Here is a 57000-nt window from a genome sequence, read left to right on the forward strand (position 1 = left end):
ACAGGGAACGCCGCGGGCCGCTCCCATTCCCGTTGACCTGCGGCGTGTTGTTGTTATGAGCCGCCGGATAACAACAACACGCCGCAGGTCAACTAAGGCGGGGTAGGGGGAGGCCCCGTGGCCGGGAGCGGGTCACGGGGCCTCTTCGGGGGTGGTTACTGGACGGGCGGGTAGGCGTTCTGCAGCAGCTCCTGGAACTGCGCGGAGAACCAGTGCCCGGACAGCGGCGCGTCCGGCAGGGCGCCGCTCATGTGGTTGTTGTTGCGGGGGTTGCCGGTGTAGGTGGGGTCGCACATCCGGTCGAAGCCCTTGCCCTCGTCGTTCGGGATCTCGGAGCTGGCCCCGTCCGACTCGCCCGGAGGCTTGATCCACACGTAGGCGTCGATGCCCGCGGCGGGCGCGGCCTTCGGCCGCTCGCCGAGGCCCGCGCCGGCCTGGTTGCACCAGTTGCCGAGGTGGATGCGCCGGTCGAGCCGGCCGCCGTCCACGTAGGCGTTGACGTCGGTCTGCGGGCCGGGCCCGGTCGGGCGGTCGGCGCCGCCCCAGCCGTTGCGGCTCGTGTCGATGAGCATGCCGATGCCCGAGTCGAAGCCCTCGCCGATGAGCTCCTGGCGGAACGCCTGGGCGTAGGACTGCTCGTCCACGTACCGGTTCCAGTCCACCCAGGTCGACTGGCGGACGGACGTGCCGTTCACCGAGTCGTTGATGGTGAAGTAGGGCTCCTTCGTCGCCCCGTAGTTCGCGGTGTTGGTGATGAAGCCGGCCACGTTGCCCTTGGAGCCGGACATGTCGGCGGTGTCGGCGAGCAGCTGCGCGGTCGGGCCGAAGTTGTCGTCCCAGCCGATCCAGCCGTGGTGGCCGATGTCGATGTAGTTGTAGACGTTCGACAGGGCGCCGAGCTTCTGCAGCGCGTAGGCGACGCCCTTCTCGTAGTTGCCGTTCGCCTTCATGACGTCGCAGTTCTCGGTGGCGGTCGGCCGGTCGCCCGCGTTGGTGATGAGGTTCGGCAGCGAGTCGATCTCGACGACCGTGACGACCCGCAGGTCGGCGTACTTGGCGTCGCCGAGGATCTGCGCGATCGGGTCGATGAAGTCGGTCTTGTACCGGTCGAGATCCGTCGGGCCGAGCTCGCCGTTGGACGCCAGCGCGGAGCAGTCGCGGCCGGGCAGGTCGTACACGACGAGCTGGATCACCCCGGCGCTCTGGCTGAGCGCCTCGTCGAGGTGGTCGCGCAGGCCCATGCCGCCGTTCGCGCCCTCGATCGCGGCGATCCGGTCCAGCCACACGCCGGTCGGCTGGTTCGCGACGGCGCTGCCGCCGGGCTCGGCGGCGGCGTTGGCGGACCATTCGGGGTTCACGTACACCTTCGCGCCGGCGTACGGGTTGTCGACGCGGTCACCGGTCGGCGGCGGGGTCACCGGCGGCGTGGTGGGCGGATCGGTGTCGTCGCCGCCGCCCGTCGAGCCGTCGCACACGGTCCCGTTCAGCTTGAACTGGGCCGGCTCGGCGTTCGTGCCGGAGTAGGTGCCCTGGAAGCCGGGGGTGACCGACGCGTTGGCGCCGAGCGCCCCGCCCCAGCTCGGGTTCTTCACGGTGACGTGCTTGCCGGACTGGGCGAACGTCCCGTTCCAGCCGTTGGTCACCTGCTGGTCGCCGGCGAAGTCCCACTCCAGCGTCCAGCTGCTGAGGGCGTCACCGAGGTTGGTGACCTTCACGTTGGCGGTGAAGCCGGTGCCCCAGTCGTTGGTGGTGTAGTCGACCGTGCAGCCGGCGGCCGCGCTGGCCTGGGCCTGGGCCAGCGCGACCGTGCCTGAGGCGAGCAGGACGGCCGCCGCGGCGGCCGATACGCCGCGGCGCCGGGCGCCGGGCCTCCTGCGCGCAGGGGGATGCTTCATGCGGGTTCCTCCATCTGGTTGAGCGGATCTCTACCGGGGGCGGGGTCGTGCCGGGATGGGGCGGTGGGCGCGGGCCGGTGCGCGCCGGGACGGTCAGGAGCCGGCCAGCAGGTGGTCGCGGAGCCCGGCGCCGTAGGCGGTCGGGGTGCCGTCGTAGGAGCTGATCAGGGACGGGCCGCTGGAGCAGTCCCAGGTGTTCCACGTCCAGCCGAGGTAGGACGCGCCGTGCGCGTCGAGCCAGGCCATCAGCGTGTCGACGTAGGAGTGGCCGCAGGTGTTCTCGCCGATCTCGCCCGCGACGAGCGGGACCTGCGCGGCGACGGGCGCGAGCTGCCGGTCCCAGCAGGACGCGTCCGCGCAGTAGTTGAAGTTGTAGGAGTGCCAGGCGGCCGCGAGGTTCCCGGTGGGGTCGGACGGCTTCTGCGCGAGCCACTGGGACAGGTCGTTGGAGTAGCTGCTGCCGGCGACCAGCACGACGTTCTCGGCGCCCGTGGAGCGGACGGCGTCGAGGAGGTCCTGCATCCCGGCGGCCTCGTAGGCGAGTCCGGTGCAGTCGGCGCCGCCGTCGCGCCAGCACTTCCACGACTGGGCGTAGTCCATGACCTGGAGATTGTTCGGGTAGGGCTCGTTGAAAAGGTCGAAGACCACGGCCGTGTCGTTCTTGTACGCCGCGGCCAGCTGCCGCCAGAACTCGGGCGCGTATTCGGCGTCCGGCATCGGCTTCTGGCATTCGGCGTTCGCGGTGTCGCAATGGTTGTCATTTCCGGTCCACAGCCCGTGGCTCCAATGCAGCTCCAGAATGGGCGTGATGCCGTTCTCTTCGAGAAGGGCGACGTAGTCCTTCACCGCGTTCTGGTACGCGGTGCCGCGATAGGCCGGGTCGACGTTGCCGAGCCCCAGCCAGCAGTCGGAGTTGAGCGGCACGCGGACGGCGTCGGCGTGCCAGCTCCTGATCGCCGCGATCGAGGCCGCGTCCATCGGGCCGTCCCAGATGCCGTTGCCCTGGACGCAGGCGAACTCGCCGCCGGACCGGTTCACCCCGCGCAGCCGCACGGCGTTCCCGGCGGCGTCCACGAAGGTGTTCCCCGAGACCGCCAGCTCCGGCGCCGCCCCGTCGGGCGGGGGAGTGGTCGGCGGGGTCGTGGGCGGTGTCGTCGGCGGCTCGGTCGGCTCCGTGTCGCCGTCGCAGGACGTCCCGTTCACCGCGAAGCCGGTGGGGTCGGCGTTGGTGCCGCTGTAGGTGAACTGAGCCCCGGCCTGGGCCGCGGCGCCGGTCGCGAGGGAGCCGTTCCAGCTCTCGTTGGCGACGGTGACGGTCTGGCCGGACTGCGACCAGCGGCCGTTCCAGCCGTTGGCGAGGCGCTGGTTCCCGGTGTAGGAGTAGGTCAGCGTCCAGCCGCTGACGGCCGGGCCCCGGTTGGTGATCGTGACGGCGGCCGTGAAGCCCGTGCCCCAGTCGTTGGTGCTGTAGCCGACCTGGCAGGCGACGGCGGCGTGGGCCGCCGGCGCGCCGAGCACCGCCCCGGTGCCGGCGACCAGCGAGCCCGCCGCGCAGAGGGCGCCGGTCAGCGCGGCCGCCGCGGCGGTGCGCGGGGAAGGCGATCTCATGGGATCTCCGCTTTCACATCGGGTCTTTCGTCTTGGGAGCGCTCCCACTCCTGGACTGCGGTGAACGTAGAACGGGCCGGACGCCACATGGAAGCCTTGTTCCATTCCTTTCACGAAATTTCACGGCGCCTCGCGCGCACGAGTGAGGTGCCGGAGGATTTCCGGAATCCGACCGGCCTGTGACACTTGACACAATCGGCCGCCGAACCGATTCTTGGGAGCGCTCCCACTACTCCCGACCCGGTCACCCCGCCAAGGCCCGGGAACCCCCGAAGGGAGTGCTCAGCGTGACCCTCACCCACCCCGAAGACCCAGCCCTTCCCGACCGGCCCCCGACCCTCGCCCACGTCGCCGAGCTCGCCGGCGTGTCGCCCGCGACCGCGTCCCGCGTGCTCAACGGCTCCGCCCGGGTCAGCCGGTCGGCCCGCCTCCAGGTCGAGGCGGCCGTCGAGCGGCTCGGCTACGTCCGGCGCCGCGCCGGCTCCCCCGACCGGGAGTCGTCCGGCACGATCGCGGCCGTCGTCTGCGAGGACGCCTGCCGCGTGCTCGGCGACCCGTACTTCGCCCGCCTGCTGTGGGGCGTGCGCCGCGAACTCGACGGCCGGGCGCCGCTCGTCGTCCTGATGGCCGGCCGGCCGGACGAGTGGCGCGCCACCACCGGCTACCTGCGCGGCGGCCGGGCGGAGGGCGTGCTGCTCGTCGGCGCCCGCCGCGACCAGGTCGCCCCGCTCGTGCAGGCCGCCGCCGGCGCCCCCGTGGTGCTGGCCGGGCGCCCGCTCGACGAGGTGGCGCTGCCCTACGTCGACGTCGACAACCGCGGCGGCGCGCACACCGCCGTCCGGCACCTGCTCACCACCGGCCGCCGCCGCATCGGCACCATCGCCGGGCCCGCCGACATGGGCGCGGCCGTCGACCGGCTGGCCGGCTACCGGCTCGCCGCCCGGGAGGCGGGGATGGGCGTCAACGGGCTGGTCTGCCAGGGCGACTTCGGCCGGCTGTCGGGCGAGCGGGCGATGCGCCGGCTGCTGGAGCGCCGCCCGGACGTGGACGCCGTGCTCGCCGCGTCCGACCAGATGGCGGTCGGCGCGCTCAGCGCGCTGCGCCGGGCGGGCCGCCGCGTCCCCGACGACGTCGCCGTCGTCGGGTTCGACGACGCGCCGGTCGCCCGGCAGGTGCGGCCCCGGCTGACCACCGTCCGGCAGCCCGCCGAGGACCTCGGCGCGCGGCTCGCCCGCGAGCTGCGCGCCTGCACCGGCGGCCGGCCGAACACCGAGCGCGGCGTGGTGCTGCGCACCAAGTTGATCATCCGGGAGTCCGGCTGACGGCCCCGGTCTGACGCGCGCCCCGTCCCCGGGCGCGCCCCTTGAAGGGACCCCGCCGCCGGATCCCGCCGGCGGTGGAGCCCGGCATGCCCGCACGGCGGGCGACCCAAGGAAGGGATCCGAAGTGAGAAGAAGGCAACGATGGCGCGCGTTCACCGCCGTGAGCGCGACGCTGACCCTGCTCTGCGGCGGCCTCGGCGTCCTCGCGCCCACGGCCGAAGCGGCGGCCGCGTGCAAGGTCGTCTACAAGAAGAACGACTGGGGCAGCGGCTTCACCACGACCATCGACATCACCAACCAGGGCGACGCGCTGAACGGCTGGACGCTGAAGTACTCCTACCCGGGGAACCAGAAGCTCACCAGCGGCTGGTCGGGCAAGTGGTCGCAGTCGGGCCAGGACGTCACCGTCCAGAACGAGAGCTGGAACGGGTCGCTCGCCGGCGGCGCGACCGTGAGCGTCGGCGGGCAGTTCACCTACAGCGGGACGAACACCGATCCGACGGCGTTCACCCTGAACGGCACCGCCTGCAACGGCGGCACGTCCGCCCCCAAGGTGGCGCTGACCAGCCCGGCGGCCGGGGCGACGTACTCGGTCGGCGCCTCGGTGCCGCTCGCGGCGACCGCGACGGCCGGGACCGGCGCGACGGTGTCCAAGGTCGAGTTCTTCGACCAGGACGGCTCGCTCGGCGCCGCCGACACCAGCGCCCCCTACGGCCTGAACTGGACGCCCTCGGCGGCGGGCGGCTACTCGCTCTACGCCAAGGTGACCGACAGCGCGGGCGGGACGGCCGAGTCCGCGCCCGTCGGCGTCACGGTCGCCGCCCAGGCGAGCGTCGTGGCGAACCCCGCCGCGCTCACGATCGCGCAGGGCTCCACGGCCACGTACGCGGTGAAGCTCTCCGAGGCGCCGTCCTCGAACGTCACCGTGACGACGGCGCGGACCGCGGGCAACAGCGGCCTGTCGGTGACCGGCGGCGGGACGCTGACCTTCACGCCGCAGAACTGGTCGGCCGCGCAGAACGTGACGATCACCGCGGACGACTCCGGGACGGGCCAGGCGACCTTCACCTCGTCCGCGACCGGGTTCGCGGCGGCCGAGGTCACCGCGACCGAGGTCGCCACCGGCGGTGACACCTATACGCAGCGGTTCCTCGACCAGTACAACAAGATCAAGGACCCGGCGAACGGGTACTTCAGCCCCGAGGGCATCCCCTACCACTCGGTGGAGACGTTCATGGTCGAGGCCCCCGACCAGGGGCACGAGACCACGTCCGAGGCCTACAGCTACCTCATCTGGCTGGAGGCCATGTACGGCAAGGTCACGCAGAACTGGGACCCCTTCAACGCCGCCTGGGCGCTGATGGAGAAGTACATGATCCCGACGCACGCGGACCAGCCGACGAACTCCTTCTACGACCCGTCCAAGCCCGCCACCTACGCCGCCGAGCACCCGCTGCCGAGCGACTACCCGTCGGCGATCGACGGCAGCGTCCCGGTCGGCCAGGACCCGATCGCGGGCGAGCTGAAGTCCGCCTACGGCACCGACGACATCTACGGCATGCACTGGCTGCAGGACGTCGACAACGTGTACGGCTACGGCAACACGCCGGGCGGCGGCTGCGAGGAGGGCCCGGACGCCGACGGCCCGTCCTACATCAACACCTACCAGCGCGGCTCGCAGGAGTCGGTGTTCGAGACCGTCCCGCAGCCGACGTGCGACAAGTTCGCCTACGGCGGCACCAACGGCTACCTGGACCTGTTCATCAAGGACTCGTCCTACGCCGAGCAGTGGAAGTTCACCGACGCCCCGGACGCCGACGCGCGCGCCATCCAGGCCGCGTACTGGGCGAACATCTGGGCCGACGGCCAGGGCAAGGCCGGGGACGTCTCGTCCACCGTGGCGAAGGCCGGCAAGATGGGCGACTACCTGCGCTACTCGTTCTTCGACAAGTACTTCAAGAAGATCGGCGACTGCGACTCGCCCACGTCCTGCCCCGCCGGGTCGGGCAAGAACAGCGAGCACTACCTGCTGTCCTGGTACTACGCGTGGGGCGGCGCCACCGACACCAGCGCCGGCTGGGCGTGGCGCATCGGCGACGGAGCCTCGCACTTCGGCTACCAGAACCCCCTCGCCGCCTACGCACTGGTGAACGACCCCGCGCTCGCCCCCAAGGGCGCGACGGCCAAGTCCGACTGGAAGACGAGCCTCACCCGGCAGCTGCAGCTCTACACGTGGCTGCAGTCCGCCGAGGGCGGCATCGCCGGCGGCGTCACCAACAGCTGGGAGGGCAGCTACAGCACCCCGCCCACGGGCCTCACCGAGTTCTTCGGCATGGCCTACGACTGGCAGCCGGTCTACCACGACCCGCCGAGCAACCAGTGGTTCGGGTTCCAGGCGTGGTCGATGGAGCGCGTCGCCGAGTACTACCAGGTCACCGGTGACGCGGACGCCAAGGCCGTCCTCGACAAGTGGGTCGCCTGGGCGCTGTCGCAGACGACCGTCGACCCGTCCACGGGAAGCATCCAGATCCCGTCCACGCTCAAGTGGACCGGCCAGCCGGACGCGAACTGGTCCTCCGCCAGCGGCATGCCTCCCGCCAACTCCGACCTGCACGTCTCCGTGCAGGACTACACCAACGACATCGGCGTTGCCGCCGCGTACGCCAAGACCCTGACGTACTACGCGGCCAAGTCCGGCGACGCCGACGCCAAGCAGGCCGCCAAGGACCTGCTGGACGCCATCTGGAAGCACACCGACGCCAAGGGCGTCTCGGTGCAGGAGACCCGGGCCGACTACAACCGCCTCACCGACCCGGTCTACGTCCCGTCCGGCTGGACGGGCACCATGCCGAACGGCGACCCGATCGACTCCAGCTCGACCTTCATGTCCATCCGTTCCTTCTACAAGAGCGACCCCGACTACCAGCGCGTCATGGCCTACGCCAACGGCGAGACCTCGACCGCGCCCACGTTCACCTACCACCGGTTCTGGGCCCAGGCCGACGTGGCCCTGGCCATGGCCGACTACGGCCGCCTCTTCAACGAGTAACCACCCCAAAGGGGCCCGTGGCGGATGCCGCCACGGGCCCCTGCCCTACCCGGACTGTGTGCTGGGGCTCGAAGTGGGACTGGGCCCGCCCCTCCGCTCAGTTTTGGCCCCGCCGGACGGCGGCGCGGTCGGGCGCTCAACCGGTGGGGGCGTGGGCGTTGCACCGGGTGCCGGGGAGCCCGGCTCCGGCTTTCCCGTCCGCTGGTCCGCCTTGGGACTCTCCGGGCCCCCTCCGGCCTCAGGCGCAGGCTCGACGGTGGGATCGCCCATGGAGCAGGCCGGAACGGCGCCGTGCCCCTCCCGCCCGGACGCCGCGACCGTGACGCTGAGCGTGCTCGCGTCCTCCAGGGGGAGAGTGATGCTCCCTGTCTGCCCGGACTCGACGGCCTTCTTGCTGATGGCACCGTTGTCGGTGCTCAGCGTCCAGACGCAGCGTCCGGTGTTCTGTGCCCCGATCGTGGCGGACAGGCTCCGGGACGGGGTGTCCACTTCGTAATGGAAGGAGAGACCCTTCAAGGAGGCGCCGTGGTCGAAGCGGACCTGCCAGCCGTGCTCGAACGGACGCCCGCCGATGGTGACGGGACCGACCACCGGGGTGACCTCGGGCTTGCCGGCCGGCGGCAGCCCCGCCAGTGCGGTGAGCTTCTCGGACGCCGTCCTCGGCCCCGCACTCGGGGAGCGGTGCGGGCGGCCTCCCGCGCCGGCCTCTTCGGAGGCCGTCCCGTCATGGGGCGCCCCGCCCGCCCGCCACGAGGGTGCCGGACGCCCCGGCTCACCGGGCACGCCCCAGGCGTTGACCGCCACCACCAGCAACGCGATCGTGAGCGCCACGACGGCGGCGGCCGATGCCCGCGCGGGCCACCCCGCGAGCGCCGTGCGCGCCAGGCCCTGGTCGTGGAGACCGGCGAGGCCGGCCCGGGCCGAGGCCGCCCAGCGCCTCGGCGTCGCCCGGGACGCCGGCGCGCCGGGCTTCTCCCGGCCCGCCTTGACCGGGAGGGGACGGGGACGGCCGGGCGGGTCCGCGGGCGGCGGGATGCGGAGCAGCGCCATCCGGCGGTGAACCTCGGTGAGTGCTGCCTCGACGTCGACCTCCTCCGGACGGTGCGCGTCGCGCATCATCCGGGTCAGCGCGTCGTCCCTGCGGCGACGGCGGCGGAACGCGATCACTGGCCGGCCTCCTCGTCTGTCGCGGACCCCTGGCATGCACGGGAACCGCGCCGTTTCCGCAACCCGGCCCGGAAGAGGGCCTTCAACCCCGGGTAGTCGGACTCGAAGCGGGCCTGGAGGGCCGTGCACGCCTCGTGGACGTGCCGGTTCACCGTCCGCCGGCTGCACCCCGCCCACTCGGCGATCTCGGCGGTGGAACTGTCCGTCGCGAAGTGCAGCCAGACGATCAGCCGCGCGGTCTCGCCGGCCGTCTCCTCCAAGTGCCTCATGAGCGTCGCCCGCTGGGCATCGCGCAGGACCCTGCGCTGGATCGCCGCCGAGAGCGAGTCGTCCCGCAGGGACGGCGAGGTCGGGTCGCTCGCGTACTCCCGGTGCGTATGCGCGGTCCTCCCGGTCTGGCGGATCTCGTCGAGAAGCTTGTTCTGCGCGGCCCTGATGACGAATTGGCGCCGCCCGTCGAAGCCGCCTGTGGAATCGTCCGACCATCGCATGGACAGGGCCAGGTAGGCGTGCTGGAGCGCGGCGTCAACGTCCAGGGCCATTCCGCGGAATTTCCTGGCGACGATCTTGTGCACATCGCGATAAGTCGACCGGAAAAAGTGGTCGAAGGTGGCCGCGCCGGCGGGTTCGCCGGCGGAGGTGTCATCGAGGGAGCGGCCGTCGTGGGCGGGAGCGTGCTCCGCGTGGCCGTCGGCCGCCTGGTAGTGGAGGCTGACCCGGGACGAAAGGGTGAGCCGCACGACGCTGCCCGGGGCCGCGCGCAGCGCGAGCCGGAGCACGGCGAAGTCGTGGAACGTCCATATCAGGACGAGTAGTGCGCCCAGGGAAATGAAGAAAGGAGGGGACATCGGACCTGTTTCGGGTGCTTGCGAAGTTGGAAGCCGTCAGCTAGTGAACGCTCGGCGTCCGACAGTGCGCCACGGTCCGCGTCGCGGCGGGTGATCGACAAATGAGGAAGAGGGGGGCTTGTCGGAAAACATGCGGCAGAGCAATACGGACTATCTGGTCGCTTAGCGGCAAAGAATATGGCGTAGATCACATCGAGGGGGGCGCCGGCGTTGAGCTGAGCGGGGTGGCGTGCGAACATATGTTCGTGTCTGGTGGGGCTTCGATTCTGCATGCGGACCTGGACGCGTTCTACGCGTCGGTCGAGCAGCGGGACGATCCCGCGCTGCGGGGGCGGCCGGTGATCGTCGGCGGCGGGGTGGTGCTGGCGGCCAGCTACGAGGCCAGGGCCCACGGGGTCCGGACGGCGATGAGCGGCGGGCGGGCGCGGCGGCTGTGCCCGGCGGCGGTCGTCGTCCCGCCGCGGATGAGCGCCTACAGCGAGGCGAGCAGGGCGGTGTTCGCCGTCTTCCGGGCGACCACGCCGCTCGTGGAGGGGCTGTCGATCGACGAGGCGTTCCTCGACGTGCACGCGTCGCGCCGCGACCCCGTGGACATCGCCGTCCGGCTGCGGCGGGAGATCGCCGAGGAGGCCGGCCTGCCGATCACCGTCGGGGTCGCGCGCACCAAGTTCCTCGCCAAGGTGGCGAGCGGCGTCGCCAAGCCGGACGGGCTGCTGGTGGTGCCGCCGGACGGGGAGCGGGAGTTCCTGTGCCCGCTGCCGGTGCGGCGGCTGTGGGGCGTGGGGCCGGCGACCGCCGCGAAGCTGGCGCGGTACGGCGCGACGACGGTCGGGGACGTGGCGGACATGCCCGAGGCCGCGCTGGTCGCGCTGCTCGGGCCGGGGCCCGGCCGCCACCTGCACGCGCTGGCGCGCAACCGCGACCCGCGCCCGGTCCGCACCGGCGTGCGGCGCCGGTCGATGGGGGCGCAGCGGGCGCTCGGGCGCCGGCCGCGCCCGGCCGCCGAACTGGACGCCCTGCTCGTCGGCCTGGCCGACCGGCTCGGCGGGCGGCTGCGCACGGCGCGGCGGCTCTGCCGGGCGGTCACCCTCCGGCTGCGGTTCGGCGACTTCGCCCGCGCCACCCGCTCGCGCACGCTGGCCCAGGCGACCGCCGAGACCCCGGTGATCCTGGCCGCGGCCAGGGGGCTGCTGGCCGCGGCGCTGCCGCTGATCGAGGAGCGGGGGCTGACGCTGATCGGGATCTCGCTCGGCGACCTGCACGACGACCGGGCCGTCCAGCTCGCGCTGCCGTTCGACCAGGGCAGGGCCGTGGACGGCGCGGTGGACGGCGTCCGGGGCAGGTTCGGCTCGGCCGCGATCACCCGGGCCGTGCTGCTCGGGCGCGACCAGGGGACGTCCGCCCCGATGCTCCCGGATTGAGGCGGCCCCGCCGGCGCCCCGTCGGCCCCTCGGACACGGTCGGTTCCGGTGCGAGCACTCCCCGTTCCATGAGACGATCACTTGACCGGGGATGAGCGGAGTTTTGCGAATGGCCGATGAGAGGTGGACTCCCGCCGACGTGGATCTGGTGCGGCCCAACACGGCCCGGATCTACGACTACCTGCTCGGCGGCAAGGACAACTACGCGGCGGACCGGGAGGTCGCCGAGCAGCTGCTCGCCGTCATCCCGGAGGCGCGCGCGGCGGCGCTGGAGAACCACGCCTTCATCGGCCGCGCGGTCCGGTATCTCGCCCGCGAGGGCGTGCGGCAGTTCATCGACATCGGCAGCAAGCTGCCGGCGCGTGGGAACGTGCACGAGGTCGCCGCCGAGGTCGCACCCGACGCGACCGTGGTGTTCGCCGACGGCGACCCGGTCGTGCTCGCGCACGCCCGCGCGCTCCTCGCCCGGACGCGGCGGGCCGCCTTCGTCCGCTGCGACCCGAGGCGCCCCGAGGCCGTCGCCGACGACCCGGAGGTCCGCGCGCTCATCGACTTCGAGCGTCCGGTGGGGGTCGTCCTCGACCGCGTCCTGCACTTCATCGAGGACGCCGCCGGGGCCGCCGCCGCGCTGCGCCGCCTGCACGACGCGCTCGCGCCGGGCAGCCACCTCGTGTTCACGCACATCACCCAGGAGCCCGAACCGGAGTCCGGCGGCGACGTCGGCCGGGTCTTCAAGACGGCCGGCGACCACTTCTGGGGCCGCGGCCGCGCCGAGATCCGCGACATCGTCGCCGCCTTCGACCTGCTGGAGCCGGGCCTCGCCTACACCTCCGAGTGGCGGCCCGACGGACCCGGGGCCGCGCACCCGGAGCGCACCTTCACGCTGGCGGGCGTGGGCCGCCGCCGCTGACCGCGAGCGCGCGCAGCCGGCGCCGCCACGCGGGCGGGCCGGCGCCGCCGCCGGGCGCGCGGGCGGCGCCGGCGTCGTGCAGCCAGCCCTGGTGGCTGCGGCCGGTCACCTCCAGCCGGACGAGCGGGACGTAGGAGTCGGCGCGGATCCCCTCGTACCCGTGCCGGACGATGGAGTGGTAGATGTCCTCGGACACGACCAGCACCAGCGGCGCGCGGGTGCGCCGCAGCGCGCTCTTGGCCTGCGCCGAGTCCAGCAGCCGGAAGGCGACGTCGAGCGCCTCGCCGAAATTGCCGTGGCCGTCGCTCTGCACCTCTCCCGCGTGCACGACGACGCGAACGCGAATTCGCCGGTCGCCGCCCGCGGTGATCGCCTCCGCGGCATTGTATTCGCCGAGTGCCGAATTGTATTCGGTGAGCAGCGCGGACAGGATCGGCGTGACCGGGTGCAGCAGCAGCGTTTTCGGGACTTCGTCGAAAGGGTGCACCAGCACCAGCGCGCCGTCGCCCCGGTCGACGTACTCCTCCCGGTACCGCCGCCCGATTCCGGCCCGGTTGAACGCCTCCTCCAGCAGCCGGTACAGCGTGCGGCGGAGCTCCGCCTTGACCGGGTCGGTGCGGGTGGTGGACCCCTCGATGTCCACCGCCAGGATCGCCCGGTACCGCGGCCGGACCAGCGTCCGGCCGGCGGCCGGGAGCACCGGCCCGGACACGCCGACGAGCACGGGCCGCCCGGCCCCCGGCCCCGCGCCGCGCACGGCCGTCTCATGGTTCATTTCCTGCGCGCCCCCCATGCCTCTCGGTGCGGCCCCCATTGTCCGCGGTAAACGATCCTGGCATTGTGCGCCACGACCGGCAACCCAGGCGAACCCGGATGAACGACCGGGTTTACCCGGTGAATGTGAATTCCTTTCATCGGGTGTTGAAAGGAGTCCCGGCCAGGGTCGCGGCGAGGGGCGGTCCCGCGTCAAGGGGTGCGCGTCCCGAATGGTCCCGGGCGGGCGGGACTCGTGCCCGGCAAGATCGGGACGTAAAGGCCGGAACGGCGTGCGCATCGATCGGATAACACCGCTGGGAGGACGCCCGGCGGGTCGGGGAGAATTCCGGTGCGCCCGCCCGCCGGCCCGGCCCGCCCGGCGCCGCGTCCGGGAAAGCACGGACCGGCGCCCCGTGGGTTTCCGGTAGGCAGGACGTCCCCCGAGGTCCGAGCATGGAAAGGGTGGTCGTGGTGATTTCCGCACCGCGGCGGCGCAGGTCGCCACCGTGGTTCGGCGCGGAGGCGCGGCGCGCCCTCGCCGCCGGGGCCGCGGTCGCGGGGCTGGCGCTGCCCGCCGGCTGGCCGTACTGGCGGGACCACCCGGCCGCGGCCGCGCTCACCCTGGTCGGCTGCGCCGCGATCGCCGTGGCGGGCGTGCTGCTCGCGACCGGGACGCGGACCCGCCGCACCGGGCTGCTGTTCACGGCCGCGTCGCTGTGCTGGGCGGTCACCTGGGCCGCGAGCCGGGACGCGTCCGTCTGGCCGCTCGTCTCCCAGTACGCGCAGGCCACCTTCTACCTCGCGCTCGCCGTGGGCGTCCTGATGTACCCGGCCGGGCGGCTGGAGTACCGGGCCGACCGGATCTGGACGGTCGCGGCGTGCGCGGTCCTGTGGGGCTGCCCGACCGCGATCTGGCTCACCTCCGAGCCGGAGTGGGCGGCGTTCCGCGGCGAGTCGGTGTGGTGGCCGTCGCCGTTCGCGAACCTGGCGGTCTTCCGGATCGTCCTGCCCCTCTCCGCCGCGCTGTACGTCGCCGTCGCCCTGTCGCTCGCCCTCGTGCTGACGATGCGGCTGCCGCGGATGGGCCGGATGCGGCGGCTGCTCACCCTCCCGGTGACCCTCGCCATCGGGTTCGTCGGCATCTCCGCCGCGTTCACCCAGAAGTCGGTCATGGCGGAGGCGGTCCCGCTGGACGACCTCCTGCGCGCCTACGCGATCCAGGGCGCGGTGGTCGTGCTCGTCCCGCTGACCCTGCTGGCGTCCGGGCTGCGGGTCCGCGTCAGCGAGCTGACCGTCGCCGGCCGGATGCTCCGCCTGACCGCGCCGATCTCGGTCGAACGGGTCCGGGACGCGCTGCGCGACGTGCTGCACGACCCGACGCTGGAGCTGTGGTTCTGGGCGCCGATGGAGGACACCTACGTCGACACCGCCGGGCGTCCCGTCGACCTCGATCCGGACGGCGGCACGGACGGGGAGGAGGCCGGCGGACGGTGGCGCCGCCGGGTGCGCAGCGCCGCCGGGGACCCGCTCGCCGTCGTGGAGCTGGGCGGCGCGCTGCGCGACCACGAGTCCCTCGTCGAGGCGGCGCTCGCCGCGGGCGGCCGCGCGCTGGAGACCGCGCGGCTCCAGGCCAGCGTGCACGCGGGCCTGGAGCAGGTCCGCGCCGCCTACCGCCGCCTCCTGCGCGCCGAGACCGCCGAACGCGAACGCCTCGCCCGCGACCTGCACGACGGCGCGCAGCAGCGGCTGCTCGCGCTCGGCGCGATGCTCGGGACGCTGGAGGCGGTGACCGGCGACCCGGCGGTGAAGGAGCACGCCCGGACCTGCCGCGCCGAGCTGATGGAGGCCCTCGCCGAGCTGCGCGCGCTCGCCCGCGAGGTGCAGCCGGCGCTGCTCGTCCAGGACGGCCTCGGGCCGGCGCTGGAGGTCCTCGCCGAGCGGGTCGGCGTCCGCGTCCGGCTCGACGTCACCCCGCGCCGGTTCTCCCGCGAGGTCGAGTCCACGCTTTACTCGGTGCTTTGCGAGACTCTGTCGTACGCTGTCGAGCGCGCGCACGCGACCCGGGTGCACGTCCGCGTCGGCCATGAGGACGGCCGGCTGGCCGCGGAGATGACCTGTGACGGCACCGGCCCCCGCGACCCCGCCGCCGACCTCGCCGGCCTGTCCGGACGGGTCAGGGCGCTGCGCGGCGAGGTGGAAGTCGCCGGCGGCCCCGGCGAGGGGACGACGGTGAGGATGGACCTTCCATGCGAGTAGCCGTGGCGGAGGACAGCGGGATCTTCCGGCAGGCGCTGGTCACCCTGCTCACCACGGTCGGCATCGAGGTCGTGGCGTCGGCGGGCTCCGGCGAGGAGCTGCTCGCCCGCGTCGCCGGCGACCCGCCCGACGTGGCGATCGTCGACCTGCACATGCCGCCGACCTACAGCAACGAGGGGGTCGTCGCGGCCCGCCGGCTGCTGGAGCGCCATCCGGGGCTCGGCGTCCTCGTCCTGTCGGCCTTCAACGAGACCCCGCAGGCGATGGAGCTGTTCCGCGACCAGCCGCGCGGCGTCGGGTACCTGCTGAAGGACCACGTCACGGACGTGGACAACCTGCGCTCGGCGCTGGAGCGGGTGATGCGCGGCGAGGTCGTCATCGACCCGGACGTGGTGAGCAGGCTCGTCGAGGCCCGGCACCGCGAGCAGGAGCTGTCCCGGCTGTCCGGCCGCGAGCGGGAGGTCCTGTCGCTGATGGCCGAGGGCCACTCGAACGCCGGGATCGGCAGGCGGCTGCACCTGTCCGCCCGGACGGTCGAGGACCACGTGCGGGCCATCTTCACCAAGCTGAAGATCGCCTCGACGGGCGGGCCGCCGGGGCCGCAGGACACCAACAAGCGGGTGCTGGCCGTCCTCACCTGGCTGCGGGCGGCCGAATCCCGCTGACACCGGCCCCGCCGGCGCGGCGCCGCGCCGGGCGCGCGCATCGATCGGGTAACGGGCCCTCCCGCTCTGCGGCCCGGGTGCGGGAAACTGGCCGCGGGAACCGGGTGGGGTGGCTCCGGTGGTGGCCCCCGCACGCCACCGGCACGCGCCGCGAGCCCGTGCCGGCGCCCCGTGCCAGGGCACCTCGTCCGGCACGCTCCCATGCTCCCGGTCCCGCGTGCCCCGCGCATCCGGGAAAACCCCACTCCCCGGCGGTGGTTCCCCGGGACGACACGGAAGGAGCGCGGTGAGGGCCGTCCCCCGCTGGCCGCTGTGGCTGGGCGCGCGGGTGCGCCGCGCCCTGGGCGCGGGCACGGCGGTCGCCACGGCCGCGCTGGCGTGCGGCTGGCCGTACTGGCGCGGGCATCCCGCCGAGGCCGCGGTCACCCTGGCGTGCTGCGGCGGGTTCGCGGTCGCGGGCGGCCTGCTCGCGGCCGGCCGGCTCGGGCGGCGGACGGGCGCGGCCTTCGTCTTCGCCGCCGCGGCCTGGGCGGTCACCTGGGCGGGGGCCTGGAACGCGGGCGCGGCGCCGCTCGTGTCGGTGTTCGCCCAGTCGGTGTTCTTCGTCGCGATCGGCGTCGGCGTCGTGCTGTACCCGGGCGGCCGCCTGGACGGCGCCGCCGCCCGGCTGTGGACGGCCGCCGCCGTCGTGATCATGGTGGGCGGGCAGGCGCTGCTGTGCGCGGTGTCGCGGCCCCGCTGGAACGGGTTCGACGCCGCGGTGGCCTGGCCGTCCGTCCATCCCGACCAGGAGGTCTTCCGCTGCGCCCAGCGCGCCGTGACGGTCGCGATGGTCGTCCTCGCCGGCGCGCTGGTGATCCTGCTGCTGGCGCGGCTGCCCCGGACCGGGCGGCTGGACCGCGCGTTCACCGTCCCCGTCGCGGCCGCCGTGACGGTCGGCGTGAGCACCGCGCTGGCCGTCCAGGGCAGGCTCCTCGGCACGGCGGTCGCCCTCGACGACGTCCTGCGGGTCTACTTCATCCAGGGCTTCTGCGCCACGACGCTGCCGGTCGTCTTCCTCTTCACCGCGCTGCGCGCCCGGCTGGCCGAGCTGACCGTGGCCGAGCGGATGCACCGCCTCACCGCCCCCGTGTCCGTGGAGAAGGTCCGCGACGCCCTGCGCAGCGTCCTCGGCGACCCCGCCCTCGACCTGTGGCTGTGGGCCGACGGCGGCTACGTCGCCGCCGACGGCCGCGCGGCGGCCTCGCCGGACGCGCCGCCGGGCCGCCGGCGCCGCGAGGTCCGCACGTCCGGCGGCGAGCCCCTCGCCACCGTCGACGTCGCCGCCGCGCTGCGCGATCACGAGCCGCTCGTCGAGGCGGCGCTGACCGCCGGCGGCCGGGCGCTGGAGACCGTCCGCCTGCAGGCCGCCGCGCGGGCCACCCTCGAACGGGCCCGGGACGCGCAGGAGCGCCTCGTGCGCGTCCAGGCCGCCGAGCGCGAGCGCCTCGCCGCGGACCTGCAGCGCAGCGCCCGCGCCCGGCTGCGCGCGCTGGAGCGGACGCTGGCCCGGCTGGAGGAGGCCGCCGCCGACCCGGCGGCCCGCGAGCAGGCCCGGGTCTGCCGCCGCGAACTGGCCGAGGCCGTCGCCGAGCTGGACGACCTGGCCCGCGGCGTGCATCCGGCGATCCTCGCGGAGGCCGGCCTGGCCCCGGCCCTGGAACTGGTCGCGGCCCGCGCCGCGGTGCCCGTCCGGCTCGACGTGCCCGCCGGCCGCCTCCCGCCGGAGATCGAGTCGACCCTCTACTTCGCGCTCTGCGAGGCCCTCGCCAACGCCGTCAAGCACGCGCGGGCCGGGGTGGTCGAGCTGACCGTCCGCCCCGGCCCGGACGAGATCGTGGCGCAGGCCCGCGACGACGGCGCGGGCGGCGCGGTCCCGTCCCCGCGCGGCGGCCTGGCCGGCCTGACCGACCGCGTGCGGGCCCTGCGCGGCCGGGTGGCCATCGAGAGCCCGCCGGGCGGGGGCACCACCCTCACCATCGCCCTCCCCGTGGCCGGACGCGGCTAGGGGGCGGGGGAGGGGCGGACGACGATGGGGAGCAGGTAGCGGCGGGCGAAGGCCCGGGCGCCCTCGTCGTCCAGCGGGATGTGGCCCTCGGGGGTCAGGACGAGGGAGTGGGTGAGGCGGACGAGGATCTCCGCGACGACCTCGGGGTCGACGCCGGCGGGGGCGGCGCCGAGGCGCTGCGCGGTGCGCAGCCGGCCGGCGATGTAGCCGCGGGCGGCGGCCAGCAGCGGCCCGGCCTTGATCGTGGAGTGCGGCAGGATCAGTTCCGGCTCGACGACCAGGAGGCGGTTGACCAGGCGCTGCTCGCGGCTGATCCGCAGCGCGACGGCGAACCCCTCGACGAGCCGCTCCTCCAGGGTGGGCAGCGCGGCGACGGCCTCGTCCAGCTCGGCGAAGAAGCGCCGCGCCTCGCGCAGCAGGACGCCCGTGACGAGGTCGCCCTTGGTGGGGAAGCGGCGGTAGATCGTGGCGCGGCCGAGCCCGGACTCGCGGGCGACGTCGTCCATCGTGGTGCGGCGCGGCCCGTAGGTCTCGAAGGACCGCAGGGCGGCGTCCAGGATGCGGTCGGTCTGCGGCTCGCTGTCCGGCCCGGCGGTGAGCAGGCTGCGCAGGAGGTCGTCGTCGCTCGTCATGTCGGGGCCGACTCTAGCCGCCGCGCGACCGGCGCACAGCGCGGGCGGCGACGGGGGAGAGGCGCAGCGGCTCCGGCGCCACCGCGCCCGCGAGCCGGACGCCGCGCGCGAGGGCGTCGAAGCACCGCTGGTCGGCCGGCGTCCAGCGCAGGCCGAAGCGCTCGCGCAGGACGGGCGGGAGCGTGGCGATGCCCGTCTTGCGCAGCACGCGGCTCGGCGGGAGGGCGAGGCCCGTCCAGGCGGTCTTCGGCAGCGGCCATCTCGGGGGCGGCGGCAGCGTCTCGCGGTCGAGGCGGATGAGCAGGTCGACGGTCGCGTTGCGTTCGAGCCGGTCCCGCACCATGCCGTCGAAGTAGGCGCGGAACGCGGCCGGGCCGTCCGGGAGGTGGCGGGCGGTGATGCCGAGGGCGAGCGCGAGGTCGCGCCACTCGCCGAAGAGCGCGGCCTCCTTGACCGGGCTCAGCGGGCGGCCGAAGAGCCGCTGGGTCCGGACCATGCCGTGGTAGAGGGTCGCGTGGACCCACAGGTACGCCTCGGGGTTGAGCGCGTGGTAGCGGCGCCCCTCGGCGTCCACGCCCTTGATGTCGCGGTGGATCTCGCGGAGCCGGGCCGCCTCGGTCCGGCCGCGCTCCTCGCCCCGGTAGCCCAGGAAGTCGTAGGTGGACTCCAGGGTGCGCAGCAGCCGCCCCCAGCGGTCGGTGAGGAAGTCGGAGTGGTCGGCGACGCCGGCGCCGACGACGGGGTGGGCGACCTGCAGCAGCAGGGTGGACCGGGCGGTGAACACGCCGCGCCAGTCTCCCGCGTACCGCCAGGTGAGCGAGGACGGTCCGGGGATGGCGCCCGCCGGCCCGCCGGCGGGGACGGTGTCGAGGTGGGGCATGGGATCTCGCCCTCATGAGACGACAATACGAATTCCGTATCATCGTATGCCGACGCCGGCGGGCGCGCTACCGCGGGGCCAGCGCGTCGAGGGCCTGCGCGGCGGTCGGGTGGGCCACCAGGTGCCGGTCCAGGCCGCTGCGCTCGATGATCGTCCGGAACCGCCGGTCCAGGCCGGCCAGCACGAACTCGCCGTCGGCCCGGTGCGCGGCCTTCCAGATGATGATGAGCGCGTTGAGGCCGGAGGAGTCGCAGAAACCGACCCGGCCGGCGTCCAGCGCGACCAGCGGCGGGCCGGCCATGCCGCGCATGTCGTCCAGCACGCGCTCGCGCAGGATGTCCGCGGTCAGGATGGTGAGATCGCCCTCCGCCTCCACGAGCAGGCAGGGGCCGCGGACCTCGGTGCGCACCTCCAGCGTGTCGGCGGCGGGCTCCGCCGGGTCGCCGGCTCCGAGAGACATGCTGATCACCTTCCGTTCGTCGCCGGGCACCCGGCGTACCCGCGAAAGGGCCGGTCATGCGGCCGCGCCCGGCGATCAGCCCGTCCGGACGTACTCGATCGCGTCGTCGGCGAGGCGCCGCGCGGTGGCCTCGTAGCGGTCCCGCAGGTCCAGCAGGACCTGCTGGCCGCGGACGGCGGGCCAACCGGCGGGCAGGTGTTCGACGGGCAGCCGGGGGTCGGCGCGGACGAGCTGCAGCCACTCGGTGGTCATCCACAGGTACCGGGCGAGGTCGTCGGGGGCGTGCGGGAGCGGGGCTGGGCGGTCCCAGCGGTCCAGGAACGCCCGGTAGCCGCCGGCCAGCCCGTCCAGGTCGAACGCCTCCCGGAGCATGTGCGGGACGTCGGTGGGCTCCTCGGCCGGGCCCGCGAACACCTTCAGGTGCCCGTTCAGGCTGAGGCCCGCGACGATCGGGCGGACGTCCACCCGGGACGGCGCGATCCACGTGCCGTTGCCGAGCGACCCGAACCCGGCCCAGGTCAGCCGGGCGCGCAGGTCGTGCCGCACGCGCTGCCACGACTCGGGCATGGAGAACGCGAGCACGGTCCAGCTGCCGTCCCAGTCGGTGTTGAGCACGCCGCGCCGCCAGACGCGGTCCTCGCCGTCGTGCAGGATGCCCCGCGACCTCGGGGTGAGCCCGAAGTGCATGCGGCGGCCCTCGCGGTGCCGCGCGAGCAGGCCCCGGCCGACCATGCGGGTCAGCGTCGACCGGACGGCGTGCTCGCCGACGCCGAGCCTGGCGAAGGTGTCGATGAAGCTGCCCGAGAAGACCGCGATGTCGCGCCCGAGCACGTAGTTGCCGAGATAGGTCAGCATCAGCGACTGCGGCCGGAGCCTCGGGGACGGCTCGTCGGACGACACTGACCCGGCCGCGCTCTGTGCACTCACCCGTTCGGCTCCCGTCATCCCGCCAGCGTAACGACGGGCCCGGGACCGCCCGGACCGCCGTCGCGCTGATGTTGGGCAAATCATTGACTGCCGTGAAGAATACGCCTAACTTCGGGGCACGCCCACCCCGGGAGGTCCCCAGTGCGCAAACTCGTCCCGCTTCTCGCCGCCACTGTTCTCGCCGCCGCCGCGTGCGGCTCGTCCGGCGGGTCTGGCGGCGGCTCCACCCTCAAGATCGGCTTCATCGAGTCGTTGACCGGCAACTACGCGCCGCTCGGCGGCGAGGCGAAGAAGACCGTGGAGCTCGCCGTCGACCAGATCAACACCGCCGGCGGCATCGACGGCCGCAAGATCAAACTGATCACCCTCGACGACCGGACCGCCCCCGACCAGGGCGTGCTGCACTTCAACAAGCTCAAGTCCGAGAAGGTCACCGCGATCATCGGCTCGACGTTCTCCAACGTCGGCCTCGCGGTGGAGCCGCTCGCCGAGCGGGAGCGGATCCCCTACATCTCGCTGAGCCCGGCGGACGAGCAGGTGAACCCGATCCGCAAGTACACGTTCGTGGTCCCGGCGATCTCCTCCACCTACGCCGAGGCGATGCTGGCGTACTTCAAGGCGCACCAGATCACGAAGGTCGCGGTCGCCTACGACACCAAGAGCGCCTACGCCAAGGCCGGCTTCGCGGGCATGCGGAAGTACGCCGGGCAGAACGGGGTGCAGATCGTCAAGGAGGAGACGTTCGAGACGACCGCGTCCGACTTCAGCCCGCTGTTCACCCACGTCCGCGACTCGGGCGCGCAGGCCCTCGTCGCCTGGGCGAGCGGCCCGCCCGGCGTCACGCTGGCCAAGCAGTACCCGTCGTCGGGGCTGAAGCTGCCGCTGTTCATGACCGGCGCGCAGGCCAGCAAGCTGTGGATCGACCCCGTCGGGAAGGCGGCCGAGGGCGTGTACGTCCAGTCCGCGATCGGCGTCGTCGCCGACCACCTGCCGGACGGGAAGCTCAAGCAGTCCGTCCAGGAGATGTCCGGGCCGTTCGAGCAGAAGTACGGCTACGAGCCGCCGCAGTTCGCGATGGACGGCTACGCGGGCGTCAAGCTGCTCGCCGCCGCGATCGACAAGGCCGGCACCGACCGGGAGAAGATCCGGGACGCGCTGGAGAACCTCACCCTCGTCACCCCCTGCGGCCAGTACACCTACTCCAAGACCGACCACTCCGGCCTGAAGCCCACCGACATCTCCATGAACCAGGTGAAGGACGGCAGGCTCGTCCCCACCGAGTGGTCGGTGAAGCAGCTCGCCGAGACCGCGAAGGCCGCCGGATGACGGCCCTGCTGGAGATCGGCGGCGCCGGGCGCGCGTTCGGCGGCGTGTACGCCGTCCGCGACGTCGCGATGACGGTCGCCGAGGGCGAGACCCGCGCCGTGATCGGCCCCAACGGCGCGGGCAAGTCCACCCTGTTCAACCTGATCAGCGGCCACCTCGCCGCCGACCACGGCACGATCGCCTACGGCGGGCGGCCGATCGACCGGCTGCCGCCGCACGCGCGCGCCCGGCTCGGCATCGCGATCGTCTTCCAGGGCGCCCGGCTCTTCCACGGGATGACCGCGCTGGAGAACGTCATGGTCGGCGCGCACGCCCGCACCCGGCACGGGTTCCTGTCGGCGACGCTGCGGCTGCCCGCGCACCGCCGCGAGGAGGCCGCGATCCGCGCGGACGCGCTGGCCGCGCTCGACCGGGTCGGGCTGCGCGACTGGGCGCACCGCTCGGCGGACGTCCTGCCGCTCGGCCAGCAGCGGTCGCTGCAGGTGGCGCGGGCCCTGTGCGCGCGTCCCCGGCTGCTGCTGCTGGACGAGCCCGCTTCCGGGCTGCGCGCCGCCGAGCGGGAGGCCCTCGCGCAGCTGGTCGAGAGCCTGCGCGCCGAGGGGCTGACGATGATGCTCGTCGAGCACGACGTCGCGTTCGTCGCCCGCCTCGCCGACCGGGTCGCCGTCCTGGACCTCGGCCGCCTCATCGCCGAAGGCACCCCCGGGGAGATCCGCGCCGACCCCGCCGTCATCGCCGCCTACCTGGGGGAGGAGGCCGCATGAGCCCTCCGGTCATCGAGGTGGCGGACCTCGTCGTCCGGTACGGGACGGCGACGGCGCTGGACCGGGTCGGACTGACCGTGCGGGCCGGGGAGCTCGTCGCGCTCATCGGCCCGAACGGGGCGGGCAAGACCTCGCTCGTCAACGCGGTCCTCGGCGTGCTGCGCCCGGCGGCGGGCCGGGTGCAGCTGCGCGGGCGGGCCGGGCTCGTCCCCGAGGGGCGGCAGATGTTCGACGACCTGACCGTCGAGGACAACCTCGCCCTCGGCGCCTGGCGCCGCCGTCGCGCGAAGGGGGCGCGCGACACCGCGCGCGTGTACGAGGTGCTGCCGCAGCTCGCGGACCTGCGCGGGCGGCGGGCCGGGTCGCTGTCGGGCGGGCAGCAGCAGATGGTCGCGTTCGGGCGGGCGCTGATGGCCGACCCCGAGGTGATCGTCGTGGACGAGCTGTCGCTCGGCCTGGCCCCGCTCGTCACCGCCGACCTCGCCGAGCACCTGCGGGCGCTGAACGCCGAGCGCGGCCTCGCCGTCCTGCTCATCGAGCAGAACGCGCGGCTGGCGCTGGACCTGTGCGGGCGCGGCTACGTCCTGGAGGCGGGCCGCATCCGCGCCGAGGGCACCGCCGCCGACCTCGCGGCGGGCCCGGACGTCGCCGACGCCTACCTCGGCGGACGCGCCGGCGGGAAGGGGGAGAGATGAGCGCGTTCCTGCAGTACCTCGTCTCCGGGATCGCCGTCGGCTGCGGCTTCGCGCTGCTGGCCAGCGGCCTCGTCGCGATCCACCGGGTGACCCGGGTGGTGAACTTCGCGCAGGGCATGTTCGCCGTCGTCGGCGGGATGGCGGCCGGGTCCCTGCTGTCGGCCGGGCTGCCGCACGGCGCCGCCGAGGCGGCGGCCGTCGCCGTGGCGGGCGCGATCGGCCTCGCGGTCGGGATCGCCGCCACCGGCAAGCGCGGCACGTCCCCGCAGTCGGCGCTGATCGTCACGCTCGGGGTCGGGTTCCTCGCCTACGCGGTGGAGATCATGATCTGGGGCGACAGCCCGCGCTCGCACGCCGGGCTGGGCGGCGCCGTCACCCTGTTCGGCGCGCACGTGCAGAAGCAGTCGTTCCTCGTCATCGGGGTCGCGGCGGCCGTGTTCGCGCTGCTCGCGCTGTTCTTCGGCCGCACCTACACGGGCAAGGCGCTGAGCGCGTGCGCGTCCAACCCGTACGCGGCGCGCACCATGGGCATCGACCCCGTGCGGATGGGCCTGGTCGCGTTCGCGCTCGGCGGGATGCTCGGGGGCCTCGCCGGGGTGCTGCTCACCCCGCTGCAGCCGATCTCCTACAACAGCGACGTCCTGCTGATCACCAACGGGTTCGCGGCGGCGGTGCTCGGCGGACTGAACCGCCCGGTCGTCGCGCTCGCCGGCGCGCTGACGCTGGGCATCGCGGAGGCGATGGTCGCGGGCTACGGCGAGGCGTCCTACCAGACCGTCGTCGCGCTGGCGCTGATGCTGGCGATCATGATGGTGCGGGCCTCGCGGAGGACCGCGCTGCAGGAGGAGGCCGCCCGATGAGCGTGTCCGTCCGCAAGACCCCGCCGGCGGCCGCCCCCGCGGTCCGGCGGCGGCCGTCCCCGGGGGCGCTCGCCGCGACGGCCGCCGCCGTGCTCGCGCTGCTCGTCCCGGTGCTGCTGCCGGCGACGCAGGTGTCGGTGTACGTGCTGCTCCTGCTGTCGGCGACCGTCGTGGTCGGGCTGTCGATGCTCATGGGGTTCGCCGGGCAGGTGTCGCTCGGCCAGGCGTCCTTCACCATGATCGGCGGCTACACGGCGGCGCTCACCGCGACGCACGGCGTGCCGACCTGGCTCGGCCTGCTGCTCGCGCCGGCCGTCGCGGCAGCCTGCGCGGCGCTCGTCGGCGTCCCGCTGCTGCGGCTGCGCGGCCACCAGCTCGCGTTCGCGACGCTCGCGATCCAGCTCATCCTGCTCAGCCTCGTCGGGCGGCAGGACTGGACGGGCGGCGACATCGGCCTGCAGGGCGTCCCGCGGCTGCGGGTCGCCGGGTACGAGTTCGCCGGCGAGATCTCCTACGCCTACCTGGCCCTCGGCGCCCTCGGCCTGGTCGTGCTGATCACCCGGCACATCGTCGCGTCCCGTCCCGGGCGCGGGCTGCGGGCGCTGGCGACCAGCGAGGTCGCCGCCGCGTCGTCCGGGGTGCCGGTCGCCGTCTACAAGCAGACCGTGTTCAGCCTGTCCGCCGGGTTCGCGGGGCTCGCGGGCGGCATCTACGCCTTCTACATCGGCTACGTCGCGCCCGGCTCGTTCCCCGTCCTGCTGTCGTTCGAGTACGTCGTGATGGTCGTCGTCGGAGGCGCCGGGACGATCTGGGGCGCGCTCGCCGGGGCCACCGCGATCACGCTGCTCCTGCAGCTGCTGAACGACATCGGCACCCGGGAGGGGATGCCGGCGTCGGCGCCCACCGTCCTGTCCTACGCGATCTACGGGGTGCTGCTGATCGTGGTCGTGCTGTTCCTGCCGAAGGGCCTCGTGCCGTCCGCCACCGCGTGGTGGGATCGCCGCAGGGCCTCGAAACCGACGGAGGAGTGACGCGCATGCGCAACGAAGGACTCGGGTCGTGGCCCGCGCGCCGCGCCCGCAAGACACCGCGGGCGGCCGCCCTCGTCCACGAGGGGGCGGCGCTCACCTACGCCGGGCTGCTCGGCCGGGTCGCCCGCCTCGCCCGCGCGCTGCGCGGCCTCGGGATCGGGCCCGGCGACCGGGTCGCCTACCTCGGCCCCAACCATCCGTCGTTCCTGGAGACGCTGTTCGCGACCGGCATGCTCGGCGGCGTCTTCGTCCCGCTCAACACGCGGCTCGCCGGGCCGGAGATCGCCTACCAGCTCGCCGACTCGGGCACGTCGGTCCTGGTCCACGGGCCGTTGCACGCCGAACTGGTGGACGGCATCCGCGGCGCCACCCCCGTGCGGGAGCACATCGCGCTCGACGCCTACGAGCAACTCCTGGCCGGCGAGGACGACGACCCGCTCGACCTCCCCGTCGCGCTCGACGACCCCTGCATGATCATGTACACCTCGGGGACGACCGGGCGCCCCAAGGGCGCGACGCTCACCCACGGCAACATCACCTGGAACGCGATCAACGTCCTCATCGACCACGACCTGGTCGCGGGCGAGGTGGCGCTCGTGTCGGCGCCGCTGTTCCACACCGCCGGCCTCAACATGCTCACGCTGCCGGTGCTGCTCAAGGGCGGGACGTGCGTGCTCACCGCCGCGTTCGACCCGGCCGCGACGCTCTCTATGATCGAGGAGCAGCGGATCACGTTCATGTTCGGGGTGCCGACGATGTTCGAGCGGGTCGCCCGGGAGCCGGGCTGGGCCGGGGCCGACCTGTCCTCGCTGCGCATCCTCACCTGCGGCGGCGCCCCGGTGCCGCCGTCCCTCATCGAGACCTACCAGCGGCGGGGGCTGACGTTCCTGCAGGGATACGGCATGACCGAGGCCGCGCCCGGCGCGCTCTTCCTCGACGCGGGCCACGCGGTGTCGAAGGCGGGCTCGGCCGGGGTGCCGCACTTCTTCAGCGACGTGCGCGTCGTCGGGCCCGGCATGGCGGACGTCGCGCCCGGCGAGACCGGCGAGATCGTCGTCCAGGGCCCGCACGTCATGCGCGGCTACTGGGGCCGGCCCGACGACACCGCCGCCGCGTTCAGCGACGGCTGGTTCCGCAGCGGCGACGCCGCCCGCCTCGACGGCGACGGCTACGCGTTCGTCGTCGACCGCATCAAGGACATGATCGTCTCCGGCGGCGAGAACGTGTACCCGGCCGAGGTCGAGCACGCGATCCTCGCCGCCGCCCCCGACGTCGTCGAATGCGCGGTCTTCGGCGTCCCGGACGGCACCTGGGGCGAGGTCGGCCGCGCCGTCCTCGTCGCCCGTCCCGGGGCGGACGTGGACCCGGCGAAGGTGCTCGCCGCCCTGTCCGGCAGACTGGCCCGCTACAAGATCCCCAAGTCGGCCGCCCTCGCCGCGGAGATCCCCCGCAACGCCGCCGGGAAGATCCTCAAGGCACGGCTCCGGGAGGAGTACGGCGACCCATGACGGCCACCGGCAGGGCCGCCGGCGGCGGCACCGGGACGCGGCCCACGGTCACCAGCCGCGTCCTGGACATCCTGGAGGCGTTCTCCGCCGAGCGCGCCGCGCTCACCATCACGCAGATCAGCCGCCGCGCGGGCCTGCCGCTGTCCACCGCGCACCGGCTCGCCGGCGAACTGGCCGCCTGGGGCGCGCTCGAACGCGACGCCGACGGCCTGTACCGGATCGGGCTGCGGCTGTTCGAGGTCGCCGCGCTCGCGCCGCGCGGCCCCGCCCTGCGCGCCGCCGCGATGCCCTTCCTGGAGGACCTGTACGAGGCGACGCACGAGAACGTCCACCTCGCCGTCCTGGACGGCCTCGACGTCGTCTACATCGAGCGGATCTCCGCCCGCGACGCCGTGCACGTCCTGTCCCGCGTCGGCGGCCGGTGGCCCGCCCACGCGACCGGCGTCGGCCTGGCGATGCTCGCGCACGCCGACACCGCGCTGCAGGAGCGCGCCATCGCCGGGCCGCTGCGCCGCTTCACCGACCGGACCATCGCCACGGGGCCGGACCTGCGGCGCGTCCTCGCTGAGGTCCGGCGCACCGGCGTCGCCATCAGCGACGGCCAGGTCGAGACGTTCGCGCTGTCGGTCGGCGCCCCCGTGTACGGCCCGGACGACCGGGTCGTCGCGGCCGTCGCGATCGTCGTCCCGTCCGACGGCTGGGACGCGCGGGCGCTGATCCCGGTCGTGCGCGCCAGCGCCCGCGGCATCTCCCGGGCCCTCGGCGCGCCCCGCGCGCTGCGCCCGCCGGAGACGGCACTGCACAACCGCTGACCGGGTTCTTCCGTTGGACGGAATCGGTGTGGCCCCCGTCACCGTCCCCCCGCGATGGTCGTCGTGACCCCATCGATCCCGGAGGAACGCCCCCATGGTCTTCGCACGCAACCAGTGGTACGTGGCCGCCTACAGCCAGGAGATCGGCGACGGACTGTTCGCCCGGACGATCTGCGGCGAGCCCCTCGTCATGTACCGGACACAGGCCGGAGAGGCCGTCGCCCTCGCCGACCGCTGCGTGCACCGCCGCTTCCCGCTCTCGGAGAGCAACCGGGACGGCGACCGGATCGTCTGCGGCTACCACGGCTTCACCTACGCCCCCGACGGCGTCTGCGTCGCCGTCCCCGGGCAGACCCGCATCCCGCGCACCGCCCGCGTCCCCGCCTACCAGGTCGTCGAGCAGGACTCGTTCATCTGGGTGTGGATCGGCGACGGTCAGGGCGACGCCACCGCGATCCCCCGCGCGACCTGGTTCGACTCGCCCGAGTACACGACCGTCCGCGGCATGGAGCCCCTCGCGGCCCGCTACGACCTGCTGGTCGACAACCTCCTCGACCTGTCCCACGAGACGTACCTGCACGCCGGCTACATCGGCACGCCGGAGGTGGCGCAGACCCCGATCAACACGGAGGTCGACGAGGAGGCGGGCATCGTCTACGTGAGCCGCCGCATGAAGGACGTGGCGTGCCCGTCCTTCTACTCGGAGTCGACCGGCATCGAGGGCCGCATCGACCGCTGGCAGGACATCGAGTACTACCCGCCGTGCCTCTACCTCCTGCACAGCCGCATCGCCCCCACCGGTGTGGAGCCCGGCCCGGACGGCGACGACTCGCAGGCGTTCCACGTCGAGATCGGCTACGCCATCACCCCCGAGACGGAGACGAGCACCCACGACTTCTGGCTCGTCGCCCGCGACTTCGCCCTGGGCGACGAGAAGGTCTCGACGTTCCTCGCCGAGAGCAACCGCACGGTCGTCCTCCAGGATGTCAAGGCCCTGGACATCCTGGAGAAGGTCATCGCGTCCGAGCCGGAGGGCTACCAGGAGCTGTCCATCAACATCGACACCGGCGGCCTCGCCGCCCGCCGCATCCTGCAGCGGCAGACGGCCCGATGAGCACGGGCCGCCTGCGGGTCGAATGGTCGCCGGGCTCCGACACCCTCACCGGCATCTGCCACTGCGGCGCCCACCGCACCGCCGAGGACCCGCTGGAGATCTGGGCCTGGCTCCTCGCCCACCCCGACCACCCCGCTTCCTAGCGGCGGCGGCCGGGATCGGCCGGGCGGATCGTCCGGGGACGGCCGCACGAGCACTCCGGAGACGGGATGCTGCTGCGTGCGACACCGGACGATTCGTGGGGGTGCGATGCGCGACGGGAAGGCCGGCGACGGCCCGGACATGGAGGGCGAGGAGGACGGCGCCGTCGTCGTCAGCGGCCCGCTGGGGCCGCCGCGGCTGCTGCGGCCGGGCGGCCGGCTGACCTTCGGCCGGGGCGGTCCGGAGGTGGACCTGCCGCTCGGCCCCGACGACCGCTGGCTGTCGCGGAAGGTCGGCGAGATCACGGTGGACGCGGGCGGCGTCCGCATCGTCAACCTGAGCCGCAAGCACGCGCTGATCGTGCGGAGCGGGGACCTCGGCCTGGACGGGCCGGCCCCGTCCCTGCGCGAACCGGTGCGGCTGCGGCCCCGGCTGCCGGACGACCCCGCCGAGGCGTGCGTGCTCTCGGCGGGCAGCGCACTGGTCGGGTCGGCGCTGATGCTCCAGGAGTACCGCGCCGTCCACGTCCGCCTGCCCGGCGCGGGGCCGGCCGCCGAGCCCGTGCTCCCGCAGGCCAGTGGACGCAGGTCGAGCACCGTCGCCGGCATCACCATGAACCCCGAGACCCGCGAGTTCATGGTGGCCCTGCAGTTGTGCGCGCCGTGGCTGCGGAACGCCGCCAGGGTGGACCCGCTCCCGTCCGGACCGGAGATCGGCCCGCTGGCGCTGGAATCGGTGGGCCGGACCTACCTCGCCGACCGGACCCGCGGCGACGAGGAACTGCGGAAACGCCTCAACGGAAAAGTGCATGACCATTTGAAGGCCCTCCGCAAGAAACTTGTGGCACGTGCCCTGCTGCCCGATGAGGGGACGGTCGGGAACACGGCGATCGCCGCCGCCCTCGTCCATTACGACATTCTCGGCGAGCGCCACCTCGCACTCTTCGCGAACGACTACTGGAAGGACGTCCAGGCCAACCAGTGGGCCACCTGCCTGGAATAGCGCAATGCCGCCGGCGGGCGCCGCTCCCCGATCGGGGAGCGGACGTGAAAGGCCCGATTCCCGATGCTGGAAAGCGTTCAAGGAAGCGCGAACCGCAGGAGGAGACGATGTTCCGAGGAGTTCGGGTCAGCCGGGTGCGGGGCGCGGCGACGGTCGTGGTGATCGACCTCGTCACGCGGCTGGGCCTCATCGCGGCGGCCGTCGCCATGGCCCTGGGCGCGGACGGCGCCCCCTTCCCCGCCGGGCACGGCTACTGGATCGTGGCCGCGCTGAGCGCGGTGCCCCGGGCGGGCGTGGTGGTGCACGTCGACCGCCCCGGCGGGAACCGGTGACCGCCGGGCCGGGCGCCGCCGCGGCGCCCGGCCCGGTCAGCGCCGGAGCCTGCGCAGCGTGAGGGACGCCGCCACGGACCCCTGGGCGGCGAGGGCCAGCAGGCACAGCGTCCAGGTGCCCGGTCCGTGCCGCCACAGCAGGTCGGGCGCCGCCTCGCCCTCGCCGAGGCCGACGGTGGCGGCGAGCGCGGCGAAGCCCCACCGGGCGGGCAGCAGCACGGAGGTCCCCGCGAGCAGCGGCCGCCCGGTCAGCGGGAAGAGCCCGCCGCACAGCGGCAGCTGGAGCACCGTCACCGCCGCGACCGCGGGCAGCGCCCCGTCCGGGAGGTACGCCGCGACCGCCGTCCCGGCCAGCGTGCACACGAGCGCGGTGGCGGCGAGGGCGGCGGCGATCTCCAGCGTCGGCAGGCCGAGCAGCACGGCGTCGCGGGGGCCGGGTAGCACGGCCCGCAGCAGCAGGACGGCCAGCACCGCCTGCGCCGCCGCCACCCCGCCGAAGACCGCGGCCTTGGCCAGCAGGTACGCCTCGGGCAGCAGCCCGGCGGCCCGCTCGTGCCGGTAGGCGTGCCGCTCCGCCGCCACATCCCGCGCGGCGGGCAGCGCGGCGGCCGCCGCGACACCGAGCACGAGCACGAGGAGCACCCGGCGGACGCCGCCGGGCCCGGCCAGCCCGGAGCCGTCCGCGACACCGGCCGCGAGGAGCGCGAGCAGCGGGGGCACGAGCGCGAGCAGCGCCGTGCCGGCCGGGTCGGCGGCCATGAGCCGGAGCCTGCGCCGCGCCAGGACCCCCGCCTCGCGCCGCACCCGGCGGCGGACCGCCGGGTCGCGCACCACCGGTGCGGCGGCCGTGACCGGCGGCGCGGGCGGCTCCCGGCGGCGGTCGCCGAGCAGGCCGGAGCGGGCGGCGGCGACCTTCGCCAGATCGTCGAAGACGTCGGCCCAGGCCGTCGAGACGAACCGGCGGCGCAGGCCGTCCGGCGGCCCGTGGTACGCCTCCTGCGCTCCGGGGGCGAGCACGAGCACCGCGTCGCAGAGGCCGAGCTCCGACGGTTCCCGGGTGGCCACCACGACCTGCCGCCCGGCGTCGGCGAGCCGCCGCAGCAGCCGCATCATCTCGCGGGCCCGGCCGGGGTCCAGACCGGCGAGCGGCTCGTCCACCAGCAGCAGCGACGGGTCGGTGATCAGCTCGCAGGCGATGCCGAGCCGCCGGCGCCGGTCCTCGTCGAGCGCCGCGACCCGCCGCCCGGCGTCGCCGCCGAGCCCGGTCTCGGCGAGGACGCCGCGCACGGCCGCCGCCCGCGCCTCGGGGCCGATGTCGCGGGGCCTGCGCAGCTCCGCGGTGAAGGTCAGCGCCTGCCGCACGGTGAGCCGCGGATGGCCGGTGGGCTCGTGCTGGACGAAACCGATCCGGGTGCGGACCTCGGCGTTGGCGTGCACGTCCTGGCTCTCGTAGCGGACGCGGCCCGCCGGCGGCCGCAGCCGCCCCGCGAGCAGCCGCAGCAGCGTCGACTTGCCGCACCCGGACGGCCCGACGACGCCCAGCAGCGACGCGCCGGTCAGCCGGAGCGTGATCGCGGGCGCGAGCGCCTCGTCCCGCGCCGCCGGGAGCACGGTGAGGCCGGCGGCGTCCAGGCCCGTGTCGGCGGTCGCGGGCAGGAAGTGCAGCCGGTCGGCGACCCGGACCAGCCGGGTCCGGCCGCAGGTCAGCACGTCCCCGTCCCGGAGGGGGGCACGGGTCGCGCAGTCGCCGTTGACGAACGTCAGGTTGGCGCTGCCGAGGTCCTGGACGACGTGCCCGCGGGGGCCGAGCACGATCCGCGCGTGCTCCCGGGAGACGAGCGGGTCGTCCAGGACGAGGGTGTTGGCCCGGCCCCGGCCGATCGTCAGCCGCCGGCCGAGCGGCACCGGCTCGCGGGCCGCGCCGCCGAGGTCGGCGGTGCGGTCGGCGCCGGGCGCGGCGGGGACGGCGACCAGTTCGACGACGGGTCCCTCCAGCGGGTCGCCGAGCCGCACGGCGAGCCCGGCGCCGACGGGACGCGCGGTGAGCGGCGCCTCCTCGTGCCAGGTGCCGTTCGCGGTGTCGAGGTCGCGGACCACCCAGCCGTCGTCGAACGCGAGCTCCAGGTGCCGCCGGGACACGCGGGTGTCGGCGAGGACCACGTCGCACCCGGCGGCGCGGCCGACCAGCACCCGGTCGCCGGGCCCGAACTCGCGGGCCCGGCCGGCGGCGGTCACGGTGAGCCGGCCGGGCGGGCCGGGCGGCGCGCTCACTCGCTCGGGAACGCGGCCGGCGACTCGGTGGACGGCGGCACGAAGCCGGCGGCGGAGACCAGCTGGGCGTCGCCGAGCACGAGCGTCCCGCCGGCGCACCGCGAGGCGTCGCCGCCGCTGAACGTCCAGCGGATGCCGAACCGCAGGACGCCGCGCACGTCGACGTCCAGGTCCTTGGCCTTGCCGAGCGTCGTGGTGATCGACTTGAGCTTGCGGGCGTCGCCGTAGAACTCGACGGTCACCTGCGTCTTGGCGACGGGGGAGTCGTCGTCGACGCCGGCCAGCCCCAGCAGGCGGGTGTAGTGCTGGCCGAGGTCGTACTCGACCCCGCCGGCCTCGTTGCCGCACGGCGAACCCTCGACGCCGACGGCGTGCAGCTGGGCGTGGCCGGACAGCCGGTAGTTCGTGGCGTCCGTGCCGGTCTTGACGCTGTTGTCGTAGGTGCCGTCGGCGAACCCGCTGGGCTCCATGTCGGCGAGGTACTGGATGGCCTGTTTGGAGGAGATGGTGAGCGCCAGGGTGACGGGCAGGTCGGCTCCCGGCGCGGGGTCCTGGGAGAGGACCACGCCGTCGGGGGAGCCGGACGGCGCGGGCTCCCGCCGGATCTGCACGCTCACCGACGCCGGGAGGAGCGCCCGCGCCTGCGCCTCGGGGAGGCCGGTGAGGTCGGGGACCTGGTTCGGGCCGTAGGAGGGCCGCGCGCTGCTCGCCCCCGGGCTGGGCGCCGGGGAGAACTCCCCGCTCGCCGCCGGCGACGGCGTGCTCGCGATCTTCTGCTCCGCGCCGGTGGGGCGCATCGCGACGTATCCGCCCGCGCCCATCGCGCAGACCGCGGCGAGGCCGCCGGCCGCGGCCATGACCGCGAGGCCCCGCCGCCTGTGCTTCGGACCGGGTTCCGCGCCGCCGCCGTCCCGGTGCGGGTTGCGGATTGACATCTCGGTCGCCGCCTCGTGGACGACGGGGACGGGTTCGGGCGGCTCGGTCAGGCTCGCGGCGGCGGGCAGGTTGTGCAGGTCGCGGGCCAGCGCCTCCAGCAGGATCGCGACCCGCCCGGCCGGCCCCGGCCGGGCGGCCGGGTCCTTGGCGAGCAGCGCCTCGATCAGGCCCCACAGCGGGTCCGGGACGCCGTCCGGGCGGCCCGGCATGCTGCCGCCGTGCCGCTTCAGCATGACCAGCGTCGACTTGTCGGCGAACGGCGTCACGCCGCAGCACATCTCGTAGAGCATGATGCCGAGGGCGTACAGGTCGCTGGCCGGTGCCGGCGGCTGCCCGTCGGCGAGTTCCGGGGCGATGTAGGGCGCGGTGCCGACGAGCATGGTCGACTTGCTGCCGGTCTGCTCGGCGATGCGCGCGATGCCGAAGTCGGTCAGCCGGACGGCAGGGGGCGTGCGGCGGTCGTCGAGCAGCACGTTCTCGGGCTTGATGTCGCGGTGGACGACGCCCGCGTCGTGGATCGCGGCCAGCGCGGACGCCGTCTCGGCGGCGATCGAGCACGCGTCGCCGGGGCGCATCGCCCCGTGCTCGGCCAGCGGCCTGCGCAGGTCCGAGCCGGTGACCAGGTCCATCACGATGGCGAGGGTGTCGCCCTCCGCGACGAAGTCGTGGACCCGCACCAGGTGCGGGTGCACGACATCGGTGAGGATCGCCCCTTCCTGAAGGAAGCGGTTCACGGTGGCGCGGTCGCGGGCGAGGGTGTCGTGCAGGACCTTGAACGCCAGCTGCTCCCCTTCACGGGTGCGTCCCCGCCACACCTCCCCGGTGGCGCCGCGCCCGAGGACCTCTTCAAGGATGTAATTGCTGCCCAGGGGGCGTTCCACAGCGGACTCCCAGAAAATCGCCGGTGGCCGGACGAAGAATCCGGCAATTTTTGCACCGCGCGGTTTTCGTGGACGGCGTCCTCGGATTCATCGGCGGCCGAATGACCGGCTGCGGCCATCGACGGCCGGAATTAAGCCCCCCTTTCTTATATAAATCAGACATCGTTCGGACATTATCCGATGTCGCGGCGGCGGAAAGCCGTCAGGCCGGCCGCCGCCAGGGCGGCCGCCGCGGCGGTGAGGGCGGCGAGGGGCAGTACGGAGAACTCGCCGCCGGGGAGCTTCGGGGTGTGGGTGAAGGGCGAGACGTCCAGGACGGCCTGCGGCAGGTCGAGGAGCGGGCCCACCTGGCCCAGCAGCAGGCAGACCGTGAGGACGGCCCAGCCGGCGGACGCGGCGCGGGGGAGCGCGGCGAAGAGCAGGAACGCCGCGGCGGCGATGACCCAGACGGAGGGCAGCTGCGCGAGGGCAGCGCCGAGCTGGCGGGGGAGCTGCCCGCCGAGGTCGTGCGTGCGGGCGCCGTGGACGAGGCCGACGGCGGCACCGGCGAGCGCGAGCAGGACGACCGTGCCGGCGACCGTGACCGCGAGGCCGGACAGGGCCCAGCGGACGCGGCCGACGGCGGTGGCGAGGACGGGTTCGAGCCGCCCGCCGCTCTCCTCGGCGCGGAGCCGCTGGACGCTCTGCACCGCGTAGGCGGCGGCGAACAGGGCCATGATGCCCATGGCCGTGGCGAGGAGCGCGTCGGTGATGTTCCGCTGGCCGCCCAGGCGGCGGATGTCGTCCGCGATCGCGGCGTTGTCGCCGGCCAGGTCGCCCGCCCCGGCCGCGATGCCGCCGACCACGAGCCCGTACACCAGGAACCCGGCGGACCAGCCGAGGAGGGTGCCGCGCTGCAGCCGCCGGGACAGGGCGAGCGGGCCGCGCAGGGACGGCGCGGCGGTGGCCGGGCCGGGGGAGGGCGCCAGGATCCCGGCGCCGAGGTCGCGGCGCCCGGTCAGCGCGTAGGCGGCGGCGACCAGGAGCAGGGACGCGGCGAGCGGGAGGAGGAGCACGGCCCACTGCTCGCCCGCGCACGGGCGCACGTGCTGCGCCCAGCCGATCGGCGACAGCCACGACAGCCAGTGCGCCGGTGCGGCGTCCGCCGCGGCCCGGACCAGGTACGCCGCCGCGAGGACGGTGAACGCGAGGCCGTTCGCCGCCCGGGAGGTCTCGGCCAGCTGCGCCGCGACCGCCGCGACACCGGCGAACACCAGCCCGCTGCCGAACCAGGACAGGCCGAGCGCGGCCGACCCGGCGGCGGGCAGCCCGAAGAGGACCAGCACGCCGGTGACCACGGCCGCCAGGGCGGCGGCCGCCGTCACGGCCGTCAGGAGCGCCGCGGTCAGCGGTGCGCGGCGGCCGACGGCGGCGGCGCCGACCAGCTCCAGCCGCCCGGCCTCCTCCTCGGCGCGCGTGTGCCGGACGACCAGCAGCACGCACATGACGGCGGTGAACGCGGCACCGGTCGCGCCGATGCGCCACACCGTGAGCCCGTCGGCCGTGCCGCCGTTCAGGACGGGCCCGTAGAGCGCCCGCGTGGACGGGTTGTCGTTGATGCCGCGGGTGAAGCTCGCGAGGGCCTCCGGCGTGTCGTACTCGCGCCCGAAGCTGTAGGCGTTGCTGGACACGTAGGCGGTGAGTCCGTAGATCCAGGCCGGCATCATGATCCGGTCGCGGCGCAGCCACAGCCTCAGCAGCGGGCCCGCGCCGGTCAGGCCGCCGTCGCGGTGGGCGGCGCGGGCCGGCGGGCGCAGGGTGGTGGCGGTCATGAGGCCGCCTCCCCGGCGAGGTCGTCCGCGTAGTGGCGCAGGAAGAGCTCTTCGAGGGTGGGCGGGCGGCTCGTCAGGGCGCGGACGCCGATCCGGGTGAGCTGCTGGAGCGCGGAGTCCAGCTGCGGGGTGTCGACCTCGAACGTGATGGAGGTGCCGTCGATGCGGACGTCGTGCGCGCCGGGCAGCGGGATCCCGTCCGGCGGCCCGGCGAGTTCGGCGTGGACGGACGTGCGGGTCAGGTGCCGCAGGTCGGCGAGCGTGCCGGTCTCGACCGTCGCGCCCCTGCGGATGATCGTGACGCGGTCGCAGAGGGCCTCGACCTCGTCGAGGATGTGGCTCGACAGGAGCACCGTCCGGCCGGCGCGCCGCTCCTCCCGCACGCACTCCTGGAAGACCTCCTCCATGAGGGGGTCGAGGCCGGACGTGGGCTCGTCCAGGATCAGCAGCTCCGCGTCGGACGCGAACGCCGCGACGAGGGCGACCTTCTGGCGGTTGCCCTTGGAGTAGGCGCGGCCCCTCTTCCGCGGGTCGAGCTCGAACCGGCCGAGCAGCTCGGTGCGGCGCCGCTCGTCGAGGCCGCCGCGCAGCCGCCCGAGCAGGTCGATGACCTCGCCGCCGGACAGGTTCGGCCACAGCGTCACGTCCCCCGGCACGTAGGCGAGGCGGCGGTGCAGGGCCGTGGCGTCGAGCCAGGGGTCTCCGCCGAGCAGCCGGGCGGTGCCCGCGTCCGCGCGCATCAGCCCCAGCAGCACGCGGATCGCGGTGGACTTCCCGGCGCCGTTCGGGCCGAGGAAGCCGTGCACCTCGCCGGGCCGGACGGACAGGCCGAGCCCGTCCAGTGCGCGCGTCCGGCCGAACGTCTTGACCAGGCCCTCGGCCTCGACGACGTCATCCATCGTTCCGCTCCTTGGTGAGTGCGGCCTCGTAGGCGTCCAGGGCCGCGTGTCCCTGTTCGGCGATCTCCGGGCTGAGCATCCGGCCGGCGAACACCTCCAGGACGGCGCGCCGCAGCCGCAGCGAGCCCTCGGTGGTGAAGGTGTCGGCGCCGAGCACCCGCGACAGGTGCTCGTGCAGCACCTCGATGCCGACGGTCATCGCGACGATCGCGGCGCTGAAGGCGTGCGGGTCGCGGGTGTCGGGGGCGTTGAACCCGGGCGGCGGGTCGGTGAGGTACCGCTCGGTCGTGCCGACCAGGTCGTCGAACAGCCGGGCCGCGGCGGCGGAGCCGTCGACGAGCGCGCGGGCGAGGTAGCGGCGGATCGGCATGCTCAGCCGCTCCGCCCAGGCCTGGAAGCCGGGGTCGCCGGTGCCGCCGCTCGCGGCGCTGACCCGGCGGACGGTGTCGAGCGCGTACGCGTCGCACGCCTCGCGCAGCTCGTCCTTCGAGCCGAAGTGGTGCTGGACGAGGCCCACCGAGACCCCGGCCGCCTCGGCGATCCCGCGGAACGTCGCGCCCTTCGTGCCGCGCTCGGCGAACTGCAGCAGCGCCGCGTCCCGGATGCGGGCGCGGGCCGTCAGATCCTCCGCCGCGGGGTCCCTCTCCGCCGCCATGCATGACTCCAATACAAGCGTTCAATCTCCAATATGAATGTATACCATACGCGTGTATTGGTGAAGGGCGCACGAGGAGGGTGACCTTGAAGGGGAAGTTAGCTTAGGCTAGCCTCACCTTGTGTTGTCGCCCGCGCGAACCGCTCCGCCGCACCCCCCGGTGAAAGGGGGACGGGCCCCGCGCAGGCACTGGCTCCCCGTCCTCGCGGCCGTGCTGCTGGCGACGGTCGTCGCGAGCCTCGCGATCGGTGCCGGGGACGTGCCGTTCGGGCGGGTGCTGCCCGGCGTGTTCTCCCCCGACGACGCCTCCCGGGCGGAGCTGATCGTCCACGAACTGCGGCTCCCGCGCACCCTGCTCGGCATAGTCGTCGGCATGGCGCTCGGCCTGGCCGGGGCGGTGATGCAGGCCCTCACCCGCAACCCGCTCGCCGAGCCGGGGCTGCTCGGCGTGAACGGCGGCGCGGCCCTCGCGGTCGTCCTGGTCATCGGCGCGACCCGCGCGGACGACGCGCTCGTCTACGTCTGGGCGGCGTTCGCGGGCGCGGCGGGCGCCGCCGCCCTCGTCTACATGATCGGCGCGCGCGGCCGGGGCGGCGCGTCACCGGCGCGGCTGGTCCTGGCCGGCGCCGCCGTCAACGCCGTGTTCAGTGCGATGACGGCCGGCGTCATGCTGCTCGCCCCCGGCGACTTCAACGGCTTCCGGTTCTGGCAGGTCGGCTCGCTCGGCGGCCGGGAGATGTCGGTGTTCTACCGCGTCCTCCCGTTCGTCCTGGCGGGAACGGTCCTGGCGCTGGCGCTCGCCCGCCCGCTGAACGCGCTCGCCATGGGCGACGACGCGGGCCGCGCCCTCGGCTCCCGCCCCGGCCGGACGCGGGCGCTCGGCGCGCTCGCCGTGGTGCTGCTGTGCGGATCGGCGACGGCGGCGGCCGGGCCGATCTGGTTCCTCGGGCTCGCCGTCCCGTTCATCGTCCGGACCGCCGCCGGGCCCGACCAGCGGCTCGTCCTGCCGTACTCGCTGCTCCTCGCGCCCGTCCTGCTGCTCGGCGCGGACATCATCGGCCGCGTCGTCACGCCCGGCGAGCTGGAGACCGGCATCGTCACCGCGTTCCTCGGAGCGCCGCTGTTCGCCGTGATGGTCCGGCGGGGAAGGACGCGCGACCTATGAGGGTGCTGCGGGCGGGCGGCGCCTCGCTGCGGTGGGAGCCGCGGGCGGCGCTGGTGTGCGGGGCGCTCGCGGCGGTCGCCGCCTCCGCCGCGGTGCTCGTCGTCGGCTCGGGGGAGTTCCCGATCTCCCCGCCGGACGTGCTGCGCGCCGTCCTCGGGCAGGGCGACCGCGCCACCGAGTTCATCGTCCAGACGCTGCGGCTGCCGCGCGCCGTGACCGGGCTGCTCGCCGGGCTCGCGCTCGGGCTCAGCGGCGCGATCTTCCAGAGCATCTCCCGCAACCCGCTCGGCAGCCCCGACCTGATCGGCTTCACCACCGGCTCGGCGACGGGCGCGCTGCTGCAGATCCTGGTGTTCGGCGGCGGCGCGCTCGCCGTCACGGCGTCCTCGGTCGCGGGCGCGGTGCTCACCGCCCTCGCCGTCTACCTGGTCGCCTACCGGCCGGGCGGCGGCGTGCACGGCGTCCGGCTGGTGCTGATCGGCGTCGCGGCGGCGGCGATGCTGGAGGCGCTCAACTCCTACCTCATCACCCGCGCCGAGCTGCGTGAGGCCTACGAGGCCGCGTTCTGGCTGACCGGCAGCCTGAACGGGCGCGACTGGGACCAGGCCGTCCCGCTCGCGATCGCGCTGGCCGTGCTCGTGCCGGCGGCGCTGCTGCTCGCCCGGCCGCTCGGCATGGGCGAGCTCGGCGACGACGCCGCGCGGGCGCTCGGCGTCCCCGTCCAGCGGACGCGGGCGCTGCTCACGGTCGCCGGGGTGGGCCTCGTCGCGGCGGCGACCGCGGCGGCCGGGCCCGTCCCGTTCGTCGCGCTGGCCGCGCCGCAGCTCGCCCGCCGGCTGACCCGCCGCCCCGGCGCGCAGCTGCTGCCCGCCGCGCTGACCGGCGCCGCGCTGCTCGCCTGCGGCGACCTGATCTCGCTCCATCTGCCGGTCGCGGTGCCGGTGGGCGTCGTCACCGGCGTCCTCGGCGGCGTGTACCTGGCCTGGCTGCTGTCCACCACCGGACGGAAGGGGACGATGTGACTCACGAGCGGGCGAACCGGTTGCGCGCGGAGGACCTGACCCTCGCCTATGAGAAGCGCGTCGTCGCCGAGGGGCTCGGCGTGGAGATCCCGGACGGGTCGTTCACCGTCATCGTCGGGCCGAACGCGTGCGGCAAGTCGACGCTGCTGCGCGCCCTGGCCCGGCTGCTGCGCCCCCGGGAGGGGACCGTCTACCTGGACGGCGGGCCGATCGCGGCGCTGCCGCCGAAGCGGCTCGCGCGGCGGCTCGGGCTGCTGCCGCAGTCGCCGCTCACCCCGGAGGGCATCACGGTCGGCGATTTGGTCGCCCGCGGCCGCTACCCGCACCAGAGCCTGCTGCGGCAGTGGTCGCACGAGGACGAGGCCGTCGTGCGGGAGTCGATGGCCGCCGTCGGCGTCACCGACCTCGCGGACCGGGTGGTGGACGAGCTGTCCGGCGGGCAGCGCCAGCGGGTGTGGCTCGCGCTCGTCCTGGCCCAGCAGACCGGCATCATGCTGCTGGACGAGCCGACGACGTACCTGGACATCGCCCACCAGATCGAGGTCCTCGACCTGTGCGCGCGGCTGCACGAGGAGGGGCACACGCTCGTCGCGGTGCTGCACGACCTCAACCACGCCTGCCGCTACGCCACCCATCTCATCGCGATGCGGGCCGGGGAGGTGCTGGCCGAGGGGCCGCCCGCCGAGATCGTGACGGCCGACCTGGTGGAGCGGGTGTTCGGGCTCCCGTGCCGCGTCATCCCGGACCCGGAGACGGAGACGCCGCTGATCGTCCCGGCCGCCCGGCGGCGGGCGTTGACCGCGAAAACCCTGTGAATTAGGTTAGCCTTACCTAATTTGAGAGGGGCTCCGTGCTGACCTGGGATGAGCTGCACACCGCGCTGGCCGACGTGCTGGGCGAGCGCGCGGAGGCGGGCGACAACCTCATCGAGCTCGGGATGGACTCGATCCGGCTGATGCGGCTGACCGGCCGGCTGCGCCGCCGCGGCATCGAGATCCGCTTCGCCGAGCTGGCCGAACGCCCCACGCTGGCCGAATGGTGGGATCTGCTCGCCGAGAGGGGCCAGGTGGAGGTGAGCGCCGGGCCGCCCGCGCTGGAACCGGCCGACATCGAGCCCGACGGCCCGTTCCCGCTGGCGCTGATGCAGCACGCGTACTGGATCGGCCGCGACTCCGGCCAGTCGCTCGGCTCGGTCGCCGCGCACCTCTACGTCGAACTCGACGGCCGCGCGATCGACCCGGTGCGGTTCGAGGAGGCCGTGCGGGCGCTGGTGCGGCGGCACCCGATGCTGCGGGTCGCGGTGTCGGACGACGGAACGCAGCGGATCCTGCCCGAACGTCCCGAGCCTGTGGTGACCGTCCACGACCTGCGTACGGGCGATTCCGGCACGGATCTGGCGCGGATCCGGGCTGAGATGTCGCAGCAGCGCCTCCCGATCGAGGACGGCCGCGTCTTCGACGCCCGCCTCAGTCTGCTGCCCGGCGGCACCGCCCGCCTCCACCTGGACGTCGACATGGTCGCCGCCGACGCGATGAGCTACCGCGTCATGCTCGCCGACCTCGCCGCGCTGTACGAGGGGGAGACCCCCGCCCCGATCCGCTACGGCTACGCGCGCTACCTCGCCGACGACCCGCGCGCCGCCGCGCGGGAGCGGGACCGGCAGTGGTGGGCCGAGCGGCTGGCCGACCTGCCCGGCCCGCCCGAACTGCCCGTCGTTCCCGAGCCCGGCGACCGGGTCGAGCGCAGGCACCACTGGCTGCCGCCCGAGGAGAAGGACCGGTTCGTCGCGCGGGCGCACGCCGAGGGCATCACCCCGGCCATGGCCCTGGCGGCCGTGTTCGCCGAGGTCGTCGGAGCGTGGTCGGCGACGCCGCGGTTCCTGCTGAACCTGCCGCTGTTCCACCGCGAGCCCGTCCAGCCGGACGTGGACTCGGTCGTCGGCGACTTCACCGGGTCGATCATGCTGGAGGCCGACCTCCGGGAGGACCTGCCGTTCGTCGAGCGGGCACGGAAGCTGCAGGCGAACCTGCACACGGCGGGCGCGCACAGCGACTACTCGGGCCTGGAGGTGCTGCGCGACCTGTCGCGGCTGCGCGGCGAGCAGGTCCTCGCCCCGATCGTGTACACGAGCGCCCTGAACCTCGGGGAGTTGTTCGGCGAGCGCGTGCGCGAGCACTTCGGGGAGCCGGAGTGGATCATCTCGCAGGGGCCGCAGGTGCTGCTGGACGCGCAGGTGACCGAGGTGTCCGGCGGGCTGCTGCTGAACTGGGACGTGCGTGTGCCGGCCTTCCCGGACGGCGTTGCCGAGGCGATGTTCGGCGCGTACACGTCCGCGATCACGCGGCTGGGCGCGGCCGGAGCCGACTGGTCCCTTTCTCTGGGGATCGGGGCTCCTGCGTCCCAGCTCCGTGTCCGGCATGGCCGGAACGCGACTCCGGCCCCGCCGCCGCGGACGCTGACCGAAGGTTTCTTCGAGCACGCCCGGCGCCGTCCGGACGCCCCGGCCCTGCACTGGGGCGACGACGGCACACTGACCTACGGCGAACTGGCCTCCCGTGCGCTGCGCATCGCGTCCGGGCTGGTCGCCTCGGGCGTGCGGCCCGGCGACCGGGTCTCGGTCGAGCTGCCGAAGAGCCCCGCGCAGGTCGCCGCCGCCCTCGGCGTGCTCGCGGCCGGTGCCGCCTACGTCCCGATCGGCCCCGAGCAGCCGGACGCCCGCCGCGCCAGGATCCGCGCGAGCGCCGGCGTCGCCGCGTCGCTCACCGCCGACGGGATCGCCGAGGCGGAGCCGCTGGCGCGACCCGTCGCCGTCCGTCCGGACCAGGTCGCGTACGTGCTGTTCACGTCCGGGTCGACCGGGGAGCCGAAGGGCGTCGAGGTGTCGCACGGCGCGGCCATGAACACCATCGGCGACCTCATTGAGCGGTTCGCGATCGGGGAGGACGACGTCGCGCTCGGGGTGTCGGCGCTCGACTTCGACCTGTCGGTGTTCGACCTGTTCGCGCCCTGGTCGGCGGGCGGCGCGGTCGTCCTGCCGGACGAGGACGAACGGCGCGACGCCGCCCGCTGGGCCGAGCTGGTGCGCCGCTGGTCGGTGAGCGTGCTCAACTGCGTCCCGTCCGTGCTGGAGATGCTGCTGCACGCGGGGCGCCCGGAGAGCCTGCGGCTCGTCTTGCTGGGCGGCGACTGGGTGGGCGCGCACCTGCCCGCGCTGCTGCGCGAACGCGCGCCCGGATGCCGGTTCGTCGCGCTGGGCGGGACGACGGAGACGGCGATCCACTCGACGGTGCAGGAGGTCGCGGGGGAGGTGCCGTCCGACTGGCACGCCGTCCCGTACGGGATGCCGCTGCGCGGGGTCGCGTGCCGGGTCGTGGACGAGCTGGGCCGCGACCGCCCCGACTGGGTCGCGGGCGAGCTGTGGATCGGCGGCGCCGGCGTCGCGGACGGCTACGTCGGCGACCCGGAGCGCACGGCCGACCGGTTCGTCGTCCACGAGGGTCTGCGCTGGTACCGGACGGGCGACCTGGCCCGCTACCGCCCGGATGGGACCCTCGAATTCCTCGGCCGCCGCGACCACCAGGTCAAGGTGCGCGGCTTCCGGATCGAACTGGGCGAGGTCGAGGCCGCGCTGCAGGACCACCCCTCCGTGGAGCGGGCTGTCGCGCTGCTGGCCGACGGCCGCCTGGCCGCCGCCGTCGTCGCGTCCGGCGACCCCGATGCGGTGCTGGCCCGCGCCCGCGACCTGCTGCCGCCGCACATGGTCCCCGAACTGCTCGTCCCCGTGGACGAACTGCCGCTCACCGCGAACGGCAAGGTCGACCGCAAGGCCCTCACCGCGTTGGCCGCCGCCGAGAAGGGCGAGGCGGCCCACGCCGAACCGGCGACGCCGCTGGAGAAGGTCCTGGCCCGGATCGTCGCCGAGGTGCTGGGGGAGGAGCGCGTCGGCGCGGACGCCGACTTCTTCGCCCTCGGCGGCGACTCCGTCCTCGCGACCAGGGTGATCGCGCGGCTGCGGGAGGCGCTCGACACGACCGCGCTGCCGGTCCGGGTGCTGTTCGCCGAGCGGACCGTCGCCCGCGTCTGCCGCCGCTTCACCGAACTGCAGGAGGCGCCGGGACGCCTGGAGGCCGTCGCCGCCATCTGGCTGGAGGTCGAGGCGATGACCGAGGACGAGCTCGCCGCCCGCCTCGGATGATCAGCCCGGCTCGGGCTCCGGACGCATCCGCGCCGTCCGGAGCCCGGTCAGCGTCAGCGCCAGGGCCAGCGCGAGGACGGCGCTGACCGTCCCGTAGACGACGATGGCGGCGCCCGGCGCGAGGTACCGGCCGAGCGCCCCGGCGCCCAGCGACCCGATCGCGCCGCCGCCCGTCTCCTGCGCCGCCCAGAGCGCGTTGACGCGTCCGAGATGCGAGTCGGGGGTGTGCGACTGGATCAGGCCGTACCGCAGGATCTCCTCGACCGACTCGACGAACCCGTAGACGAACAGGATCCCGACCGCCAGCGCCGGATGGCGGGCCAGCCCGAGGCAGGCGAGCGCCGCGAACCCGGTGACGGACGCGGCGAGCAGCGCCAGCCCCGGGGCCCGCGCCGACCCGGCCCACCCGCTCGTGACGGACGCCAGCACCGCCCCGCACGCGGGCGCCGCGAACAGCAGCCCCACCGTGGTGGCGCCGCCGTCCAGGCTCTGCCTCGCGAACGCGGGCATGAGCACGGGGATGCCGCCCGCGACCATGAACAGCAGCCCGAGCAGCATCAGCGAACCGACGACCCGGTGGGACGCGACGAACCGGAACCCGTCCCCGATGGCCCGCAGCGGGTTCGCCGGCGCCTCCGCGGCCTCCGGCCTGAGCGGCGGCAGCGCGGTCAGCAGCCCGATCGTGCCGAGCGTGCCGGCCGCCGCGGCCGCGTAGTTCCAGCCGACGCCGAACGCCGACACGACGACCCCGCCGAGCGCCGGCGAGGCCATCGACCCGAGCCGGACGGTCAGCGCGTTCAGCGCCCCCGCCGCGACGAGCCTGTCCGGTCTCACCAGCGCGGGCGTCGCGGCCAGCAGCGCGGTGACGCTGACGCCGGTCATCAGGCCGTCCCACGCCGCCAGCACGTACAGCGCGGCGAGCGACGGGGACGGCAGGAACGCGTTCAGCGCCAGCAGCACGAACCCGATGCCGGCGGCCGTCCGGGCGCGCAGCATGAGCCGCCGCCGGTCGCCTCGGTCGGCGAGCACGCCGCCCCACAGGAACCCGGCGAGCAGCGCGAACCCCTCCGCCGCCGACACCCCGCCGACGTGCACGGTCGAGCCCGTCAGGTCGTACACCTGGACGGGCAGCGCGACCGCGAGCATCCCGATCCCGAAGACCGACACGGTGCGGGCGATGAACACGTTGCGGAACGGCCTGCTGTCGCGCAGCGGACTGATGTCCATGGCCAGTCGCCGGAGCATCCTCGGGGTTCTCCTCTGCCGGGGAAATAGCTAAGGTAAGCCTAGCCTTAGTTGATCGTGGAGATTCATGGAGAATCGTGGAGAAGAGGACGAACCCGTGCAGCGGACGCTGATGAACGGAAAGATCCACCGCGCGACCGTCACCCAGGCGGATCTGCACTACGTGGGCTCCCTGACCATCGACGCGGACCTGATGGCCGCGGCCGACATCGTCGAGGGCGAGCAGGTCCACGTCGTCGACATCACCAGCGGCTCCCGCCTCGTCACCTACGCCATCACCGGTGCGGCCGGCAGCGGCGTCATCGGGATCAACGGCGCCGCCGCCAGGCTGGTGCAGCCCGGCGACATGGTCATCATCATCACCTACGCGTCCGTGGACGACCCGTCCCGGCACGAACCGCACGTCGTCCACGTGGACGCCGCGAACCGCATCGTGGCCCTCGGCTCCGATCCGTCCGAGCCGGTCCCCGGCGCCCCCGCGCAGCTGGCGGGGCGGTGAACCGTCCGGTGACCGTGGAAGGCTTCACCCCCTGGCCGCCGGACCTGGAGGCCCGTTACAAGGCCGAGGGCTACTGGACCGACCGCCTGCTGGGCAACGTGCTGCACGGCGACCCCTCGCGAACCGCCCTGGTGGCCGGCGCCGACCGCCTCACCTACGCCGACCTGGACGCGCGCGCCACCCGCGCCGCCGCCGGCCTCCTGTCCCTCGGTCTCCGCCGAGGTGACCGGGTCGTCGTCCAACTGCCCAACACCACGGCCTTCGTCGTCACCTTCCTGGCCCTGGTGCGCATCGGCGCGGCCCCCGTGCTCACCCTCCCCGCCCACCGCGAAAGCGAGATCCGCTACCTCTGCGAACTCTCCGAGGCCCGCGCCTACATCTGCGCCGACCGCGACGGCGACTTCGACTACCGCGCGATGGCCCGGACCCTCCCCGTGGACCACGTGATCGTGGACGGCGAGCCCGCGGAGTTCTCCGCCCTCTCCGTGATCGACGCCGACCCGGTGGCGATCGAGGGCCCGGCACCGTCCGACATCGGGGTCTTCCTGCTCTCCGGCGGGACGACGGGCCTGCCGAAGCTGATCCCCCGGACGCACCGCGACTACGTCTACAACCTGGAGGCCAGCGCCGAGGTCTGCGGCTTCACGTCCTCGACCGTCTACCTGGTCGTCCTCCCCGCCGCCCACAACTTCGCCCTGGCCTGCCCCGGCATCCTCGGTGTCTTCTCCACCGGCGGCACGGTGGTCCTGTCCCCCTCCGGCTCTCCGGACGAGGCGTTCCCCCTGATCGAACGCGAGCGCGCGACGGTCTGCGCGGTCGTCCCGCCGATCGCCCTCCTCTGGCTGGACGCGGTGACCTGGCAGGACGAGGACATCTCGTCCCTCGAACTCCTCCAGGTGGGCGGCGCCAAGTTCGCCGCCGAACGCGCCGCCGAGGTGCCGGGCACCCTCGGCTGCCAGGTGCAGCAGGTCTTCGGCATGGCCGAGGGCCTCCTCAACTACACCCGCCTGGACGACACGGCCGACCTCATCGAGCAGACCCAGGGCCGCCCCCTCTCTTCGGCGGACGAGATCCGGATCGTGGACGAAGACGGAAAGCAAGTGGCCCGAGGCGAGGTGGGCGAACTCCTGACCCGGGGCCCGTACACCCTGCGCGGCTACTACCGCGCGCCCGAGCACAACGCCCGCTCCTTCACCCCCGACGGCTTCTACCGCACCGGCGACCTGGTCCGGCAGCTCCCGTCCGGCCACCTGATCGTCGAAGGCCGCGAAAAGGACCAGATCAACCGGGGCGGGGACAAGATCTCCGCCGAAGAACTGGAGAACCACCTGCTGGCCCACCCCGCCGTCCACGACGCCGCCGTGGTGGGCATCCCGGACCCGATGATGGGCGAGCGCACCTGCGCCTTCCTCGTCATCAGGGACGGCGAGAAGGCCCCCGCCCTCTCCGAGGTCAGGGAGTTCCTCCGCACCCGCGGTTTGGCCGCCTACAAGTTCCCCGACCGCCTGGAGGAGAGCGGCACCTTCCCCCGCACGCCGGTAGGCAAGATCAGCAAAAAGGCCCTCGCCGCCCGAGTGGCGCCCCCGGCCTCCTGACCGGCCGCGTCAGCCGCCGGCCGCGAGGGAGAGGCGGCCGGCGGTGAGCCGCGTTATCGCCGCCGCCAGCTCATCGGCCGTTCCCTGCCAGAACGCGCTCACGTTGATGAAGAGCGGCGCCTCGTACGTCTCGAGGTTCGAACGCATTCCGTCCTGCCGCTCGCTGGGTGCCCGCGCGATGAAGGCCGCAGCCTCCGCCGGCCTGACGCAGAGCAGCAGTTCCCCGCTTTCCGTCCGCCGGGTGAAGACCGACTCCACCTCCGGCCACGCGACCGACTGACCACTCTTCACATGGACTCCGTCCGAGTCCATCCAGGCCACGGTGCCGGTGCCGCTGTGCCGGAACTGGCCGAACCAGCTGAGGCAGGCGAGCAGGGTTCCGAAAAGCGACACGATCCAGAGCGGAATCAGCAGGACGAACAGCGCGAGGCCGAAACCCGAGCCAAGGTCGGGGGAGGCCGCCAGGACCACGACGAGCAGCACCACGGAAACCATGAAAAGCGCGACGGCGATACGGCGCCACGCTTTGCGCGGGGCGGCGAACACGACCTGCTGACCGTTCGAATGCACTGACTTCCCTTTCAACGTCCGCACATCCTTACCAGAACCGCCGCGCTCACAGCCAGAGGATGGTGTTGAGCGTAGGGACGTGAATGAAGGTGAAGGCGTTCTTCGCCTTGGCCGCGGCGTCCGGCTGCGCCGGCGAAACCGCGGTCGTGGCGACCACGTAGTGGTCTCTGCTGTCGACGTCGCCGATCCGGGCGCCTCCCGGGGGATCGGTCGGGCCGCCGGGAACGAAGCGCAGATCGGTGTGCTGCAGAGCCCGTCCGGCCTGGCGTGCGGAGGCCGCGTCCGGGAATCTGAGGACGTGGCTGCCGACCAGCACACCTTCCGTGCTCGTGAACGCGATCTCGATGCGGCCTTCGCACTCGGCCCCGCGCAGGACGCCGCGGGCCTGCTCGCTCATCGCCCCGGCGAGGCACCCCTTCTGGTCGTCCAGGACCCTGGCGGCCGTGCGTTCATAGGTCGCGGAACGCCCCCCGAAGGCGTTCTCGAAATGGACGTCGTCGTCGTAGAAGGTGTTGACCTCGAACGCGGGGCCCCCGATGGAGGACGATCCGAAGGGGACGAGGACCATGACGACCGGCGATACCAGGATGGCGGCCGCGAGAACTCCCACGGCGGATCCGATCATGATGCGCCGGCCGCGTTCCCGCTTCTCCCAGCGCCGAACATGGTCACTGGGCGCCGTGGTGCCGGAGCCGGGAGACCGCAGCGCCGCCAGCCCGCCGGTCTCCTCCGGTTCCGGCGGCGCCTGCGCCTGGACGACCACCGTCCGGGCGCGGCGATCATGCAGGCACTGCCCGAGCCGCCGATCGTTCATCTGCTCCAACGGATCAGTGATCAGAGGGAAGGACGATGAACTCCGCGGAAGCACGTACCGCGTGAACGACCGGCGCCAGCCCGGCGGCCCCATTCCGTCTTCGTGGCGCACCACCCGGATCCCGGCGACCCGCTGGCCGAGCGTGCACCCCCACCGCCCGATTCCCCCGACACGCAGCAGGACCATGGAGACGACCCCGAGGAACGCGGCCGGAATGACCACCCACGCGGTCATCGAAGAAGAGGCGCCGTCGGAAAGCAGACCGAGGGCGTAGAGCGGCGACAAACCCGCCATGACCACCGTGAACGCCGCGAGGGTGTCGATGACCCGCGCTCCGAGACGCTGCCCGGTACTGGCCAGGACGCGCACGACCCGCTCATCGCCGTCCTGCGGAGTCTGCTCTGCTGATGTTCCTACGGGCACATACAGGGGGGCCGTCACAACGGCATATACAAGCACAGCCGCCGATGTCCGGTGCCGACGGTCCGACGTCCCACAATCGGCGTGCCAACGGCCACCGGCAGTTGCGTGGAAATCACCGGCTCAAATGCCCAGGACGGCCTTCGCGGTCAGGAAGTAGATGATCAGGCCGGTGGCGTCCACGAAGGTGGTGACCATCGGCGCGGAGACGACCGCCGGGTCGATCCGCAGCCGTTTGGCCAGCAGCGGCATGGTGCCGCCGATGGTGGCGGCCCACCCGCAGATGAGCACCAGGGTGATGCCGACGACCACCGCGATGTCCGCGCCGACGAACAGCGTCCCCACCACGAGCCCCAGCAGGGCCAGCAACCCGCCCAGGACGAGACCGACCCGGAACTCGCGCCAGATCACCTTCAGCAGATCCGAGCCGCGGACCTCCCCGACCGCCAGCGCGCGCACGCACGCGGTCGCGGCCTGCGCGCCCGCGTTGCCGCCCGCCCCGATGAGCATCGGGATGAACAGGGCCAGCGCGGCGACCTGCTCCAGCGTGGCCTCGAACGCCCGGGTCACGCCGACCGTGAGCGTCGCCGCGATCAGCAGCAGGCTCAGCCAGAGCGCCCGGTAGCGGGCCAGCTGCCAGACCGAGGCGGCCATGTAGTGGCCCTCCCACGGCGCGGTACCGGCCTGCCGGGCGAAGTCCTCGGTGTCGGCGGCCTCGATCACCTCGACCGCGTCGTCGATCGTCAGCAGCCCGACCAGCCGGCCCTCGCTGTCGACGACCGGCAGGTTCATGTCGTTGGTCTCGACCATCAGCCGGGCGGCGCCCTCGGCCGGGTCGGTGGCGTACGCCGTGGCCGGCTCGGTGACCACCAGGTCCGCGACCATCATGTCCGGCGGGTTGAGCACCAGCTCGCGCAGCTCCACGATGCCGGTCAACCGCCGTCCGGCGTCCACCACCGGCAGCGTGTACACCGTCTCGGCGTCCGCGCCCTTCTCCCGGACGGTCCGCAGCGCCTGCTCGACGGTCAGCTCCTGCGGCAGCGCCACCACCTGGGGCGTCATGTAGCGGCCGACCGAACCCTCCGGGTACCCGAGCAGCGCGGACGTCACCCACCGCTCGTGCGGGCTCAGCCCCGCCAGCACCCGTTTCGCGACCTTGGCCGGCGCCTCCCGCAGCATCCTGACGCGGTCGTCCGGGTCCATGCCCTCGACCAGTTCCAGGAACGACCGGTCGCGCAGCCCCGCCAGGATCTGCTGCTGGTCGACGGGCTCCAGCTCCTCGAACACCGCCAGCGCCCGGTCCTTGTCCAGCAGCCGGAACGCCACCCCGGCGCCGACGTCCCCCATCCGCGCGAGCTCATCGGCGACCACATGCGGCGGCTGGCTCTCCAGCCACTCCTGCGCATCGCCCAGCCGCTGCGCCTCGACGATCTCCCGCAACGACTCGGCAGGCTCGTGGCGCGCGCCCGACTGCGACATGACAAGATCCTCAACGACGACGAAGGTCCGCAGGGCACCGCAACGCGCAGAGCGGCCCGCCCCCGCCCGGAAGAGACACGACCCGACCGTGTGAAGCCGGCCCCTGCCCCGCCCCCGGCCACCACGTCCCAGCAGCATAGAGGCCATCGAACCCCCGACCGCCCGGCCCCCTGCCCGCACGGAGCCCCGGCCTGCTCGCCAAGCCCGACGGCGTAGCCGTCACCCGGGCCTTCGACGAACCCGGCCGGCCGACCAAGCAGAGCGGAAGTGGAGACCTCATGTGTCCCATGTGTCGGGTAACAGGATGTGGGGCGCCGAAATGGTCGACCTGAGGGCATCCGAAGTGTTGGTAATGTTCAGTGAAATGGCCGTCGCCCCCCCAGGGACCCCGTTGAGATCCCGTCTCCTGGACGCCGGTTGGAGGGAGACCTCGAGCGGGCTTCGCCGCGAATGGCGGCAGGGGGATATCGTGGCGATCCAGTTCGGCCAGGGAGAACATGCCTTCCTGGAGGCGACACTGGAGATCGCATGGCCTGATCCAGAAAGTCTGACGAGCGAAGAGCAGCTGGCGGAGGATTTCGAGATCAGATTCAGAACGAATCTGGCCCAAGTCGGTCGCCGGTTGGGTGAGCCTGCATTCGTTGGTACTTATGGAGACGAAGGATTTCCGGAAGATATAGATGCGGTCATGATCGCACTGTGGCCGATGAATTCGGCCGGGCTGTCGCTCAATTTCAAGCACGAGGATTCTGGGTTGCCGTTCAGGATTACGACTACATGGAGTCCCGGAAGGCTGTAGCCTGGATGGATGGGCAACGACCTGGTCGAGCAGTGTGAAGGTCTCCTTGTGCGGATCAAGCAGGGAGATTCCACCGCACACAACGAAATGGCCGATGTTTTCCCGGTGCTGCAGGATCTGGCGGACGCCGGCCGGGCGGACGCTCAGGCGCTGGTCGGAGGGCTGACGCTCGAATACATTGGCGACCACGATGCCGCCCTGCGCTATTTCCGCATGGCCGCCGCGGCCGGTCACCCGGCCGGTCGGCGCGGGCTCGGATACATGCTGCTCAATGGCATCGCCGTCCAGCAGGACGTCCCCGCGGCGGCCGACCTGTTCGAAGCGGCAGCGAAGTCCGGTGACGCGATCGCGGCATTAAACCTGGGCAGCCTACTGATGAAGGGGATTGGAATACGCCCGGATGAGGCGAGAGCAGTTGAAATGCTGCGCAGGGCATTGGCTGATGGAGTGCCGGCGGCGGCCGCCCTGCTGGCGGACTGGTACGCCGATCGCGGAGAATATGAAGAGGCCAGGAATCTCTATGTGAAGGCGGCCGATTCCGGCATCCCGACTGCGATGATCACTCTTGGAAAATGGTATGCGGATGGCACTGGTGGTGCGGTTGAAAAAATAGAAGCCGTCAGGTGGTTTCTGAAGCTACTCGATTTCGGCGACGGCGATGGTGTGCACGAGGCGATTCAGCTTGCCCGAACTATGGAAGACAGCGAGATCCGGGAAGCCGCAGCGAGGGCCGGCCGGCAGGACGACGCCGACGCTCTCATTAACGCCGCACGCAATCCAGCTTGACCCCCCGGGGGCGCTGTCGAACCGGCCGAAGTCCTGGTCCCGCAGGGCAGCGGGGACGATCAGGTGCGTGGCGATGATGTCGTCCGGCCCGTTCACGGACAGCCCGATGTCGCTCTCCAACGATCGCAGGTAGCTGCCGGAGGCGGGCTGTCTGACCAGCTGCCTGGTCCGGTGGGCCCGCACGAACCCGCCGCACGGACTGTGGTCCAGCACGTACGGAACCTCGGGCGACGATCGGATGGGTTTTAACTATGGCTACCCGATCAGTTTACGTCCTCTCAATTTGCTCTGATCGAGTCGAGCAGGGCAGACCATTCCAAACGGCTGAACTCCAGGACTGGCCCTGCCCCCCTGGCCTTGGTGTCGCGGACGCTGATTGTTCCGGAAGCGGAGCGGCCCGCCTCGACGTAGTTTCCACCTGCTTCGCTGTAGCTTGACACTCGCCAGTCTGTGAACTTCTTGGTCACTCGCCTGCTCCAGCCGATGGGCGCTCTAGTCGGTCCGCAGCCTCGATGAGACGCTTGAGGCTGTCCTCCGAGGATAGAACAACCTTGCTGAGAAGGTCGTATCGCTTGGTGTGCTGCTCAACCTCGTGCTTGCCGGTGTAAGGCAAGTCGCTGCTGGATGTCTCCACGACGACCATCGAAGGGGCAGCGGGGTCCGGGAAGCTGTAAAGGGAGAACGCCGCCTGGGGGATGGGCACGCCCTTGATGTACGTGTCAACCGGGAGCACGTGGATGGCCAGGTCGGAAACAGAAGTGCCGAGTTGGACGAGGTGGCGCACCTGAGCAGCCATGATGTCCGCAGGAACGTTGACCCGTCGAAGGACGACCTCATCGAGGATGACGGTGTAGGACGGCCCCTCTGGCGACAGGATTCCTTCTTGCCGACGCTGCCGTGCCTCGGTCATCTTCTTGAGGTTGAAGCCCAGCGGACCTTCGACGCGCTTGAGTTCGACGAGGGCGGCGCTGAACTCAGGCGTCTGCAGAAGCCCGGGGATTGTTGTGTCGTTGTATTCGCGGATGCTGGCGGCGCCGGACTCGATGTCGGCGTAGAGGCGCTGCCGAGGCCCCATGGTGTCTCCGTAGCGGTCCCACCAGCCCTTGGTGGACGCCTGGTTCGCGAGGCGGACGATCTCCTCCCACCTCGCACCAGTGATGTCGAGGGTGTCGAGGATCTTGATGACGTCGCCGACGTCGGGGCGGCCGTGGGCGTTCTCGAGGCGGCTGATCTTCATGCGGGAGTAGTGGATGCGCCTGGCGAGTTCGTCCGCCATCAGGCCGCGCTCCTCGCGGAGCTTGCGGAGTTCGGCCGCCAGACGCTGGCGTCGTACGTACGGGCTGACCATGCTGACCCTCGGGAGATAGGACCGTAACTATGTCATCACTGTGTGTACATGATGAGTCCGACGCTTGGCAGCGAAATGAACGGCCGGTCAGCCCGAACATGGTGACAAATCTGTATCGAACAGGTCCCACGTGCTATAGGAAAGCCGTGGTCGCACGTGCGGGATATGAACGTTCATTAGCCAGACGTCCAGCCCGTGTACGCGCGGACCGTCCAACCTGACGTCATCCCAAGAGCGACCTGGCTTTGATCTCCACCATCCCTTGCGCGATACCCACATCCCTCTGGGCGGGTCGGTTCCACTTCCGCTGATGCGCCGTCCACTCGAGGGCTGGCTAGAGTTGCTCCGCATGACGCACGCCGAGATCGAGATCACCGAGGAGTTGGTGCGGGATCTGCTGCGCGCTCAGCATCCCGACCTGGCCGATCACCCGGTGCGGCTCGGAGCCCGGGGCTGGGACAACCAGCTGTGGCGGCTCGGCGACGACCTCGCCGTCCGGTTGCCCTGGGCGACGGAGTCCGCGGACGCGCTGCTGCGCAAGGAGCACACCTGGCTGCCCGTCCTAGCCCCGCGCCTCCCGCTGCCGGTCCCCGTCCCGCAGCGCCTCGGCGAGCCCTCCGCACGGTTTCCGCGACCCTGGATCGTCACCACCTGGGTACCGGGCACGCCCGCCGACCGCGCCCCCGTCACGTGCGCCGGGGAAGCGGCCACCGCACTCGCCGCCTTCCTGACGGCACTTCACCAACCAGCCCCCGAGCAGGCCCCGGCCGGCCGGGGCCGTGGAGGCCCGCTGGCCGACTACTCCGAAGACTTCGCCAAGCAGCTCGCCTCGGTCGCCGAGCTGGGGCTCATCGGCGACCCTGACGCCGTCCGCGCGGTCTGGGAAGACGCCGCCGTCGCGCCCGACTGGGATGGCCCGGCACTCTGGCTCCACGGCGACCTGCATCCGGCCAACGTCCTCACCTCCGCCGGCACCATCTGCGGTGTGGTCGACTTCGGCGACCTCTTCGCCGGCGACCCGGCGTGCGACCTCGCCGCCGCCTGGATCCTGCTGCCGGACGGCGCCGCCGACCGCTTCCACGCCGCCTACCAACCGACTCCCGACGCCGCGACGCTGCGCCGCGCCCGCGGATGGGCCGTGCTACGCGCCCTCACCGGCATCCTCATCGGACACGCCGGCGTCCACGGCCGCCCCGGCGGCAAGCCCACCTGGGGCCCACCCGCCCACGCCGCCCTACGCCGCCTAACCACAACCCACAACTGACCAGCCGGCCGCCGTCCCGCAAGCCACCGCCAAACGCCGCCCCACCGCACCCAGCCCCAGCCACCACCCACCCCGCTCCCGGCCATCCCGCCCGCGCGTGCCCGGCTCCCGTGGACACCTGTCCCGCGCCCTACACGGCGCGAGATCCGCCTTACCGAGCAGCAACCCACCCCCGAGCGAAACTCAGCATTCTCCGATGAACAGCCCCAGCCGCAGCGCCATCGAGTTCCGCTTCTGCCATATGGTCCCAAGGACGGCGGGCCTGGGGCAGTACCAGAGGTTCCGCGTCGTGGCCGCCGGCAGGCTCGAAGGGAGCTTTGCCGGGGAGTCCGTCCCCATCGCCTACGCCATCGCTGGCCCGCGGAAGTGATTCATCCGGCGGCGAGGTCGTCTCGGTCTAGAGGCTCGCCCCAGCCATTGGGGCCATCGTGCTCGGCGTTCTCAGTCGGCTGATCTTGGAGTGTGTTGAGTCTGGGACGGCCGTAGAGCCGACTGCCTCCCAAGAAGGATCATGTCAACGTCGGGTTCGGGTTCGGTCTGCTCAGGATCGATGGGTCCGTGGCGATCATTACGGAGGGGCGGGATGCCAGCCTGCCGTCCTCCTTGAACACGATGGGCACGCCGCCCGCGATTGCGTACGAATCGTCCTCATCTATGAGGAATTCGCGGGCGCCGACGTTGAAGACATAGAACTCGTCGTTCTCACTTATCATACGGTCATCCAGGCAGAAGGTTCCGTGTGTCCACCCGGGCTCGAAATGTTCACGGACGAGTTCGCGTGCCTGGTCATAGGTCACGGCCATGCTGATGCCTCCAGGTGCAAGGTCGCAAGTCATGGTTCGAGGTAGGGGCCGATCACGCCGCTGGGCGGTGTCGGCCGATCATCCACTCGAAGATACTTTGTGGCACGCCCCAGGGTGAAGTAGCGTGAGGCATCTCGTATCGGAGGAGTCGGCTGGCCGTCAACGTAACGTACCTTTCCTCCGACGTTCTCCACGTTGAAGACGTGCGCACCGCCGCCGGGGCCCTTCCAAGCGATGTAGACGATACCTCTTGATCCCGGCTGTCTGAATGCCTCCTCGATCTCCGCCTTGGTTCCGGGCACGAATTTGGCTCCCCACGCCTTCTCAATGGTGCTCAGCGATCGACCACCCGGGCCGCTTTCATCGGTCCGCAGGTGTTTCTCTAGTGGTCCGGCCTCGGCGTCCACGCCACGTCGTTGCAACTCGTTGGCCTGGACGACGCCGGTACAGTTCTCGGAGTATGCAGATCTGGTCACATCAAATTTTGGATTGACTTTATCCAACGCCTCATCGATTTTGACGTCGATCTTCCTTTCGGCGAGTTCAGCCATTTTCTCGCCGAGGTCCTGATGGTCTTTTGCTTCCTTCTGGTTGCCGGTGATGGTGGACGTTTCGCGCCGATTCTCGGCATTTCTGAGATGGTTCTCGGTCTGGCTTCCCAGATTTCGCTCGCTGAAGTCGACGACTAGGGGCGCTAGCTGGGTGCTCCCTTCCTCTGGCGACACGGGCTCGGTGATCCAACTCACTGGAGTGTCGGATTGGTCAGGCATCTCGGCGGCTATGGATTGCCCGATTGCGGTCCGCTGGATGTCGCCTTCGACGGGCGGCTGGACGTCCGGGGTTCCTTCTGGCTGCTCGGCGGGAGCGGGGCCGGGCGCGTCTTGGGAAGCCTGTTCCTGCAGGCTGGGTCGCCGGTCGGCTTGGAGGATCTGCCCGGCGGCGGCCTCCGGGCTGGCGGCCCCGGTGCGGGAGGGGCGGCCGTCCTGTTGTGGTGGCTGCGAGTGGTCGCGGCTTTCAGGCTGGTTGTGCTCGTCCGGACGTCCCGCCTGGTCGGCCTCCGGCTCGGTGTCACGGAAGGCGGGCGGGTTCTCGGCGGCCACCGCTTCGACTGGTGG

Annotated in this window: 49 protein-coding genes (1 of these 49 only partly in view); 27 read left to right on the forward strand and 22 right to left on the reverse strand. The window is 73.1% G+C overall.

Features of this window, described 5'->3' with window-relative positions; genetic code table 11:
* Positions 1 to 155: 155 nt before the first annotated feature.
* Together ABZ806_RS28390 and ABZ806_RS28395 are read right to left on the reverse strand one after the other, a co-directional pair.
* Entirely contained in the window at positions 156 to 1895 is a 1740-nt protein-coding gene (locus ABZ806_RS28390; RefSeq protein WP_500220459.1) for a glycoside hydrolase family 6 protein, read from the reverse strand.
* 93 nt (positions 1896 to 1988) lie between these two features.
* On the reverse strand, positions 1989 to 3503 hold the full coding sequence (locus ABZ806_RS28395; protein WP_500220460.1) for a cellulase family glycosylhydrolase: 1515 nt from the start codon (positions 3501 to 3503) through the stop codon (positions 1989 to 1991).
* A gap of 287 nt (positions 3504 to 3790) precedes the next feature.
* Between ABZ806_RS28395 and ABZ806_RS28400 the strand changes: the two genes are divergently transcribed.
* Positions 3791 to 4825 (forward strand): LacI family DNA-binding transcriptional regulator, encoded by a 1035-nt coding sequence (locus ABZ806_RS28400; RefSeq protein WP_500220462.1) that lies wholly within the window; start codon positions 3791 to 3793, stop codon positions 4823 to 4825.
* A gap of 124 nt (positions 4826 to 4949) precedes the next feature.
* Positions 4950 to 7874 carry a glycoside hydrolase family 48 protein gene (locus ABZ806_RS28405; RefSeq protein ID WP_500220463.1) on the forward strand — a complete coding sequence of 975 codons (2925 nt, stop codon included), beginning with the start codon at positions 4950 to 4952 and terminating at the stop codon, positions 7872 to 7874.
* A 45-nt stretch (positions 7875 to 7919) separates the two neighbouring features.
* Here ABZ806_RS28405 and ABZ806_RS28410 read toward each other — a convergent pair whose 3' ends face one another.
* Together ABZ806_RS28410 and ABZ806_RS28415 are read right to left on the reverse strand one after the other, a co-directional pair.
* On the reverse strand, positions 7920 to 9041 hold the full coding sequence (locus tag ABZ806_RS28410; RefSeq protein WP_500220464.1) for a hypothetical protein: 1122 nt from the start codon (positions 9039 to 9041) through the stop codon (positions 7920 to 7922).
* Positions 9038 to 9889, reverse strand: coding sequence for a sigma-70 family RNA polymerase sigma factor (locus tag ABZ806_RS28415; RefSeq protein ID WP_500220465.1), 852 nt, complete (start codon positions 9887 to 9889; stop codon positions 9038 to 9040). The genes ABZ806_RS28410 and ABZ806_RS28415 overlap by 4 nt, the downstream gene beginning before the upstream one ends.
* Before the next feature lie 245 nt (positions 9890 to 10134).
* On the opposite strand from ABZ806_RS28415, the gene dinB reads away from it, so the two are divergent.
* Together dinB and ABZ806_RS28425 are read left to right on the forward strand one after the other, a co-directional pair.
* Positions 10135 to 11310 (forward strand): DNA polymerase IV, encoded by a 1176-nt coding sequence (gene dinB, locus ABZ806_RS28420; RefSeq protein ID WP_500220466.1) that lies wholly within the window; start codon positions 10135 to 10137, stop codon positions 11308 to 11310.
* 109 nt (positions 11311 to 11419) lie between these two features.
* Positions 11420 to 12220 carry an SAM-dependent methyltransferase gene (locus tag ABZ806_RS28425; protein ID WP_500220467.1) on the forward strand — a complete coding sequence of 267 codons (801 nt, stop codon included), beginning with the start codon at positions 11420 to 11422 and terminating at the stop codon, positions 12218 to 12220.
* Here the strand turns inward: ABZ806_RS28425 and ABZ806_RS28430 are convergent.
* Positions 12189 to 12995: a hypothetical protein gene (locus tag ABZ806_RS28430; RefSeq protein ID WP_500220468.1), complete on the reverse strand. Its 807-nt coding sequence runs from the start codon at positions 12993 to 12995 to the stop codon at positions 12189 to 12191. The genes ABZ806_RS28425 and ABZ806_RS28430 overlap by 32 nt on opposite strands.
* Positions 12996 to 13429: 434 nt before the next feature.
* On the opposite strand from ABZ806_RS28430, the gene ABZ806_RS28435 reads away from it, so the two are divergent.
* The 3 genes from ABZ806_RS28435 to ABZ806_RS28445 all read left to right on the forward strand — a co-directional run bounded on the left by ABZ806_RS28435 (position 13430) and on the right by ABZ806_RS28445 (position 17944).
* Positions 13430 to 15232 (forward strand): sensor histidine kinase, encoded by a 1803-nt coding sequence (locus ABZ806_RS28435; RefSeq protein ID WP_500220469.1) that lies wholly within the window; start codon positions 13430 to 13432, stop codon positions 15230 to 15232.
* Complete coding sequence (locus tag ABZ806_RS28440) at positions 15223 to 15897, forward strand: response regulator transcription factor (protein ID WP_500220470.1); 675 nt, start codon at positions 15223 to 15225, stop codon at positions 15895 to 15897. Before ABZ806_RS28435 ends, ABZ806_RS28440 begins: the two co-directional genes overlap by 10 nt.
* Positions 15898 to 16183: 286 nt before the next feature.
* On the forward strand, positions 16184 to 17944 hold the full coding sequence (locus tag ABZ806_RS28445; protein ID WP_500220471.1) for an ATP-binding protein: 1761 nt from the start codon (positions 16184 to 16186) through the stop codon (positions 17942 to 17944).
* Here the strand turns inward: ABZ806_RS28445 and ABZ806_RS28450 are convergent.
* From ABZ806_RS28450 to ABZ806_RS28465, 4 genes are all read right to left on the reverse strand, one after another.
* Positions 17941 to 18576, reverse strand: coding sequence for a TetR/AcrR family transcriptional regulator (locus ABZ806_RS28450; protein ID WP_500220472.1), 636 nt, complete (start codon positions 18574 to 18576; stop codon positions 17941 to 17943). The two genes, ABZ806_RS28445 and ABZ806_RS28450, sit on opposite strands and share 4 nt — an antisense overlap.
* A 13-nt stretch (positions 18577 to 18589) precedes the next feature.
* Positions 18590 to 19456, reverse strand: a complete 867-nt coding sequence (locus tag ABZ806_RS28455; protein ID WP_500220473.1) for an oxygenase MpaB family protein — start codon at positions 19454 to 19456, stop codon at positions 18590 to 18592.
* A gap of 67 nt (positions 19457 to 19523) precedes the next feature.
* Complete coding sequence (locus tag ABZ806_RS28460) at positions 19524 to 19916, reverse strand: STAS domain-containing protein (RefSeq protein WP_500220474.1); 393 nt, start codon at positions 19914 to 19916, stop codon at positions 19524 to 19526.
* Between the two features lie 75 nt (positions 19917 to 19991).
* Positions 19992 to 20861: a PaaX family transcriptional regulator gene (locus ABZ806_RS28465; protein WP_500220475.1), complete on the reverse strand. Its 870-nt coding sequence runs from the start codon at positions 20859 to 20861 to the stop codon at positions 19992 to 19994.
* Between the two features lie 123 nt (positions 20862 to 20984).
* Between ABZ806_RS28465 and ABZ806_RS28470 the strand changes: the two genes are divergently transcribed.
* The 11 genes from ABZ806_RS28470 (at position 20985) to ABZ806_RS28520 (ending at position 30428) form a co-directional block, all read left to right on the forward strand.
* Entirely contained in the window at positions 20985 to 22169 is a 1185-nt protein-coding gene (locus ABZ806_RS28470; protein ID WP_500220476.1) for an ABC transporter substrate-binding protein, read from the forward strand.
* A complete protein-coding gene (locus tag ABZ806_RS28475) occupies positions 22166 to 22933 on the forward strand; it encodes an ABC transporter ATP-binding protein (protein WP_500220477.1) in 768 nt (255 codons plus the stop codon). Before ABZ806_RS28470 ends, ABZ806_RS28475 begins: the two co-directional genes overlap by 4 nt.
* Positions 22930 to 23628, forward strand: a complete 699-nt coding sequence (locus tag ABZ806_RS28480) for an ABC transporter ATP-binding protein (RefSeq protein ID WP_500220478.1) — start codon at positions 22930 to 22932, stop codon at positions 23626 to 23628. The genes ABZ806_RS28475 and ABZ806_RS28480 overlap by 4 nt, the downstream gene beginning before the upstream one ends.
* A complete protein-coding gene (locus ABZ806_RS28485; RefSeq protein ID WP_500220479.1) occupies positions 23625 to 24488 on the forward strand; it encodes a branched-chain amino acid ABC transporter permease in 864 nt (287 codons plus the stop codon). Before ABZ806_RS28480 ends, ABZ806_RS28485 begins: the two co-directional genes overlap by 4 nt.
* Positions 24485 to 25519, forward strand: a complete 1035-nt coding sequence (locus ABZ806_RS28490; protein ID WP_500220480.1) for a branched-chain amino acid ABC transporter permease — start codon at positions 24485 to 24487, stop codon at positions 25517 to 25519. Before ABZ806_RS28485 ends, ABZ806_RS28490 begins: the two co-directional genes overlap by 4 nt.
* 5 nt (positions 25520 to 25524) lie before the next feature.
* The gene (locus ABZ806_RS28495; RefSeq protein WP_500220481.1) at positions 25525 to 27027 is read left to right on the forward strand and encodes an acyl-CoA synthetase; all 1503 of its coding nucleotides are present in this window, start codon (positions 25525 to 25527) and stop codon (positions 27025 to 27027) included.
* On the forward strand, positions 27024 to 27839 hold the full coding sequence (locus ABZ806_RS28500; protein ID WP_500220483.1) for an IclR family transcriptional regulator: 816 nt from the start codon (positions 27024 to 27026) through the stop codon (positions 27837 to 27839). Before ABZ806_RS28495 ends, ABZ806_RS28500 begins: the two co-directional genes overlap by 4 nt.
* A 94-nt stretch (positions 27840 to 27933) precedes the next feature.
* A complete protein-coding gene (locus ABZ806_RS28505) occupies positions 27934 to 28953 on the forward strand; it encodes a Rieske 2Fe-2S domain-containing protein (RefSeq protein ID WP_500220484.1) in 1020 nt (339 codons plus the stop codon).
* Positions 28950 to 29096 carry a hypothetical protein gene (locus ABZ806_RS28510; RefSeq protein ID WP_500220486.1) on the forward strand — a complete coding sequence of 49 codons (147 nt, stop codon included), beginning with the start codon at positions 28950 to 28952 and terminating at the stop codon, positions 29094 to 29096. Before ABZ806_RS28505 ends, ABZ806_RS28510 begins: the two co-directional genes overlap by 4 nt.
* Before the next feature lie 106 nt (positions 29097 to 29202).
* Complete coding sequence (locus tag ABZ806_RS28515; RefSeq protein ID WP_500220487.1) at positions 29203 to 30096, forward strand: FHA domain-containing protein; 894 nt, start codon at positions 29203 to 29205, stop codon at positions 30094 to 30096.
* 107 nt (positions 30097 to 30203) lie between these two features.
* The gene (locus ABZ806_RS28520; protein ID WP_500220488.1) at positions 30204 to 30428 is read left to right on the forward strand and encodes a hypothetical protein; all 225 of its coding nucleotides are present in this window, start codon (positions 30204 to 30206) and stop codon (positions 30426 to 30428) included.
* Between the two features lie 36 nt (positions 30429 to 30464).
* Here ABZ806_RS28520 and ABZ806_RS28525 read toward each other — a convergent pair whose 3' ends face one another.
* From ABZ806_RS28525 to ABZ806_RS28545, 5 genes are all read right to left on the reverse strand, one after another.
* Positions 30465 to 32699: an FHA domain-containing protein gene (locus ABZ806_RS28525; protein ID WP_500220489.1), complete on the reverse strand. Its 2235-nt coding sequence runs from the start codon at positions 32697 to 32699 to the stop codon at positions 30465 to 30467.
* Entirely contained in the window at positions 32696 to 34516 is a 1821-nt protein-coding gene (locus ABZ806_RS28530) for a protein kinase domain-containing protein (RefSeq protein ID WP_500220490.1), read from the reverse strand. The genes ABZ806_RS28525 and ABZ806_RS28530 overlap by 4 nt, the downstream gene beginning before the upstream one ends.
* A gap of 173 nt (positions 34517 to 34689) precedes the next feature.
* Positions 34690 to 36327, reverse strand: a complete 1638-nt coding sequence (locus ABZ806_RS28535; protein WP_500220491.1) for an ABC transporter permease — start codon at positions 36325 to 36327, stop codon at positions 34690 to 34692.
* A complete protein-coding gene (locus ABZ806_RS28540; protein ID WP_500220492.1) occupies positions 36324 to 37226 on the reverse strand; it encodes an ABC transporter ATP-binding protein in 903 nt (300 codons plus the stop codon). Before ABZ806_RS28540 ends, ABZ806_RS28535 begins: the two co-directional genes overlap by 4 nt.
* Positions 37219 to 37881: a TetR/AcrR family transcriptional regulator gene (locus tag ABZ806_RS28545; RefSeq protein ID WP_500220493.1), complete on the reverse strand. Its 663-nt coding sequence runs from the start codon at positions 37879 to 37881 to the stop codon at positions 37219 to 37221. The genes ABZ806_RS28540 and ABZ806_RS28545 overlap by 8 nt, the downstream gene beginning before the upstream one ends.
* Before the next feature lie 160 nt (positions 37882 to 38041).
* Here ABZ806_RS28545 and ABZ806_RS28550 point away from each other — a divergent pair, with 160 nt between their 5' ends.
* The 4 genes from ABZ806_RS28550 to ABZ806_RS28565 are packed head-to-tail and all read left to right on the forward strand — an operon-like array spanning position 38042 to position 44263.
* Positions 38042 to 39046: a FecCD family ABC transporter permease gene (locus ABZ806_RS28550; protein ID WP_500220494.1), complete on the forward strand. Its 1005-nt coding sequence runs from the start codon at positions 38042 to 38044 to the stop codon at positions 39044 to 39046.
* Positions 39043 to 40068 (forward strand): FecCD family ABC transporter permease, encoded by a 1026-nt coding sequence (locus ABZ806_RS28555; RefSeq protein WP_500220495.1) that lies wholly within the window; start codon positions 39043 to 39045, stop codon positions 40066 to 40068. Before ABZ806_RS28550 ends, ABZ806_RS28555 begins: the two co-directional genes overlap by 4 nt.
* Positions 40065 to 40883, forward strand: coding sequence for an ABC transporter ATP-binding protein (locus ABZ806_RS28560; RefSeq protein WP_500220496.1), 819 nt, complete (start codon positions 40065 to 40067; stop codon positions 40881 to 40883). Before ABZ806_RS28555 ends, ABZ806_RS28560 begins: the two co-directional genes overlap by 4 nt.
* Before the next feature lie 35 nt (positions 40884 to 40918).
* Positions 40919 to 44263 (forward strand): non-ribosomal peptide synthetase, encoded by a 3345-nt coding sequence (locus ABZ806_RS28565; RefSeq protein ID WP_500220497.1) that lies wholly within the window; start codon positions 40919 to 40921, stop codon positions 44261 to 44263.
* Here the strand turns inward: ABZ806_RS28565 and entS are convergent, their stop codons facing one another.
* On the reverse strand, positions 44264 to 45508 hold the full coding sequence (entS, locus tag ABZ806_RS28570; RefSeq protein ID WP_500220498.1) for an enterobactin transporter EntS: 1245 nt from the start codon (positions 45506 to 45508) through the stop codon (positions 44264 to 44266).
* Positions 45509 to 45605: 97 nt separating this feature from the next.
* Here entS and panD point away from each other — a divergent pair, with 97 nt between their 5' ends.
* Positions 45606 to 46007 carry an aspartate 1-decarboxylase gene (panD, locus tag ABZ806_RS28575; protein ID WP_067637167.1) on the forward strand — a complete coding sequence of 134 codons (402 nt, stop codon included), beginning with the start codon at positions 45606 to 45608 and terminating at the stop codon, positions 46005 to 46007.
* A 14-nt stretch (positions 46008 to 46021) separates the two neighbouring features.
* On the forward strand, positions 46022 to 47602 hold the full coding sequence (locus ABZ806_RS28580; RefSeq protein WP_500220510.1) for a (2,3-dihydroxybenzoyl)adenylate synthase: 1581 nt from the start codon (positions 46022 to 46024) through the stop codon (positions 47600 to 47602).
* Between the two features lie 9 nt (positions 47603 to 47611).
* On the opposite strand, the gene ABZ806_RS28585 is transcribed toward ABZ806_RS28580, so the two are convergent.
* From ABZ806_RS28585 to mgtE, 3 genes are all read right to left on the reverse strand, one after another.
* The gene (locus tag ABZ806_RS28585; protein ID WP_500220499.1) at positions 47612 to 48172 is read right to left on the reverse strand and encodes a hypothetical protein; all 561 of its coding nucleotides are present in this window, start codon (positions 48170 to 48172) and stop codon (positions 47612 to 47614) included.
* Between the two features lie 46 nt (positions 48173 to 48218).
* Positions 48219 to 49427 (reverse strand): RDD family protein, encoded by a 1209-nt coding sequence (locus ABZ806_RS28590; RefSeq protein WP_500220500.1) that lies wholly within the window; start codon positions 49425 to 49427, stop codon positions 48219 to 48221.
* A 102-nt stretch (positions 49428 to 49529) separates the two neighbouring features.
* Positions 49530 to 50885 (reverse strand): magnesium transporter, encoded by a 1356-nt coding sequence (gene mgtE, locus ABZ806_RS28595; protein ID WP_500220501.1) that lies wholly within the window; start codon positions 50883 to 50885, stop codon positions 49530 to 49532.
* A gap of 469 nt (positions 50886 to 51354) precedes the next feature.
* On the opposite strand from mgtE, the gene ABZ806_RS28600 reads away from it, so the two are divergent.
* Together ABZ806_RS28600 and ABZ806_RS28605 are read left to right on the forward strand one after the other, a co-directional pair.
* A complete protein-coding gene (locus ABZ806_RS28600) occupies positions 51355 to 51684 on the forward strand; it encodes a hypothetical protein (protein WP_500220502.1) in 330 nt (109 codons plus the stop codon).
* Positions 51685 to 51693: 9 nt separating this feature from the next.
* Entirely contained in the window at positions 51694 to 52470 is a 777-nt protein-coding gene (locus ABZ806_RS28605) for a tetratricopeptide repeat protein (protein WP_500220503.1), read from the forward strand.
* A gap of 278 nt (positions 52471 to 52748) precedes the next feature.
* Here the strand turns inward: ABZ806_RS28605 and ABZ806_RS28610 are convergent, their stop codons facing one another.
* Both ABZ806_RS28610 and ABZ806_RS28615 read right to left on the reverse strand, forming a co-directional pair.
* The gene (locus ABZ806_RS28610) at positions 52749 to 52937 is read right to left on the reverse strand and encodes a DUF397 domain-containing protein (protein ID WP_500220504.1); all 189 of its coding nucleotides are present in this window, start codon (positions 52935 to 52937) and stop codon (positions 52749 to 52751) included.
* Positions 52934 to 53818 (reverse strand): helix-turn-helix domain-containing protein, encoded by an 885-nt coding sequence (locus tag ABZ806_RS28615; RefSeq protein WP_500220505.1) that lies wholly within the window; start codon positions 53816 to 53818, stop codon positions 52934 to 52936. The genes ABZ806_RS28610 and ABZ806_RS28615 overlap by 4 nt, the downstream gene beginning before the upstream one ends.
* Before the next feature lie 349 nt (positions 53819 to 54167).
* On the opposite strand from ABZ806_RS28615, the gene ABZ806_RS28620 reads away from it, so the two are divergent.
* Positions 54168 to 55082 (forward strand): aminoglycoside phosphotransferase family protein, encoded by a 915-nt coding sequence (locus ABZ806_RS28620; protein ID WP_500220506.1) that lies wholly within the window; start codon positions 54168 to 54170, stop codon positions 55080 to 55082.
* Between the two features lie 509 nt (positions 55083 to 55591).
* Here ABZ806_RS28620 and ABZ806_RS28625 read toward each other — a convergent pair.
* Together ABZ806_RS28625 and ABZ806_RS28630 are read right to left on the reverse strand one after the other, a co-directional pair.
* Positions 55592 to 55885: a hypothetical protein gene (locus ABZ806_RS28625; protein WP_500220507.1), complete on the reverse strand. Its 294-nt coding sequence runs from the start codon at positions 55883 to 55885 to the stop codon at positions 55592 to 55594.
* A gap of 29 nt (positions 55886 to 55914) precedes the next feature.
* A protein-coding gene (locus tag ABZ806_RS28630) for a toxin glutamine deamidase domain-containing protein (protein WP_500220508.1) crosses the window boundary here: on the reverse strand, positions 55915 to 57000 show its 3' portion. 537 nt of this gene lie beyond the right edge of the window; the window shows 1086 of its 1623 coding nt (coding positions 538-1623); its start codon lies off the right edge, out of view; its stop codon occupies positions 55915 to 55917.

Source organism: Spirillospora sp. NPDC047418, from assembly GCF_040643275.1.
GTDB lineage: Bacteria > Actinomycetota > Actinomycetes > Streptosporangiales > Streptosporangiaceae > Spirillospora.

What these genes read in the sequence shown, in the direction of transcription:
- ABZ806_RS28390 (WP_500220459.1), bottom strand. Translation starts at nt 1,895, where the DNA reads ATGAAGCATCCCCCTGCGCGCAGGAGGCCCGGCGCCCGGCGCCGCGGC.
- ABZ806_RS28395 (WP_500220460.1), bottom strand. Translation starts at nt 3,503, where the DNA reads ATGAGATCGCCTTCCCCGCGCACCGCCGCGGCGGCCGCGCTGACCGGC.
- ABZ806_RS28415 (WP_500220465.1), bottom strand. Translation starts at nt 9,889, where the DNA reads ATGTCCCCTCCTTTCTTCATTTCCCTGGGCGCACTACTCGTCCTGATA.
- ABZ806_RS28425 (WP_500220467.1), top strand. Translation starts at nt 11,420, where the DNA reads ATGGCCGATGAGAGGTGGACTCCCGCCGACGTGGATCTGGTGCGGCCC.
- ABZ806_RS28430 (WP_500220468.1), bottom strand. Translation starts at nt 12,995, where the DNA reads ATGAACCATGAGACGGCCGTGCGCGGCGCGGGGCCGGGGGCCGGGCGG.
- ABZ806_RS28435 (WP_500220469.1), top strand. Translation starts at nt 13,430, where the DNA reads ATGGAAAGGGTGGTCGTGGTGATTTCCGCACCGCGGCGGCGCAGGTCG.
- ABZ806_RS28440 (WP_500220470.1), top strand. Translation starts at nt 15,223, where the DNA reads ATGCGAGTAGCCGTGGCGGAGGACAGCGGGATCTTCCGGCAGGCGCTG.
- ABZ806_RS28450 (WP_500220472.1), bottom strand. Translation starts at nt 18,576, where the DNA reads ATGACGAGCGACGACGACCTCCTGCGCAGCCTGCTCACCGCCGGGCCG.
- ABZ806_RS28455 (WP_500220473.1), bottom strand. Translation starts at nt 19,456, where the DNA reads ATGCCCCACCTCGACACCGTCCCCGCCGGCGGGCCGGCGGGCGCCATC.
- ABZ806_RS28460 (WP_500220474.1), bottom strand. Translation starts at nt 19,916, where the DNA reads ATGTCTCTCGGAGCCGGCGACCCGGCGGAGCCCGCCGCCGACACGCTG.
- ABZ806_RS28465 (WP_500220475.1), bottom strand. Translation starts at nt 20,861, where the DNA reads ATGACGGGAGCCGAACGGGTGAGTGCACAGAGCGCGGCCGGGTCAGTG.
- ABZ806_RS28475 (WP_500220477.1), top strand. Translation starts at nt 22,166, where the DNA reads ATGACGGCCCTGCTGGAGATCGGCGGCGCCGGGCGCGCGTTCGGCGGC.
- ABZ806_RS28480 (WP_500220478.1), top strand. Translation starts at nt 22,930, where the DNA reads ATGAGCCCTCCGGTCATCGAGGTGGCGGACCTCGTCGTCCGGTACGGG.
- ABZ806_RS28485 (WP_500220479.1), top strand. Translation starts at nt 23,625, where the DNA reads ATGAGCGCGTTCCTGCAGTACCTCGTCTCCGGGATCGCCGTCGGCTGC.
- ABZ806_RS28490 (WP_500220480.1), top strand. Translation starts at nt 24,485, where the DNA reads ATGAGCGTGTCCGTCCGCAAGACCCCGCCGGCGGCCGCCCCCGCGGTC.
- ABZ806_RS28495 (WP_500220481.1), top strand. Translation starts at nt 25,525, where the DNA reads ATGCGCAACGAAGGACTCGGGTCGTGGCCCGCGCGCCGCGCCCGCAAG.
- ABZ806_RS28500 (WP_500220483.1), top strand. Translation starts at nt 27,024, where the DNA reads ATGACGGCCACCGGCAGGGCCGCCGGCGGCGGCACCGGGACGCGGCCC.
- ABZ806_RS28505 (WP_500220484.1), top strand. Translation starts at nt 27,934, where the DNA reads ATGGTCTTCGCACGCAACCAGTGGTACGTGGCCGCCTACAGCCAGGAG.
- ABZ806_RS28510 (WP_500220486.1), top strand. Translation starts at nt 28,950, where the DNA reads ATGAGCACGGGCCGCCTGCGGGTCGAATGGTCGCCGGGCTCCGACACC.
- ABZ806_RS28515 (WP_500220487.1), top strand. Translation starts at nt 29,203, where the DNA reads ATGCGCGACGGGAAGGCCGGCGACGGCCCGGACATGGAGGGCGAGGAG.
- ABZ806_RS28520 (WP_500220488.1), top strand. Translation starts at nt 30,204, where the DNA reads ATGTTCCGAGGAGTTCGGGTCAGCCGGGTGCGGGGCGCGGCGACGGTC.
- ABZ806_RS28535 (WP_500220491.1), bottom strand. Translation starts at nt 36,327, where the DNA reads ATGACCGCCACCACCCTGCGCCCGCCGGCCCGCGCCGCCCACCGCGAC.
- ABZ806_RS28540 (WP_500220492.1), bottom strand. Translation starts at nt 37,226, where the DNA reads ATGGATGACGTCGTCGAGGCCGAGGGCCTGGTCAAGACGTTCGGCCGG.
- ABZ806_RS28545 (WP_500220493.1), bottom strand. Translation starts at nt 37,881, where the DNA reads ATGGCGGCGGAGAGGGACCCCGCGGCGGAGGATCTGACGGCCCGCGCC.
- ABZ806_RS28555 (WP_500220495.1), top strand. Translation starts at nt 39,043, where the DNA reads ATGAGGGTGCTGCGGGCGGGCGGCGCCTCGCTGCGGTGGGAGCCGCGG.
- entS (WP_500220498.1), bottom strand. Translation starts at nt 45,508, where the DNA reads ATGCTCCGGCGACTGGCCATGGACATCAGTCCGCTGCGCGACAGCAGG.
- mgtE (WP_500220501.1), bottom strand. Translation starts at nt 50,885, where the DNA reads ATGTCGCAGTCGGGCGCGCGCCACGAGCCTGCCGAGTCGTTGCGGGAG.
- ABZ806_RS28605 (WP_500220503.1), top strand. Translation starts at nt 51,694, where the DNA reads ATGGGCAACGACCTGGTCGAGCAGTGTGAAGGTCTCCTTGTGCGGATC.
- ABZ806_RS28615 (WP_500220505.1), bottom strand. Translation starts at nt 53,818, where the DNA reads ATGGTCAGCCCGTACGTACGACGCCAGCGTCTGGCGGCCGAACTCCGC.
- ABZ806_RS28620 (WP_500220506.1), top strand. Translation starts at nt 54,168, where the DNA reads ATGACGCACGCCGAGATCGAGATCACCGAGGAGTTGGTGCGGGATCTG.
- ABZ806_RS28625 (WP_500220507.1), bottom strand. Translation starts at nt 55,885, where the DNA reads ATGGCCGTGACCTATGACCAGGCACGCGAACTCGTCCGTGAACATTTC.